We start from the raw sequence: 57,671 nt of genomic DNA on the forward strand, positions 1-57,671 counted from the left end.
TCCTGTTCTTCCTTTAAAGAGGTAGTAACGGTAAGGATTTTACCAAGATTGCCCGTTAGAAAAGCTATCAAATTCTGAGATGAAGCTGCTTTCAATATATCAGTTGCTGTACCATTCAGCGGCAAATTTTTAAGGCCGGTATTAACAGCGGCAAGTATTTTGGTAGCATCTAAAATTTTTGTTGAAGGGCTTAGGTGCAGCACCTGGTTATTTTTCGGAATAGTCCCCGGATTCAACGCCCTTGCCACCCATGAAGCACGATTTATTCCCAGGGCTGTGCATAATGTTTGCCATGCAGCCATTTGTAAATCCTTGTCTCCTCCTGCTGCCCACCAAAATTTCCAGAATTGCTTACCTGCATCTTGTTCACTGGCAGTTAATGCTTCTTCATGAGTCATTACGAAAATATCATCCGGATAAATGCGCACCCATAATTGATTAATTACCTGCGGCGGAGCAGGTGTGTAAACCGGTTTTGGAAAATTATTTCCAACGCCTGCGAAGCCACCAATAACGCTGACTACGCTTTGATTAAAATAATTACCAATGATAGTTTTACCTGTGCTTTGTGATTTATTTGCTGCTGCATAATTGTTGATGCGGGTTACTGATTTTTGCACTTCTGTATTGATCGATGCAAATAAATTCTGTAAGGTTTGTATCTGCCCCGGCTGCGATTCCGGGATGGGCGATTGTATTGTTTTAGCCAGGGAAGTGATGCGTGGTTCGAGATAGGTCTTGTATCTTTTTATCACATTATATTTCTGGCTTTGCTGTTGATTAAATCTTTTGATTTTTACCAATGCCTTAATGCCGCTAAAATAAACATCACCTGTTTGCATGGCCGGTGGTCCCGGCAGATTATTGAGTAAAGGAAGTGTTGTAGTTGTAAATGCGTTGCTCAGGCTGATAATTTCAGTTACAAGCGTTTGAACTTTTTCCTGTACAAATTTTTTCCAGGCAGCATCAGGATGTAGTTTATCTATAGAGGCCACAAGGTTATTCAACTGGCCCTGTATGTCGGCCTGGAGTTGTTGGATCCTGGTTCTTTGTGTTTTTCCTATATACTGCAGCGCTTTGGTTTTAGCATCAACACTTTCATAAAAACTTTTTATATCGTTTAAAGTTTTTATTATATAGGTATATAAATCCTTCTTGTTTTTAATATCAGTGTAAGGCGGTTTCTTTTTATTAACGCCATTTAATATTTGTAACGTAGTATCCACGTTAGTAAAAGCGTCAAGCAACATTCTCGCGGGCTCAATAGCACTAAGATCAATGATCTTTGTCCCGTTAACTGCGTTGCTTAATTGAGTGATGGCGGCATTTAATTTCTGGCTGTCCGGCGGAAAAGTGGCCTGTGAAGCGGTAACTACCAGTTGCATATCTTTTTGCATATCGCCAAACAATTGTTTCAGCCATCCTTTTTCTTTAATGGAGATAACACCTAAAGATTGTATTGGAGTTATTAATCCCGTTGCATCTGTGGTTAAACTGCGTATATTATCTCCCGTTAGGCTCCCCTGCGTGTTAATAGCTTCTATTTGCACAAAAGCCATTCCTTCCAAAACGGATTCAATTGTGGCAGTTACCTGCAACGATTGTTTTGACACCTGCATGAATCTTGTTTCTGTCCGTACAGGTAGTAACAAAAAAGGAATGGCATCAGTATGTTGCGCAATACTGTTTCGTATATCGTTTAAGCGGGGATCTTCTACTTGTGCATGAATCGTTGACATAATCGTTCAATTAAATACATTAAGTTTCAGGCAACATTTCTGCAGCGTGCCTTGCAAACAATACCGGGTCCTGGAATAAGATTGCCGCCATGTCTGCTGAATTACTATTCCACAGAGGTTGGTTGGCAGTATTCTGTATTACTATATTTTTATTAAAAGTGATATGATAGGTTTCGAGATCCGCTTTGCTGTTTACCAAATATTCCCATGCAAGGTCATCCCATGTTGCCGGGTTTCCCGTCGGCATCACATCAGTGTTGCCATGTTCATCAGTATAATCATCGAGCCCAAACCTCACATGGCCCGGCCGTTCTTTTAACACAAAAAACCAACCCGGGTCTTTACCTGCGGTAGATCCGTGCGGTTGGGTAATCCTGTCTCCGCGTGCCTGTTCCTCACTTAATGAAAAACCAAATAACGTTATGTCAGGATCAATCTCTGCCTTAAATAAAGGAAACTTCGTTTCGTCCTTGGTTGGATCGATTCCATCTTTTAATAGTCGCGGTTTCGATGCATCAGAGCTATCATATTGAGCCTGTTGCGCAAATACCATTGTGTTTGGATATTTTTTGAACAACTGCCCGCGTATCACTAAAACCAAATTGGCAGACAGTGGTCGTGGGCTATTGCCACCAAGTTTTGCGCTCCAGGTATTTATCTTCCTGATATCGAGTTTCATCTCTTTGTCTTTTTCAGGATCCGGATCTAAAGGAAAAAGGCTGTCATCAATATTCCAAAACTGCCTGAAGTAAGAACCACGTTGGTCCGTTGGATACTCGTTCCATAAAAGTTCCCTTGCCATTTCATGATTCATGCCTACCATAAATGCTTCTATAAATGATTGGTTGTTTTCAAGAAGCGTAATAGAATTATCCGGCAGCTTATCTATGTTAGGTAAAATAAAATTTTTGGAGAGTTCTAACAGGTAGGTATAGACGGCTTCTGTAAATTCAGGATATGCCATAATTGGTTTCAACTGTGGTAAAGGAACATAAGCGCCGTTTTTTAATATCCGTATCGTGGCCATTAACTTATTAGCAAACGTAAACGCCGGATCTAATTTTTGAAAGATGTGTGAAGACACCGTTGCGGCATTAGCAAATGAAGGCACCGGCGTTACCTGCGGTAATGTATCTAAAATGTTGGTGAAATCGGTAAACGAACTCTTTAAGGCAAGCACATCGTTTTGCGTGGTCATAGATTTAATGCTAACTTTAGAAAGGTCTGAATCATCTTTCAGAATAACATCATTGTAATTCTTTGCATGAATTCCGTCCCCAAATATTTCTTTGAATTTTGCATTATTCAATTGAATGGTTACCTGGCCGAACCCATCCTTATGAACCGGGAGACTTGCGGCCACAATATTGTTTACCAGATCAATTACAATATTCTTAACCGCAACGTCACTTATATTCTGGTTGTTTACCGCAGTTAACAATTGAGCCAGGCTCAATGAAGCATTTGCGGTTATTACATCATCTTCAATCATTTTTACAAAAGCATCTTTAGCAAGATCGCTGGTGCTGGCTTTATAATTTGATATTGCATCTGTGATGGCCGTGTTGATACTCGTAGTATCGAGTGCTGCAATCGGTGCCTGTTTTAATTTTGCGGCAGTTACCGCCGTTACCTGTGTTTCATCTTCTATATTAAAACGCTGTATAACATTATTTAATTTTACAAGCGATGCCACGCCCGATGTAGTAGCACTGACCTTAGCTATTTTGCTGTTAGGCCTGGATATTTTGCGGAAGCTGGCTGTTTTAGATGCGTAGGGAATGCGACTGTTGATGAAATCCTGTTGTAATGTTTGCGTGTTAGCTACATTTTTTATTAAATGCTGAACAGAATGCGTAAGCATTACGGCTTTATCATTTCCTGCGTTAATAATATGTTTTTTGAAAACACACTTTGTAACTGCCTGCGCCAACAGAGTTTCCTGTATCTTTTTATTGGCATCGTTCACTTTGTTAACCTGCTGCCACGCACGGTTCATAAAATCGTCCTGGTGCTTTTGTACCACCTTCACCCCCAACCCTGCTGCGCCCCTGTTTCTAAAATCAAGGTTTAATTCTTCAATCCAGGGAGGATTGGAACCATCTCCCAATTTCGAAACGAGCGCATGCCAAACGCCATATACCGGCGGAACCAGGAAGGGATCCTCCCCGATGTTTGTATTATAAAATGGATTCTTGCTTGCAATTACTGCGTTCTTGTCCACCAGATCGGCAGACATATTGAGGAGTTCTCTTAATTTATCAACCGTTGCTATATCATCTGCGTTTGTGCCTCCGTTAGTTGGCCATTTATCGGGTTCAAAATTTGGTGGCTTTAAGGCCGCCTCCATTCCAATTACTTTAGTGCCATCATTCACCGGGTTCATATTAAATCCCGGATCCTGGATATCCATAGGCATTTTGCCCGAATCAGCATCCATGATGATGGGTTTGAGCATTGTAACAAGACTTTCAAAATCGCCGAAATCTGCGGTGCGGAAGTTCCATTGATAATAAACCGGAAAATCGAAGGGCCTGGTTCCCGCACCTGGCATCGCTCCTTTATGCCACGAAGGTCTTTGGGCCGGAATTCCCGCCGTGTCGATTCCCAAACCACCAAGCCTGCCGGTTTCAAATGCAGGTATAACGAAGGCTGTAAACGCAGTATTTTTAGCCAGCTTACGTGGGCACATTAGTCTCGATACCGCCACATCCGGGTTACTGCTGAGGTCAGAATTTACTTCATCCTGCATAGCAGCTCCACTTAAATTAGTTAGCTTATTATTAAAATGAACGTGAGCAAATGCCCATGTATCGTTTTGATGATGAAAAGCTTTATCGAACGAGGACTGGTCCACTGATATATAAGGTAGCCCACCGGGGATTTGCTTTATAGTGTATTCATCATCCTTTAGCGCCACTAAAGCCAGCCACGGCCGTAATCGTGTATGGTTACCGTTAGGGTTAGCCGCAGTTGCGGGGGAATACCTCCACAGAAAATCTTCTTCATAAAATTCAATATAAGGCAGCCCGTTATCTTCATAATTAGTAACACCTCTCCGCGGCTCTGTGCGAACAATTGCTTTGTTATCGATACCCAGCACATCTCCCGGGCCAACAACCTGTATTTGTTTTGTGATCGTGTTTACCTGTACACTCCCGTCGAGATTCGTATATTGAACGTCAAGCTCTGCTGAAAGGTCTGCTCTTACCATTGCGTTACCGTCGCTGCTGCCAAGGGTATCAGTCTCACTGATTTTAGAAGCAACGCCCTGCCTTGCCCATGGTAAAAATCCGTAAGAAGGTAATGTAGTTGCCATAAGAAATGCCTCGCGCCTATCCCCTCTTCAACAGAGAGGAGACAGGATTATTTTAAAGTGTTTAAAAATTTTATTTTTATACTAATCATCATAATTTAATTATTAATTATCACCTCACTTACCTCACCCCAACCCCGCTCCCAACGGAGAGAGACAGGATTTCATAAAATATCTTTTATCCGAACAATCATAATCAATTTAGCTAAGCTGATAAGCTGATGCTATACTTACCTTTCCCTTCAATGAAGGATTTTGTTTAATAATCGTTTCAAAAGCATCATTAGCCTGTGCATGTGTTCCGCCCGCAAACACATCAGCGCCGTGTTGAGCAAGTGTTGAATTATTTATCAGCACAAATTGTTCTTCACCCATATTAACAGCCGCGTTATTTAATCTGAAATTCTTCTGTGAATTTTGTTTCGATAAGGCGCTTCGGCCGATGGCTCCTCCATTTACCATAAGCTTGAACCACTTGAAATCGAAATTAAACGTGGCAGGTTGCGGGAACGGATCGAAATCAGAGACCTTCACATCATACACTACATCACGGTCCCAGGCATAATCAACAAACAATGTGTCCGTGTCCGAAACTTTTACGCCTCCTTTTTCTTTTGTATATGAAGGAGATTTTAATTTATCATCATCCGACATATTTTTGTAAGCAGAAGGAGCAAAGGATTCTGCTTCATCATTCAAACCAGTGTCCAGGCCACCCAACCTGAATGCAGAAATATCAGCCATATTAATATCGGAAGGTGTGTTGTTTCCAAATTTATCGATCACGAGTTTTAGTGGCATTATTATCTGGCTCACTTTAACAGCTCCGAATGCCTGCAGAATAATTTGGCCGGGTTTCGGAACAATACTGGCAAGCGTTACAAGGTTATAGCGGTTGGCCGGCAGCTCTGCTGTCCAGTTGGCATCGAGATTAAATGCTTCCAAAATTTTGGGCAGCACGGCAATGCCTGGTAAAATAACCTGTTGTGCATCGCCCCAGGTAACGTTGAAGTGTACACTAAAACTAAAGAACAGTATAGAGAATGATGCGGAGCCGTTTGCATTCCATGGTGTTGGTCCTGAAAGCTCAAAGTCGAGATTAATAGAGAACAATGTGCTGCCACCCATTTTCACTTCGAGGCCTGCCGTTATATCTGCAATAAATTTAAATGGTGAGAACTGGAATAACACATCAAACCCCAACCAACCCACCACACTAAACCCTGAAATGCCATAACTAAAATCTATTCTTGCTCCAAACTGAACCGTATTAGATGTAACAGCGAAATAAGCAGTTAATACCAAATTAGGATTCGGACTTAATATGGTAAGTGTAAGTCGCTTTAAATTAGGTACATTTAAAGAAGCGGGTGGTTTAAAGGAAGGATGAAAACCACCCACTGACATCAGGAAGGCCTTTTCATTGCCCCAGTTAAGCCGGAGCGCCATATCACCCTCAAGCGTAAACGTTAGTATATGCGAATTGTAAATACTTGCATCAAAAGACAGGTAACCATTATCAAAATCTATAATGCCGACGAAGTTTACCTGCAGTTGTAATATTGCCGCGTCTTCTGTTGGCAATACTATTTTTAATACGCCAAGTATGGCAAGCCGCACCGGATTTGTAAATTCAATACATAAGCCAAATTCAATAGTTACCAGCGAAGGAACTCCCCACGTAATCTTTGCCATCAATCCAATCATGAACTGATCTTGCTTTATGGGAAAGATTGATTTTATCTGCGGCAGCAAAGTATTGATGTTGGCAATAATATCCTGCGGAAACATGATCTGCTCAATCGCATCATTCTTGACGCCGTCTCTCATGGCATCTACATTGATAGTTCTGTTGATGCCAAGCATGCCACCAAGGCCGCTTAGGAAGAAACCCATACTCAGTGATATTCCTGGCTCAAATGAGACACTGATGATAACGAGCAAAGAAAATCCGTTGGAACCATCAGGCATTTTTGTATTGATAATTGCAATAGCCGAAACCTGAATAGTATCTTCAATGGACAATTGTAACGCTCCCGCATACTCGCCTTTATCCGGATCAAACAAAATGAAGCCGCCGCCTTTTACGACACCGGCATCAATAGAAAGGCCCACACCTTTTGGTGGAAGAAAACCAATATCTAATTGTGCGGGGCCAAGATTACCGGAGTTGTTAGGAGGGAATGAAAAAATAGCTTTTGCGCCAATATCCTGGATGGCAACTTCTATCGGCCCTAATGAACCGGTAAGGCTTGCCGCAAGCCCAATAGGAATTTGGCCATTAGCAGGTTTTATGCTCAGGCTAAATCCGTCCAAAGTAATTGGGCCTAATTGTACATGTAACGGAAGATTTATTTCGAAAGAACTGCTGCCTCCAATATAAAATCCTGCTGTGCTTGATATACCGAGCGTGAGATCAAAATCTGCTTCAAACCCAGACGAGGGAAGCAACGTAGCTAAAAATCCATCTGCACCTGACGCATTAATAATTACTTTGCATTTGTTTATAGAGCCTTCAATTTTAAACTCGCCATTGGCCTTACTGTTCACAATATCCCATGTTAATTTCGTACTAACGCCAATAATAAAAGTTCCAATTTCAAACCTGCTTCCACCTGCCTCGCCTATAAGAACAAATGCATCACCACTTTGCTTATGAGCAGTCCACACCAATGACACTTCGCCATGTATATCTGTATTATCGGGTGGCTGAATTGAAATTTTTCCATTGGATTGCACGATGATGCCTGCATTAGCGGGAACGGTTACATCTACCTTTGATTGTACATTCCAATCATCGCCATTTACAGTTTGTGTACCACTGGTAAAAGCAGATTTTACAGTAAATAAAAGTCCTTTAGGACTAATATCTGTTTTCGGAATCACTTCAACGAGGCCCGTATCAAGTTTATTGGCAACCGAATCATAAAGCGAAGGAAGATTTAAGCGGGTGAGAATCTTATCTGTTTTGTCCAGTAATGTTTTTCCATCAAACGTATCAGCACCCCAATTGTATATAGATTTCATTTGATTACCGGCATTGCTTAACCAGTTTCCAATTTCATCAAAATGGAATGCATAAATATTAAAGGGAGGATTGAGCGGATCAGTAGAGCCCACATTGTGTTCATCAACTTCGAGTATGTTTAAAAATTCAAGCACGGGGTTAAGGCCCGGAATCTTTTCAATATACTCGTGCAATAAATAGTTCATCATCTTTTCAGGAATCACCGATGCGTCAACCGATGGAATTCCTGCACTTTGCAATGCATTCTTTATGGCCGTAAAGCCGTCAATAATATCTTTAATTAACCCGATTACGGCGCCGCTGATGCTTATAATATCCGAAATATTTTCAGCGTCAATGGCAGCAACTAAATCTTTGGTTTTGCTGAGCAGTTGCGTTACCTTATCTGCTGTTGTTGAAAAAGGAGTAACTATAGCAGATTCCTGCGCCGGAGAAATGTTTAATCCCAATGCTCTTAAAAAAGATGTTATGGTGCCGGTTTGTAATTCTGTATCAGATGAACCGGATATGCTTTTTAACGGGCTGAATATTTTAGACAGCTCCAGAGCTATAGTTTCTAATGTACCGGCTGCACTGCTCATACCGTTACCGTATTATTTAGTTTTAAAATAAAGTCTTTTACTGAAGATGCATCTTCCGCAGCGCTTATAACGGTAAAGCCGTACTCGCTAATTGATTGTTTCAAAGCATCGCTGCCACATTCTTTTAAAACATCTCCCATCTTAATAAGTAAAGTGGTAAAGTTTATATTCTTAATTTCTTTGGGAATAACATAATCCGGATCATTCATACTGTTCATAAAATGAACGGTAAATGCCGGCCCCTGGTACCGCTGCCATACCGCCCCTGTTTTTTTGGAAGTGTTGATGAGGCGCATCACTTCCGGCCGGTGTTTGGCAATTACATCGCTCCACTCTTTAGGAACCATGTGCTGCAACCTGGTCAACGAAGGCTGTTTGCTTTGAACAACGGTTGATTTCTTTCTTTGCACAAAATTCTTTTCACCTCCGTCAGGGGAAGTTGCAATGGTGATGGCATGACCTGCGTTAGTTAATGCAGTTATTACTTTATCAATATTATTCGCCCAGGTTAATTTTACCGAGTTAGAAGTGGCATCACCTCCCCATAATAAACCTACCATCTTATTGTTGTCGTCTATAATTGCAGACCCTGAGTCACCATGATTTGAAAAAGCGAATTTGCCATTTTCACTTTGATAGGTTTCATCGGGCGCAGGGATAATGATCAACTGATCGGGTTGAATAGTAATAGCTCCTCCCGCAGGATCTGTTGGCGCTGCTGCTGTATCTCCAATATGTACAATTTTGCCTTTAGTAAAAATAGATCTTGCTCCTATTTTCCTTACATTACCAATCACTGCTTGTGCGGTACCTGTTACTTTTAAAACCTGGGTAGTAGAGTCGTTTGTTATCCGGAGCGAAGTGCCAATATCGCCATTGATGGAAGCTATGGCACAATCTACCGTAGCATTTTTTATACCGATAATTGATTGGCCTATTACACCACACTCGCAACAGCAACTTTTTGAATAGAATGCCTGTGCAGCTTTATTTACGCTGGTATTAGTTTCTAAAGTGGTATCGTACAGCACATGCTTATTAGTAAGTATCACCAAACTATTATCGGCCAATTTTGCAAACCAGCCCAGAGTGCCGTACGCATTCTGGTCTTTATCATTTCCCATAGCAATACCACCCTGTATGGGGCGTACATCTTTTATGTTTTGTGTTTCTACAAAAGCTTCATTTGTTATGTGATAAGGAGTGATCACGTCTGTTTTGTGGCCATCAATTTCCGCCGGTATTATTTCATGCTTTTTCAATTCGCTTTTAGGTTTTTTTTCAGGAACAAAAACCCGGTATGCAATTTCATCGGTAAATTCTCCATCAGTTTCCTTTAAGCCAATCCCCACAGCCAGCACATTCGGAATTTTTTGAAGTGTTTCTTTAGCGCTGTCTATTTTCCGCATCATGGTATGTTGCACTGTTTTATACCTCTTTGCCATAAAAAGAATTTTAATATATGTGAGCTTGTAATATTTTTTTACTTATTTGAATGCCTAATGTTTTTTCGACGATTCCGCCAGGTGTGGTAATCTTTACCTGAAACTGTTTTACGGGTGGGTTCGTTTCAACCATACCAGGCAAAATGGTAACTTCTTTAATGCAGGTATTTTTAAGAAGCCATTTTTTAAATCCGGCGCTGATACTGTCTTCGGCGGTATTTTTATCTACAGTACTTAAATAGGTATTGATGTCTTTTTTTACGCAACTCCAGTCATTCTTTACCAGGCAATCGCAAAAATCTTTAGGCATAATTTTATGGTTATAACATTTTAAAAAAAGCGCAATAAATAAGATCAAATTAGTAACACCGCCTTTCATTTATAACTGTGTAAAAGCTTATATAATCTTAACGTTACCGCACATAACATTGTAAGGTCACCAATGCTTATAAGCAGTAGTATGTGCCATCAGGCCTTTCATGAGGACTTATAAAGTCGAAAAATCTACATCAAAAAATTAAGGAGCATTTGCAGCAATAATTTCTCTTGGCGGCTTACCTGCCGGATGTTTTCTTTGCGTTACAGAGGGGAATCTGTGGGGTTATTTCTAAAACAGGAATATAAAATTTATAATAATTTTTTATAAATGCAAGAATGTGAATAATTATTTACAGAAGAGCAAAAAATAAAGCGAGATGGCTTTATGATGTTAATAGCGATGATTTGATTAAAAATAAAATCTTCGAAGAATTGGTGCAAAGGGTATAAAGTTTTGGACATCCTGGTCTCACGTTTAGTTCTTTACAATTTATGGTTTATGGGGCGAAAGCTGCGCAGGCACAGAATGTTACTCCATAATTTCGTTGCTATTTTTTTGAAGAGTCTAATTGTGTCCTCATCGTCGCAACTTTCCTCTATTAAATCATTTACTTGCTCTTCATAACTTTGCGCTGCCAGGCATTTTTTAATCATTTTAATGTCCTGAACTAATCTCTCGATTAACAGATATTCATTGTAGAACAAAATATTTAAATACCTGCTTTTTGACATGATCATAACCCCCTAAGCTTTCTTTGCAGTTGTCTAATATTCTTAATTTTTGAATTGTTATTTTAAAAGTCATAGTCTCTGATTCATTTTGGTCTCGCATCTTGTTCGCAGGCAAGTCTCTCGAAGAGTACTTTGGTGGAAAGTTAAAATAAATGCGGTCTTCCCTTTCGCTGATGTTAGCCTTTCCCGCTTGAGTCCCTGGGCGTTATTTAGTTTGTGGTTATTCTTAATTCCATATTTCATTCATCTCAGTCAATACAATTGGTGTACCGTCAGTAACAACAATAGTATGCTCGTGCTGAGCCATAAAACCACCTTTATTTCCAACCATTGTCCAACCGTCATTCAGGGTATTGGTATAGGTTGAGGTTGTTGATATAAACGTTTCAATGGCAACTACAGAATTTTTTTTAAACCTTACCTGGTTAAGACGGTCCCGGTAATTAGCTATTTCATGAGGTTCTTCATGGAGACTTCTTCCTATTCCGTGGCCTGTTAAATTTTTAATGACTCTGTAACCTCTTTTCTTAGCTTCGGTCTCCATTAAAAATCCAATGTCAGCGATGCGAACCCCGCCTTTTATATTATATATTGCTTTATGTAAAATTTGTTTTGAAGCCTCAATAAGTTTTTGGTGTTGGTTTACATCCGTGCCCAGAACAAATGAGCCTCCGTTGTCCGACCAAAAGCCATCTAATTCTGCTGAAACGTCAATATTAATTAAATCACCTTCATCAAGGATTTTTTTGTCAGATGGTATGCCATGACAAAATTCATTATTTACGCTTATGCAAGTATAGCCGGGAAAACCGTAAGTTAAATAGGGTGCTGATTTAGCCCCCAAATCATTAAGGATTTGCCCGCCATAGTTATCTAACTCCTTCGTGGTTAATCCCGGTTTGGCAAATTTTCTCATTTCTTTTAAAGTGAGGGCAACCGCTTCACTTGCCTTTTTCATGCCGATTAGTTCCGATTCTTTCGTTATTGACATATTTTTCTTTTTTTATAATTGCTATTTCGTTTAGCCTTAGCTGTTATATCTCCTAAATATTCCGGGTTTGCGCCTGTCCGCCCGGGCGAAAACTTAGAATAGGGCACTTTTATTATTTGATTATTCTGCGGATAGCGGGACCTCTTTTAGCTTTGCGATGCGTTAAACCTGGAGGAATCGACAGCCTAACATAACCCAAACAAAATAACGAATATGCCTCATTTAGTCTCATTAATTCTTCTATCTTTATAACTTAAATTCTATACTATAGTTTTCAATTCTCTTAAACAATCTAAAATGAAATTAGCTAAATTTTTTTTTCTTGCCGCTGCTACGATGCTGAGTGCGATATATTCTTTTGGTCAGACCGCCGATGAAATAATTAATAAAAGTATTGAGGCCGTTGGCGGTAAAGATCTGATCAGCAAAATCAATTCTATTTATACCGAAAGTACCGCCCAGATGATGGGAAACGATGTCCCGGTAACCACAACCGTTCTAAACGGTAAAGGCTTTAGGAGTGAAACAGATTTCAATGGCTCTAAAATCATCCAGGCTTTTAATGAAAAGGGTGGATGGAGCATTAACCCAATGGCGGGCGGCAGCACTGCGCAGGCGTTACCTGACGAACAATATAAGGCAGCTAAAGGCCAGATGTATATTGGAGGAGAATTGTTCAATTATGCCGCAAACGGAGGCAAAGCCGAATTGCTGGGGAAAGAAGGCGATATGTATAAGATAAAAGTTACAGCCGCCGACAGTTCAAGTGTTACCTACTTTATTGACCCTGCAACCTACCTAATTACAAAAGCTGTGAAAGAAGGTGATATGATGGGGCAGCCGGTAGTAATAACCATTTCTTTCTCTGATTACCAAAAAACTGATTTCGGTTATGTGATACCTCATAAAATTGACACAGATATGGGTGGCAATTTTTCTTTTTCCGCAACCGTCAATAAAATTGAAATAAATAAAGAAATTGATCCGAAAATTTTCGAGATGCCCCAATAGGGTTTATTGAATAAAAAAAAACCATACCTCGGTTCGTGCTTTCACGGAACAAAATCATTGATGATTGGTAAAGGCACGAACCTCGGTTTCTGTAAAACCTTTGCCAAAACCCTGGCAAAATGCTTTTTTAATCATAACAGCTACCGTTATACGCCATTACTAGTTGCTGAAGCCAACGGGAAAGGTTGACCTAAATTATTTCTTAACAGTATATTGAAACAATTCTGACGGATTTTGATCCCAGGGTTATTTTTTATGGTGTTGTGCGTCGATCACCTTTGTTGGGTGCTTAGGCTCTTCTAAGTGCCAAGTTCTGTTTCAAAAAGTCTTAAAATTTCAGTCATCTTCTTTGCTTGCCAAAACTTGTTTTCATACCCTTGAGGTTCCCAATAACTATAAAACCGGTATTGATTTTTCGTGGCAACTTCAACGCTATAAGTTCTACCTTCATCCCCTGCGCTATAGCCTTCTACATCATCCTGATTGGGTAAAGTCATTATCTGCAGGTCTAATAATTTTTTCGAGAATGTTGGCCAACCCGATTTGGGTGAAACTCGTCTTATTTTTTTAGAAAGGATCGTTTCAGTTTTGCCTTCCCACCCGACCTGCAAATCATAAATATCTGCTGTCCAGCTGGTATCTTTGTTCGTAATCACTACCAGCTTTCGCTCACTTACAAGGGCAAAGTTATACCAAACTCTAATCTGTAAATCGTGGAAGCCATTTTCAAGGTTGTCAAGCCCTAACTCTTTTTGTCTATCTTTTGCTGAGTGATAAAAGATGTCAAAAGTTCCACCGATATACGTAGGAATTTCCCTTTTAACTGATGATGATGATGAATCGCCATGTATATGCCCGTTACAGGCTCCAAATAAAAGAGCAATTCCAACTAAAATGAAATTAACTTGTCGCATAGTAGGAAGTTTCATTTAGAATAGTACACAATGGCTAAGTTATTGCGAGGGCAGGTTTTTCATTGAACGTTCTCCCGGGGCTACCGATGATTTATAATTTATTGATGAAGTTAACAACAAAAGATGATAAGAATTCCGTTAGTCCGGCCCCCGATGACTAAAAAAAGACGAGTGTCAAAAAACTTTTGGAAAGTTTATTGCGAAGTAACTATAGTTGAAGAATCCTATAACTTTCAAAAAGGTACACAATCATCTATATCCAATTTAAATTATCTAACGAACCAATGATTTTTATTCTTGCAAAGTATTTAAAACAATTTATTTATTTGCAGGCAAAAAAGGGCTGATTAAGTAAGATTTTCTATTCAAATAGATTTGCCCGATTGGGTAATATAATTAAGGTCACCGGCAAAAAATGAGTTTATGTAAATTCTCTTCCGGGTATTTTCCGGCTGTTTCCTTATTGATTTCCTGCTACTTTGTTGCTGAGTTCTTGCAGGCATGTTGCTAAAGCCAGCAATATGCCTGCAAGGTAACAGGCACGATTCAGCAAGAAGTCAGCAAGAAATTGATATTTGGACCCGTGCGCTTAAATGCGCCTTCATCTGGCAATTTAATTCCTGATCATTTATTCAAACATCAGCAAAGCAAGCTATTTGGAAGCATTATTGTAATTGACTAGTTTTAAAACGAGCAATGCGGGGACAAACTGCAACCTGGTCGTAGCCGGGCCTCCAGGAGAAGACCCGGCGGTAAGTTGAAAATAAATCTGTTCATTGCCTTTTGTACGCCGAGTCGCTTGCAGGAGACTCGGCTGACACGCAACAATTAATACACATGTGTAAAAAAAGAATAATAATTCAAGTTTTACTAGTGCTAGTAACTCCCAATCTATTTGCTCAAACACACCATGGACAAATAAAAGTAAAAATGATGATGGAAACCATTAAGGTTTCAAATTATTATGATAAAAATGTAATGATAAATTTACTTTTTTATAAAAGTGTTACAGTCCCAGAAGCGAGAATTATTGGACTTGACTACGATTATTCGGGATTTTATCTGGTCAAATTAGAAAAAAAAAGTGTTGATAGCTTTATACCTTATGCTCATTCAGGTCTATATAATCCACCTTATCAAATACCTCCAATTCTGGATACCGTTAAAAAGGGAGCCATCGCAAAGGACTCCTTTTATTTAGGCGAATATTATTCTGATTTAAAAAAAGGAAAATACAGAATAAAGATACAAGCATTTATAAATCAATATAATGCCAATCAGGACAATGAAAATACTTCTTGGTACTACTTTGAATTAACCGGCGACTTGAGACCATATCTTTTTAGAAATATAAAATGGAATAGTAATTAAAAGCAGTATTCAAATATTGCATTCATATTTAGAATTGAGATTGTCGATCTGGTTCTTAGGAACGTCCTCCTGTCATGGTTCCAGTCACACGAATCATATCAAATCTGTTTCGTTTACCCCTAAGCGTTATTTTATAACTTTAAATCCGAAAGTTTAGATTGTAATTATTTATTATAATTCACAGAATGTTAATTACTTTGTCCGGCAATTACCAAAGCAATAAATATTATGACTGCCATCTCTCAAAATCCCGGCAAATATGTTTTTGGCATCATTGGTATTCTCATGCTGCTTTTTCTTATTTCCCTAATCGGTTCCGGTTGGTTCCTGGGTCTTTTAGGATTAACTGCAATTAACGCTAACGTATTCTTTACATCCCGAATGTTATATTGGTTGTGTTTAGGTTTGCTGTGGCTGTATTCAATAAAGGTAGAAAAACAACATATTTTAATCTGGCAGGAGCGGCATTATACATTCTTAAATTACCTGCTATCTGTCGTTGTAATATTTCTTGTTTTAATTGCCGGCATGTTTCTTCTCCAGTTAATTATATTATTCACCGGGTTAAATAACCATAGCAAAACCCTGCATGAAATCGTCAATATATTAAAGGCGAATAAAGGTTTACTGGTATTTACAGCCTTAACGGCCGGTGTTGTTGAAGAGTTTATTATGAGAGGTTACATACAACCGCGGTTAGAAATAATTTTTAAAAATCCCAATGCGGCCATTATTATTTCCTCCCTTCTCTTTGGCTTGTTACACTATAAATACGGCACAATTGTAAATGTAATCGGCCCTGTTTTTATAGGGTTGGTCTTTGCCGTTTATTATTGGAAATTCAGGAACATAAAAGTTATTATCGTTTGTCATTTCCTGTGGGATTTGGTTTCGTTGCTGATAATGAAAGTACATTAACCAACATTGCGGTTACAATTATAAATCGTTACTTTAATCTTTTATTATCTTTTAGATAGTTCATCAATCAGTAACAATCATTAAATTCAGATTGCTTAAATATTTTCATGAAACAAATATTGCTCTTCGTTTTCTCTCTCTCCATTACTACGGTAGTGCTTTCGCAATCATGCGAAGTAAAAGTAGATTCGTTAAAAGGCCAATACACCGGCGGTTGCAAAAAAGGATTGGCAAATGGAAACGGAACTGCTAACGGCGTTGATTCTTATATAGGAGATTTTAAAAATGGATATCCCGAAGGTGAAGGAAAATATTCGTGGAAAAATGGAAGCACTTACGAAGGATCCTGGAAACACGGCCTGTTTGATGGAAAAGGCACCTTACATAAAGTGAGCAATACCGATAAACCAATGGTGATGTCCGGGTTTTGGAAAGCAGGTAATTATGTTGGCCAACATGAAAAACCTTATGAGGTTCATTTACTAACAAATAACATATCCGATGTAAATGTGCGGAAAAGTAATGATAAAGAAACGGTAATTTCCATAGTTGTAAAGTCAATAACGGCAGGCTCTTCAGATGAGAAGTATGTACATGCCCCCAAACCCGAATTGAAAAATATTCAACAAATTGAAGGCAGGTTTGAGCAGGAAGCTGATGATACCAGCGCATCAATAAACTCAAACAGGTATACCTTTCGCAATGTTTCTTTTCCGTTTTATGCAATTTTTTCTTTTGAAACGAAAAACGACATTAAATTTGACAGCGAGAGATTTGGTCTGGAGATTTTTGAAAACGGGAAATGGAACATCCAGGTAAACATTGATAATTAAACGCTTTACCAATAACATTAATTCTGTCAAAAATCATCCCTTAATCATAACTAAATGAATTTGGTAAAAAAAATATACATCCTTATAGCTTTCTCTGTAGCCTGTAACGTTAACGGGTATTCGCAAAAAAATAAAAAGCCGGCTGCTGCCAACCTTATTCCGGCAAAACAATGGACAACCGAAAAAGCTAATGATTGGTATGCGGCTCACCAGTGGATTATTGGTGCAGATTATATTCCCAGCAACGCCATCAACCAGTTGGAGATGTGGCAGGCGGACACATTTGACAGCGCCATTAATGACAAAGAATTGGGTTATGCAGAAGGTATCGGCTTCAATGCCATGCGTGTGTTCTTACACAGTATCGCCTGGAAGGAAGACAAAGAAGGATTTAAAAAGAGAATGAATACTTTTTTAAGTATCGCAGACAAACATCACATTCAAATTATGTTTGTTTTCTTTGATGATTGCTGGAACAAGGTCCCACATGCCGGCACGCAACCTGCGCCGAAACCGGGCATTCATAATTCAGGTTGGATGCAGGATCCCGGTCAGCCGGCATCTGCAGATACTTCCAACTTTCCTGAACTGGAAACTTATGTGAAAGATGTATTGACAACCTTTGCCCATGATAAAAGAATTTTATTGTGGGATCTGTATAACGAACCCGGTAATTCAGGCAAAAAAGATTCATCGCTTCCTTTGCTAAGTAAAATCTTTCGGTGGGCAAGGGAGGTAAATCCTGAGCAACCAATCAGCGCCGGTTTGTGGGCGTGGGATTTAGAAAAGTTAAACCAGTGCCAGGTAGCTAATTCTGATATTATTACTTATCACAATTATGACGAAGCGCCTGCGCATGAAAGAGTAATTCAAATCTTGAAATCGATAGGAAGACCTTTAATTTGTACGGAATATATGGCGAGGCCAAGGAACAGCAGGTTCTCAACAATACTACCGATATTAAAGAAAGAAAATGTGGGTGCTCTTAACTGGGGATTTGTAACTGGCAAAACAAACACCAAATATGCCTGGGACACGCCGCTTCCTGATGGCAGCGAGCCGGCAGAATGGTTTCACGATATCTTTCATAGAGACGGCACGCCCTACCGTGTAGACGAAGTAAATCTTATTAAAAAATTAGATGGTAAAACTGAATAAATAAGTTTTAATGATACGCCAAAACTCCGGTTCGAAATCACAAATTACAGTTGGAATATTCATGTTGGTATTGGTCATTATCTATAGTTCAGACAGGATCATTAATAATTTGAACTTAAGATTATTCGATTGGATCTGCTGGTCGGTAATGATTATTACCGGCATTATATCAATTGCGAGAGGTGTTAAGTTGAATGAAAAGTAAGATGCGTTTTTTGAATCTGCCTGTTCATGTATTTCCAACAATTCTCTTCAAAGACAAACTTTATAGCGTAGCGCTAACAGAAGGCAAAAGCCGTGTTTTCTGGTTTGGCTCTGTCGTTAGTTCAAAAAATTGTATAAAATAAAGATGGACAATTCTTCAAATTACATCGAAAAGAATAAAACACTCTGGAATAAGAGAACGCAATGTCACTATAATTCTGAGTTCTATGATGTAGACAATTTTATAAAAGGAGAATCGTCCTTAAATGATATTGAGCTTGACTTGCTGGGTGATGTAAAGAACAAAACGGTCCTCCATTTGCAATGCCATTTTGGCCTGGATACTTTATCACTTAGCCGCCTTGGAGCAATTACAACCGGCATCGATCTGTCGGATAATGCCATAAAAAAAGCAAGAGAGTTAGCCATAAAACTTAATTCCAATGCCCGTTTCATTAGTTGTGATATTTATGATCTCCGGGAACATCTCAACGAAAAATTTGATATTGTTTTTACTTCTTATGGAACAATTGGCTGGTTACCCGATCTTAATAAGTGGGCAAAGCTGATTGCTGATTTTTTAAAGCCCGGAGGAACTTTTATCCTGGTAGAGTTTCATCCCTTTATGTGGATTTTTGATAATGACTTCAATAGTGTTGAATATAGTTATTTTAAAACTGAACCTATAGTGGAAATGGAAAAGAATACTTATGCCGATAAGACCGCCGTAATTAATTTGGAAAGCGTAACGTGGAATCATTCGATAGGAGAAGTATTCGAAAGCCTTGTAACTAACGGCCTCCGGGTAACCGAACTAAAAGAATATAATTATTCTCCGTATGATTGTTTCAGTGGCACAGAACAACTGGAAGAAAAAAAATTCATCATAAAAAAATTCGGCGACAAAATCCCGATGGTATATTCTCTTACAGCAACCTTGAAAGAGCCCGGTAAATAATTCGGGATCTTTACTTTTTACCAGGTTTCGTTTTTTCTTTCTTATTTTTTCGCCAAAAAGCAAAAAGTATATAAAGTATTATCAGTCCTGACAATGTCAGGAAATAAAAAACTTTACTCTCATTTTCGCTTTGCGTGTAAAGAATAAAATTATCTCCCGGGAAAATCTGTTCTTTAGAATTATTTATACTGGCAAAGAGTTGCAATGCAATCGTGTACCGCGGCCCCTGGAAATATTGAATTTTAATTGAGTGGTGTGAATCATCCAACATTACTTTTCCTGTTTTTGAATAGGCGCCATGCAGTCCATCAAGATCGATAACCAGTTTGTCGTCAATAAATAATTTCGAACCATCGTCGCTCAGTAGCCGGAACAGGTATTCGCCTCCTTTTTTAGCAGTAAAAAAACCTGTGTATTCAATTCCAAACCATTCAAACCGGTTGGGCAATCCAGGAAAACCTGATGACCAGGTTCGTGGTGGAATATTTATCGAATTTGCATAGATCGAACCTACAGATTTCATGGTATCAAAATCAGGAAGTCTTCTTGTATTAACTGGCAAAAGATATATTTTTCCAACGAGCCCGTTAGTTATGAAAACGCTGTCGCCGAAAGCCTTGCTGCTATCTTGTGCATTTGCCGAAAAGGAAAAAAAGAATGTACCAGCCGAAAAAATCAGGGCCGCAAAAGCCGGATAAAAATATTTGGGGTATTTAAACAGGTACATACGTTAATAGATTTATGGTTACCCGATTGCTGGTTTGAAATTACAATATTAAACCAGTTAATAACTTAAATCTTTTTGAATAGATAAACGAATATCCAGGCGATCGGCTTAATAGTATTGTCGGCTTTTGTTTCTTTCATGAGATATAAATTTATTAGCCCATTTTGTTTTATATAAGTTTTAGGTTTGTATAAAAATTTTATGTCCTTACAAATAAATAGAACACAATTTGGAAATCCTTGTAATAAAGGCAATAATTTATCGCCGGTTGAGGCAGAAGCGTTGTTTAATGAATGGGTAATAAATCCACGTTTGAAATTGCACATGAAACAGGTAGCTCATTTAATGAAAACCTGGGCGGCCGACAAAGAACACCTTGATGAGAAAGGGCAATGGAATTGGGAGATAGCGGGGTTGCTGCACGATGCGGACTGGGATCAATGGCCCGAATTACATTGCCGGAAAATAATTGAAGAACTTGAATACAGAAATGTTGATCCAGAAATTATCCACGCCATCGCTTCGCACGGCCCTAATCATTTCGGCGTAGAACCCCGTACAAAAATGGACAAGATGTTATATGCTTTTGATGAGCTGTCCGGCCTCATACATGCGTATTCCTTGATGCGGCCTGAAGGTTATAACGGGATGGAATTAAAGGGTGTAAAAAAACGCCTGAAAGAAAAGTCCTTCGCGGCAAATGTGTCGAGAGACGAAATAAATGATGCATGCACCCGTGCGGGAGTTGCACTAGATGACCTTATCAACTTTATTATCGTAAACCAGGCATCGGTTGTATAGTTACGTATCGTGGTACTTTTTTATCTAATTCATTTTTTATTTCTATAAATAAAAAAATCCCCTGCACACTGTTAAGAATAATTCTTATTCTTACGCCATTAATGGTAACTCAAGATTAAATAGAATGCCTGAATCATCAACTATAGCCGATGAAATATTTTCTTGTACAACGACGAAAAATTAATTTCGAGGCGAAACAATTAGTGCAGGTGTGCAGGACTAATTAAATAAAAAATAAACCAATGAAATTTCTAAGAACCAATTTGACTTTGCTGTTGGCTTTTATTGTATCAGCAACGTTCGCTCAAAAGAACAAAACTTATCAACTAACCTCACCTAACGGAAACAACCTTATAAAGATTGAGGCAGGCGCTTCGTTAGAATGGTCGGTAAGTAATAATTCAACCGAAGTTATTGCCCCATCTGTTATTTCCATGCAATTGCAAACCGGCGAAGTACTGGGCGGGAACGTAAAAATCACTTCTGCAAAAACAGAAAAAGTAAATACGTCATTCAAAGCTATCGATTACATTAAAGATACAGTTCCGGATGTGTACAACCAGCTAACTTTAAATTGTAAAGGAGATTACGGGATCATTTTCAGGGCATACAATGATGGCGTTGCCTATCGCTTCTTTACAAAAAAGAAAGGGCAAATAACCATTGTAGACGAAACAACCAATTTTAATTTTGACCAGGATTACAAATGCTTTATCCCGTTCGTTAGAGACTTTCGCGGAAAGGAGCAATACATTCAATCATTTGAAGCTTTGTATACCGAAAAAAATATTTCCCAATATTCAAAAGACACATTGGGATTTTTACCCATTATGATTGATTTGGGCAATCAAAAAAAAGCGGTAATAACGGAAGCTGATCTTGAAGATTACCCGGGAATGTTTGTAAAGGTTAATGACAAAACGGATAAAAGCCTTAGCGGGGTTTTCGCCCCCTACCCGCTTGAAGAAAAGCAAGGCGGCTACCACATGCTAAATACAATGGTAAGCAAACGGGCAGACTATATTGCAACGGTCAACGGTACACGCAGTTTTCCCTGGAGGGTAGTCATCATCAGTAATAATGATACTTCGTTACTGGATAATGATATGGTACAAAAGTTAGCCTCGCCCTCGCGGATTGCAGACCCATCATGGATTAAACCGGGAAAAGTTGCCTGGGATTGGTGGAACGACTGGAACATAAGCCATGTTGATTTCAGGGCGGGCGTAAATACGGAAACGTACAAGTATTACATTGATTTTGCATCGGCTAATAAACTTGAGTACGTAATATTAGACGAAGGCTGGAGCAATGATTTAGATTTAATGGATATATCGCCCAAAATAAATCTGCAGGAAATAATTGATTATGGAAAACAAAAAAATGTAGGTATTATTTTATGGGCTGGCTGGTATGCTGTTAATTCGAAAATGGATGCTGTATTTGAAAAATATTCAGCTATGGGAGTAAAAGGTTTTAAGATAGATTTCATGGATCGCGACGACCAGAAGATGGTTTCATCATTATACGCTATTGCAAAAAAAGCGGCTGACTATAAAATGATCGTGGATTATCATGGAATGTTTAAACCTACCGGATTGCAAAGAACTTACCCAAACGTTGTGAATATGGAAGGAGTTAAGGGAATGGAAAATGTGAAGTGGACGCCTCATGACGATGTGCCGCATTATGATGTGTCGCTGCCTTTCATCCGGATGGTTGCGGGCCCGATGGATTACACGCCGGGCGCCATGCGCAATGCAACTAAAAGTGGTTTTGTACCCAATAACTCTATGCCGATGAGCCAGGGAACGAGATGTCACCAGCTAGCAATGTATGTAGTATTTTTTGCGCCATTACAAATGCTGGCCGATAATCCTACTGCTTATATGAAAGAACAGGAATGCACTGATTTTATCGCAAAGGTTCCAACTACATTTGATAAAACCGTTCCTTTGGCAGCCGAAGTAGGTGATTACGTTGCTATAGCAAGGGAGAAAAATAATGCGTGGTATGTTGGTGCAATGACCAGTTGGGATGAACGGGATCTTACGTTAGATTTCTCCTTTTTAAATAATGGAAATTACGAAGCTGAAATTTTTAAAGATGGCATAAACGCAGATCGGGATGCAACTGACTATAAAAAAGAAATAATAAAAGTGACTGCGAATGATAAAATGAAGATTCACCTGGCGCCGGGCGGCGGATGGGCTGCAAGGATAACTGCCGTTGAATAATGCGCAGCAAGTTATTTGCGGTAATTATAGTTTGCAAGGGGTAAAATAGTGAATGATTTATCTTGATAAACTACCTGATTTTCCCTTTGAGAATTATAAGATAATGCCACGGTTCAATTGCCACGGGTTTTAACCCGTGGAATTATAAAAGGCATTCAAAGGCTTTAGCCAATACCTATTCGTCTTTGCAGTTGTACAGTGCATAATCTTTTAATTTTGGCTAAAGCGGGGGAACTACAATCACAACTCCACTAACTAAAGTTAGTGGCAATTGATACACTGCACAGAGGACAAAAACCATGAATCATTTAACTTGAAAGTTCACTAATTTACCCCTTGCGAGTATAATAGTGGTAATTATTCCATCACTTTTATTATTCAGTCGTAAGAATTATATTTATATTCTTATAACCCAAAGATGAAAATATTCTTTACGTATTTTTTCATTATCGTATTTCTTATTACAGCCAAGTCTTCGGTATCGCAACCCAACTGGAACTACAACGGCTATTTCAATTTTGGCTGTAATCTTAATTTTACTTACGGGAAATCGCAAACTTTTCCGGGGCTGAGATTATATGCTGCGTTTATTGCTAACGGTGTGTATAAAAATAATTTCTCTGTTAATTACGGGCCTTCTGTATCCATTTATACAAAAAGCCTTGGCGCAAACTTAAACCCGTTAACCGGCGATCTGCAGGTTGATTTTACAAATACTTTCAGCGTTGGAAGTACCTGGGGGAAACAGCTCAGTTACACAAAATTTTTTAAAACCCTAAACACAGGTTCCTTCTATAATATCGCTACCAGTAAAAAATATGGGGCTTACCTGAGCACCAATTTTATTTTGAATAATCACCGGCGTAACCAGATCGTTGGCTCTGTATCTTTTTCGGCTCCCGATTTTACCATTAATTATTATAATGATGGGGCTATTCCATTTACCTTTCTTCCGTTGGCTGATAATTTCGACAGGTGGTGGACGGGCGGATTCGGTGTTTATATTCACAATCATAAAAATTATAACATTGCCGAATTTAGTTTTGATCAGTTCACAGGGTACTCGCCACTGTTATATGAATTATCAAATCTTATCGGCATCAACATTCCCAACTACAATGCTGATGATTCTGACGTGATAAGAAGCAGGCGACGAGTGGCGCCTGCCTTCAATACGTCTGCCTATAATCTGAAGATATTTTTAGGACAGGGATATGCAGTAGACGCCGGCGTAATGGGCTCTTTACGCAGTGCCAAATCAGGAAGAGTTTTTGGGTTGCAGGAGATTATCCATACCATGCTGCGTTACCCTTTGCATCCTAATAATGATATTAATCGTTTTTACATCGGCGGCACTTATAATAATATGAACCATGTTAAACTATAAAAAAATATTATTTGCTGCAGTTATCATCGTTGCCCTGACCGGCTGCCTGGAGCAACGGATACCTTTCGAGCTCAATAAAAATCTAAATACAACATTTTTTAGGGAAGTACCGGGACTTGGTGTTGCGCCTTACATTAAATACGCGGTTACAAAAAAAGCAACTACTGCGGAAGTATATGTTTCATCATTCAGGGAAAAATTTATTGAAAATGACGACCTGCTTGAATACTCTGAACTCAATGACGTTAGTACCATTCCTTCGGTTGATTACTGGACTGTCAATGGTTATTCTCAAAATCTATATATCCTGAAATATGATTTTACTTATTCAGCAAAAAGCAAAAAAGATAAAGTAATTGAAGTACCGGTTACCGGCGCTGTATTTTTTTCATTGAAACGCAACGGAAAAAATAAAGTAACAGGCATAACGCCCTGCTATTTCGGAATTGTTGACGAAGAGGCAAACCTTATAACGTTTGATACTGAATTGACATTAGCGAAGACCAACGGCAATTTTTATCTAAAACTTCATAAAAAGAAAAAAGACACCAAAGGGCTACTATTCATGCCAGCCACCTTTCCCTCAAACCCGACAACGGAAAATACTTTTAACATTGAAAAAATTGTAAATCTTGATGGCAACAAAGTAGGCGGCTATAAACCTCTTGTTTTTAATATTGATAAAATTCTTAAAGATCCCAATGCTTTACAATTTCACTACGTCAATACCATTCAATTAACTCAATAATATGGCAACAAAGAAATCAGCAACAAAAAAAATTACAGCAAAAGCATCTCCCGCGAAGAAAGCCGCGTCAAAAAAAATCACGGCAAAAAAATCTCCCGGGAAGAAAGCCCCTTCAAAAAAAACAGCAGCAAACAAAACAGCACTTCCTAAAAATAAAAGAATAGTAAAGGTTGATAAGCCCACACCAAAAAGCTTTATGCCGCCTGATGCATTTAATGAAATTCCCGATGACGCCGATTGTATCTGCATGCAAAAAAAACCGGGCGGAAAGTTTTACAACTTCAAACTCCAGGAAGGTCGCTGGGTTCAGGCTTCTGCAATTCCATTTCCTACAAAAGACCTTTGTGAGGACGCCTGTTGCTAAATTATTCTACAAATAATGTAAAAAAATTTACGACTAACGGGGGGCGTATACGAATGGAAGATAATTTAGGCAGCCACTGCTTTTTTGGCGTTTCTGGATCTTCTCACTTTTTTCAATACCGGTATAAACAATAAGGCTGCTGTAACGCCACACACCCCTTCTGCCATTACTGTGAATGGCGCATTGGTAACATGTGCCAACGAGCCAATAAGAAGACCGCCTATGGGCTGCATGCCAAGGAATGCCATCACATAGTAACTGATAACTCTTCCTCTCATGTGTTCATCTACATGTGTTTGTACATAGGTATTACTTGCCGAGATTTCAGTTAGCAGTCCACCTTCAGCCACCATCAAAAATATTAATGCCAGCGTAAGATTTTTGGTGTAGGAAAATAAAATAAGGCCCACACTAAAGATTAAAGCCGCATAGGCAATTATCCTCATGTATTTGCTTCCCGGTTTTCGGGTAGCCATATACACCGCACCCAATAATGCTCCTAATCCTGAAATACTATTCAGCCAGCTAAACGTGGTAACATTCCCTTTAAAAACCGATGCAGCATAAATAGGAAGCAACGTTGTATAAGGCATTACCAACAGGCTCATAGCCGCAGTTAATAACACTACAGAGCGGAGGCCAACATTGCCCTTGATGTACCTATATCCTTCCCGCAAGCCCACCCAAATTGGCTCTGTATTTTTGGGTCTGACCGGAATATTTATTTTCATAAACAGCAATGAAATAATTACCGCCAGGAAACTTAAGAAGTTAATGAGAAAACAAACATCTTCACCATAGCTGCTCAATAATATTCCTGCGACTGCAGGACCCAGCAAGCGGGCCAGCGTTACCATGGAAGAATTGAGCGCAATGCCGTTTGGAAGATCTTCTTTATTTTCCACCAGCACAATCATAAATGACTGGCGCGACGGGGTATCAAAAGCATTGATGCATCCTAATAAAATGCTCAGTAAAATAATAATAGTTACATCGTAGTTTCCCCGCCAAACCACAATTGCGAGAAGCCCGGCCTGTATCATTGAAGCAACCTGGGTAAAGAGTAACGTTTTATAGCGACTATGGCGGTCAACATAAGCGCCCGCGTAAGGAGAAAGAAGCAGAACTGGTATTTGCCCGGCAAACGCAACTAACCCCAACATAAATGCCGAATGCGTAAGATTGTATACCAACCAGCTAACGGCAATTCGTTGCATCCATGTACCAATAAGGGATACGGCCTGTCCAATAAAGTATAAGCGGAAATTGTAGTACCGTAATGCTCTTAGTGCCGTAGGCAGTTTGATTATTGCCATTTGATTCATGCAAATTTAAATCTCCGCGTATTAAGAACCGGCATAAAATTTTCCGGAAAAAATACGGGCAATATTTTCACTTTATGGAATCATACGTCTCCAGGTAAAACGCGGTCTTCTTCAAATCCTTTTCAACATTCATTCTTTTTTGAATAAAGAAATAATTAATTTGTATTTAATTTTTTAAAGGATAACGGTATGATACAAAAAGATAAAAGGATTGATGATTACATATCAAAATCAGCCGAATTTGCCAAACCAATTTTAATGCACTTAAGAAGCCTTGTTCACAGTGCTTGTCCGAATGTTGAGGAAACTATTAAATGGGGATTCCCACATTTTGATTACAAGGGAATGATGTGCAGTATGGCAGCATTTAAACAACATTGTGCGTTTGGCTTTTGGAAAACTGCGCTAATGAAAGATGCAAAGGAAATGATAAGCCAAAATGAATATGCCATGGGGCACATGGGTAAGATCAGGAGTCTCAAAGATCTGCCTTCTGATAAAAAAATTATAGGATGGATAAAAGAGGCTATGAAATTAAATGATGACGATGTAAAATTGCCGGAAAGAAAAAAAAGAGATTATAGCAAGGAAATTGAAATTCCGGAGATATTACAAAATGCATTACTCAAAAATAAAAAGGCCAACGTTGCCTTCAATAATTTTAGTCCCTCTCATAAAAGGGAATATGTTGAGTGGATAAACGAAGCCAAAACCGAGGAGACTAAAAACAAAAGGGTTGCAACCACCGTTGAGTGGCTCAAGGAAGGAAAATCGAGGAACTGGAAATATGAGAGAAAATAAGTCCGACTCGCCAAATTTTGAACAACTTAACGTTATGATCGATTGGCAACGTTATTGAACAATCTTTATATAGCCATATCCGGCGGCTTGCTTTTTTACAATCTCATAAATACCGTCGGGAACGGATTCAACGCCGCTCACCAACCCACTTTCATCAATGTCATGTTTTTTCATAGCAATAGCACAAGCCCTGAATTGCACTTGTTTGTTTTCGGAAAGTTTTGAAATGTCGTCAGCAACCGCAGATTTGTTTTTGTCGATAACAGCAATCGAATTTCCGTAGAATACAACTTCTACTTTGGCATCAGGACTGGCATTGATAATCTCTTTTATTAAAACGATCATCCTCTGTTGAATGGCCGGTTCGTTATTGGTTATGTCGAAAACCACATTGTAAGGAACGTTTTGGCATGATGCCGAGTTATTATAAACTAACAGCACCAGGGCAATTAAGATTAATTTTTTCATGTTATAAATTTTTGTCTTATAAAATTATAAATTACAAATCAATAACGAAATCTATGCTGTATTTAAAATTCACGCCATTTCCCCGGTTAAGAACAGATCGGCTGCAATTAAGGGAGCTCACAAAAAAAGATGCTGAAGAAATTATGATATTGCGGTCCGACGAACGAGTAAATAAATTTCTTGACCGGCCAAAATCAGCTAATATAAATGACGCGACAAATTTCATAGAAAAAATACAGAGTGCCGTAAAAAGTAATCAATCGGTTTATTGGGCGATTACTTTAAAAGACGAGGATACTTTAATAGGAACTATTTGCCTGTGGAATATTTCAATTGAAAATAATGTGGCCGAAATTGGATATGAACTTCATCCCGATTTCCAGGGAAAAGGACTAATGCAGGAAGCAATTTCAACAGTTACAGATTATGGCTTTAATAAAATGAATCTAAAAGTAATAACTGCTTTTACCCATATAAATAATCTACGATCCACAAACGTTTTATTGAAAAATAATTTTCTGTTAGACAAAAATTATACGTACGCCGCGAAAGAGGACGCAGGGGAACTGTCGGTCTATTATTTAAACAAGGAGAAGTAGACCTATCCAAATTAGTCTCCCATAAATTATAGTTAATTTAACACCAGGGTTATAAACATCATCTATTTGTTTGTAACTTTTTAGAGTGATAAAATTAATTTCAGTGAAAAAAATTATACAAGCCCTGATTTTTCTTGCTCTTTTAAATTCCTGCAGATCTACAAAAATCGCTGGCAACGTAGCCACTAATCGAAAAACGACAATTAATGCTGTTATTAAGTTCATTCCTGACAGCAGTTATTTTTCAAATTCTTATTGGAGCGAATCAGGAAACAAGATATGCAATGAGCTCTTTGAAGATCAGTTGACGTTTAATCTTGATAACGACTTTCTACACAGTCCAATACCTATTTCATTTTACACCGAAAAGGAGATTCAGAAATATGGGCTGACACCCGACTGGATTATTTACTTAAAATTTACAGGCCTGGATATTTCTGCCCCGAAACTTACCACGACAACTTTATCCCGACCTCAGTCATCATACAGTGATACGGATAACAAGACCATCTATATAGCACCTTCCTTTGGCGGCCAAACAGAAAATGAACCTTATCCGCCGGGGACATTCGCTGACAAGCAAATGTTTGCCTACCCTTCGAATGTTTCGTCTATAGTGCCAGCTATAACCGTTGATCAATCTACAATTCAAGCAAATGCGACTCTTGGTTTTAATATCCAGGAAAGGATAACATCGAAAAATTTAAGCCTGCAAAGTTTTAAGGCAAAATATTTATTAGTAAAAGAAGATGTTGGCTATGATGTGAATGAAAGCAACAAAGCGTCAATCGCGTCATCAGATTCAACATCCGATCTGTTTGAAAGTAAATTAAATTTCATTATGGAAAACATATACGCCAAAATTTATCCACGAATAAAAAACGAAATAAGTTCCAAATTAAATAGCAAGTAGTTATATTAGATTTCTAAGCACCTTTACTTTGCATAATCCATTTCAAAATTGCCTTTTATTCTTTCCATAGACGGATTAAAATAGCCAAATTTTAAATCAGGAAATTCTTCTCTTATTAACTCCATCATTTGACGAATGCCGATACATTCACCGGTATCTGTCACTCCTATTTTTCCTAAATACCAGTCAGGATCAATATTGAAATTGCGCCATTGAATCATTTTTAATCCGGTTGATTTAATAAGTTTTCTTAAAGCCTCATATTCTTCAACACTATCGGTCATGCCGGGAAACACGAAGTAGTTAATGCTCGTCCATCCGTTATAGTTAGTTACTACTTTAAGGCTTTCAACGATATCGTTAAATTCATAGTTATTGGGACGGTAGTAAGGCGTATATATTTTTTCCCTTGCAGAATTGGTGCTTACTCGAATGCTGTTCAAACCTGCTTCACAAAGGGCTTGTACTGCCTTTGGGTCACTACCATTAGTGTTGATATTTATACTTCCTTTCTGCGTATGTCTTCTAATTTCGGCAATGGCTTCCTTTATGGTTTGCCACATTAAAAGAGGTTCACCTTCACAACCCTGGCCGAAACTTACAATAGGAAAAGGAGCAGTTTCCAAATGAGGAACCGTGTATTCAATTATTTCCTCCGCGGTTGGTTTAAAAGTGAGCCTGTCCTGTGTAGAAACAATTGTTTCTTCCTGTGGCTGAAAAGAAATACATCCAATACAATTTGCATTGCATGCAGGCGAAGTGGGAACAGGACATTCCCATCTTCCCATAAAATAATTTCGGGCAGCGGGGCAATGGTAGGTAAGGCAACAATTGTTAGCCAAATGCTGAACCAAACGGTTATGCTTATACGCCGATAAATATTCCTTTACGCCCGCTTCAATTTTTCCCTGATCAAAGCCTGCACTCTCCTGCCTGATATCATTCTCAATGCGTACCGCAGGAACATAAAATTTTTCGCTTTCCCAACCGGCGGCAGTATAACAAAACAAAGGAAGTGTTTCGGCATTAGGTAGCGTTTCATAAGCTGCCAAATATGTGCCTGTATATGCAGGCGGAATAAAAGCCGCAACGGCCCATCCTCTTTGGCAGAGGCGCATTTCGCCGGTTTTTACGTCAATCCCTATGCCGCGTCTTCCGGGCAATTCATATAATTGTCCGCCACTGGGTAACTCAATCCACTCCTCTTTTTCCACAGGTATTGCATCCCACCCACTTCTGCCACAGGCATATAAAGAGGTGTCCTCAAAAATATTTCCCTTGCCATCAGAAAACAATATGTAAGGGCTATGTTTCAAACAGGATTAATTTAAGTAAAGATTCTCTTCAGAATTTGAATATTTTATTATTTGCTGTTGTGCAAATTCGTTGAATTCAACTTCGCTGATGTTGGTTTCATCATCAACTTCTAATTGAATAAGTTTGTTGTTATTGAAATCTAATGTGAGAATGCTATCGCGTAACATTACATTGCTCACCTGGTTCCATTGATATTCAACAGGAGGAAAGTTTGTTTTTTTTATAAAAACATTATTAAAAACAAACTGCAATTTTTGAAGGGAATAGTGATATAAAATGCCCATCAGCAAGCAACAACCCCCAATCGGATAATGTTGTAGCGCAACCCAGCATCCGGCAAGAATGAAGAACGCAACCTCATCCATAAAAAACCCGGATTTATTTTTTTTAGCAATATAAAATCTATAGAGACAATACATTGCAATAAGAAAAAATGATGCGGCGGCGTCATAAAAATATTTATCAAAGAAAAGCAGGTAGATATAGATGGCGATGTTAAAAAAAACGATGAGCAAAGCAATAAAATGATACGACTTTACTTTGGAGTTTTTAAGAGTAATTTCAAACTGTGGCATGGCTATTAATTTTTGCAGCTACCATTAAATTACACAATTTAAATAAAACCCTTGCGCCTACATTTTCATCCCATTCATTAGGGCTGATACCGACTTCATTTAAATCAAATCCTATAAATTTCCGGCCGCTTTCTGCAACTTTCCTGAAAAGATAAAAAATCTGTTCCGTCTCAAATCCGCCCTGGACGGGAGTTCCGGTGTGGGGACATAATTTAGGATCAAGGCCATCAATATCAAAACTAATATACACTTGTTGCGGCAGCTTGCTTACAATATCATCAACTACTTGTTTCCACGATGCGCCTTCAAAAATTTGTTCTTTAATATATTTATCAAAAAAAGTAACTACCCTGCCGTTGCTGTTTTTTATATATTCATATTCCAGGGGCGAATAATCCCTGATCCCTACCTGCACTAGTTTGGTTAATTCCGGAATTTCTTCCAACGCGTTATACATGATAGAGGCATGAGAATATTTAAAATTTTCGTAAGCCTTACGAAGGTCGCAATGCGCATCGATTTGCAGAATTCCAAAATCACCATATTTTTCTGCAACTGCTTTAAAAAAACCTAAAGGAGTACTATGATCGCCACCAACAACTCCTACCAATTTTCCGCTATCAAGCAGTTCCTTGGTCTGCTCATAAACCCAGCTATTTAAAAATTCGCTTCCTTCATTTACTTCTTTTAAAATCTTACACATAAACTTACTATCTATCACCTCATCTCCCTGGCAAATGTAATTGATGAAAAGCTCGGCTTCTTTACGCAGGTAATCGCTCTTCATTAAAACTTTCTTGTCTACATCACGCATGTAAAATCCTTCCTTCCAACCATCCTGCACATCAGTATCAATCAGATCCACTTGCAGGCTCGCTTTGGCGATGTGTTCGGCCGCTCTTGCAGTGCCCGCCGTATAACTTACGGTCACTTCCCATGGAACCGGAAGCAGTACCACCGCAGCATCTTCTTCAGTAAAAGGAAGGCCAAAAATATTATTGTTGGGATTGCCTACGCAATTGGGATCAAACTTTGATAAATCGGTCATAGAAGCGGGTAAATTTTTTTAAGGGTGCAAAGATAATATAATCACCAATGATAATGGCTTTGAATCAGAATTCAGTTTCACAATTTAACGGCTGATTAGCATCACTTAGTATTATGATTAACCTCATCAATTTTATAAAAATATTGTTGCCATTTTAAATTAGATTTGCAGCTTATAAAAATTTATGAAAACTTCCAGCATCATTATTTTGGTAGCCATAGCAGCAGCAATAGGAGTTTTGCTGATGTATTCGGTTGACTTTTCAACTTATGACACGATAAGTTCCGCAAAAGCAAAACCCGGAAAATATGTTCACCTGATTGCACGACTCGATAAGTCGAAGCCTATACAATATGATGCGATAAAGGATCCCAATTATCTTTCATTTTATGCTACGGACAGTCTTGGAGGAAGCACCCAGGTAATTTATCATAACACAAAACCTGCTGAACTGGAACAAAGTGACCGTGTTGTTTTGAAAGGAAAAATGGAAGGAAATGTCTTTGAATGTGATAACATTTTATTAAAATGCCCTTCAAAATATAAGGATGATAAAAAACAACTGGAAAAAACTGTCTCACAATACTAAACCGCACCATGAAGTTTGAAGGTGAACACTTATTGCCAGGCCAGGTTGGACATTTTTTTGTATTGCTTGCCTTTGTAGCTTCCCTGGTTTCATCAATAGCTTATTTCTACGCTTCGGCAACTAAAAACGAATTTGAAAAACGTCCTTGGATACTTTTTGCCCGCGGCGCTTTTTTTATACAGTTTGCATCTTTGGTTACGGTATTTATTACCATTTATTATTTATGTTCTCATCATTATTTTGAATATCTCTATGCATATAAGCATGCTTCCAAAGAGCTGGAGCCGAGATATTTGTTGGCGTGTATTTGGGAAGGCCAGGAGGGCAGTTTTATCTTGTGGTCTCTGTGGCATTGTGTTTTGGGAAGTATTCTGATCTTCACGAGTAAAAAAAGAGAAGCTCCTATTCTATCAATCCTGACGTTGGCACAATTTGTTTTGCTAATAATGATTGTAGGTATTTATATTGGAGATACCCGCATTGGGAGCAGTCCCTTTGTATTAACACGAAACGAAATCAATGGCCCCATATTTAGCCAGTCGAATTATTTATCATTTATAAAAGACGGTATAGGCTTAAATGTCTTATTAAGAAATTACTGGATGGTTATTCACCCACCCATCCTGTTTTTAGGATTTGCAAGTACGATTGTTCCGTTAGGTTTTGCTTATTCCTCTCTAAGCTCAAAAGATCTCACCAGTTGGGTAAAGCCTGCACTTCCCTGGACATTGTTTAGCTGTTGTGTGCTTGGAGTTGGTATTATGATGGGTGGAAAATGGGCCTATGAATCTTTATCTTTTGGCGGTTATTGGGCTTGGGATCCGGTGGAAAATGCTGCTTTAGTGCCGTGGATGATTTTAATTTCCGGGCTGCATTGCATGGCAGTTTATAATTCAACGGGTAACGCATTAAGAGCTTCTTATTTCTTTATTATTCTCGGTTACTTTTTTGTTTTGTATTCAACTTTTTTAACCCGTACCGGTATCCTGGGTGATACTTCCGTACATTCTTTCACCGAAGCCGGGTTTGCAATGAACGTGTTAATTGGCATTTATGTAATTGCCATATCCCTGCCCATGCTGGTGCTTTTTGCAGTTCGATATAAAAAAATTCCTTCTATACAAAAAGAAGAAAATATTTCATCAAGAGAATTCTGGATGTTTATCGGTTCACTCATTTTTTTCCTTGCAGCGTTATTTATAATTGCCATAACCTCGTTACCTGTTTATAACAAAGTTTTCGGAACAAAATATGCCGATCCGCAAGACAGGGAATTTACCTACAATAAAGTATTGGTCTTGGTGGCATTTATAATAGGTTTACTTACCGCTTTATCGCAGTACCTGAAATATAAGAATACAGATAGAAAATACCTTATAAAGAAAATGGCATTACCCCTTGTAGCTGCCACATTAATTTCTGTGTTAATGGCCTTTTTTTACCCGATAGAATTTACAAAAAAAGGTCCTGGTTTCCTGATTGCCATTTATTTAGCCTTATTTGCCTGTATATTTTCTGTAATTGCAAATGGAGCCTATTTAAAAACAGTTTTAAGGGGGAATTTAAAAGCAGGTGGTGCTGCAATAGCTCACCTTGGATTTGCTTTAATGATAGCGGGAATGCTTATTTCTTCCGGTAACAAACAAGTTATTAGCGATAATAGCAAAACAGGACTGTTTCTTCCTTTTGACAAGGATCCTACCGGAAGAGAGCCGAATGATCCAATGGAAAATCTCACGCTTGTGAAGGGTGTTCCTACACCTATGGGGCCTTATATGGTTACCTATGTAGGCGACTCAAACGGGCTGGAGAAAACCCGTGTTTTCTACAATATTCATTTTAAGAAGACGGACAGTGTAACTAATAAAGCAAAGGAAGATTTTACGCTTACCGAAGATGTCTATCAAATGAGGGATAATAACCTTAGTTCTAACCCGGGAACGAGACATTATTTCACACACGATATCTTCACGTACATCTCCACAACATCTGTTAAAAATAATTCTGCTGATACTGCTCAATTTAAGATTCATGACATGGGCATTAATGATACAGCATTTTATTCCAAAGGGTATTTGGTATTAAATAATGTTCTTAAAAATCCGGATAGCGGGAGATTTCATTTCTCCCCGAATGATACGGCATTGGTTGGTGACATTACCGTGTATGCCAACGATGGCTCAAAAATTAAAGCTTACCCTGCTCTCACTATCACCAATCAACAAATTAATTTTATTGATGATACGCTTGCGAGGCAGAACCTTTATTTGAACCTTGCCGGCCTTACTGCCGACAAAAAATTTAAGATTGGCGTTAAAGAATCCGAAGTTCTTACAGATTTTATCACACTTAAAGCATACGTTTTTCCATATATAAATCTTGTATGGGCAGGCTTATTAATTATGGCCTGCGGATTTGTTGTCTCCATCTGCCGCAGAACAAAAGCAGCTAATTATATAACCGCATTGTCAGTATTATTGGTGCTTGCAGGTTTGGCGTATATGTTTTTAATTGCCAACGCTTAATTGTTTTATCAATTATTCAACAAACGCTATTTGCACAAACCCAATAAAAATATAAATTTACATACGCAATGCGTATCGTCCGTAACTATACCGCTCATTTCATTTCCTTCCTTATTATTTTAATATTAAGTGGTTTTAATAATATTAAAGCGCAATCAAGATATGGGCAACACGATACCATTGTAACCACGGCGGTTGTATACGAAGGAGACACCATAGAAGCTAAAATATTAGCAGGCGTGTATGTATGGAAAGGTACGCTGACTGCAAGACAGAGATGGACACGGCTTAGAAATGCAGTTTACGTTACCTATCCTTACGCAAGAAAGGCCGGCTTTGTATTTAATGATATAGAAAAACACATTGCCGGAAGTACGGACAAACAGTTTATAAACAGGTATATTAACAGCCGGGAAAAGGAGTTAAAAAAAGAATTTACCGAGCCACTTACTAATTTGTCGGTTTACCAGGGAAAAGTATTAATGAAACTTATAAACCGCGAAACCAAAGGAACCAATTGTTATGATATTCTGAAAGAATTAAAAGGCGGGTTTACCGCCCGCTTCTGGCAAACTGTTGCCTTCTTCTTTGGCAGCGATCTCCGACAACCTTACGATGCAAAGGGCCAGGATGCTGAAATGGAGTCCATCGTGAAGGAGGTGCAAAGAATGTATGGATATTCAGGTTAGAATTTTTAGCCACATTGATTTTGTTAATCTCGCTATATTGTAAACTTTATCAATTGAATATTGCGAAAACCTGCATTTTTTAACCTATCTTTGCGGCCTAAATTACCTTTTACTTCGTTCCCCACTTTAGATTAGTTATTTTTTTAGAATGAAATTAGATCTTTTAGCATTCGGTGTTCATCCCGATGACATAGAATTAAGCTGCGCCGGAACTCTTCTTATTGAAAAAAATAATGGAAAAAAAGTTGGGGTTGCTGATTTAACCCAGGGAGAATTGGGAACGAGGGGAACTCCCGAAACGAGGAAAGAGGAAGCCGAAAAGTCGGCAATTATTTTAGGCCTGGATGTGAGAGAAAATCTTGAGATGGCAGATGGTTTTTTCAGGAATGATGAGATGAACCAGCGTAAAATAATTACAGTTCTTAGAAAATACAGGCCGGAAATTATACTTTGCAACGCACCGGACGACAGGCATCCTGATCATGGACGTTCTGCACAACTGGCGATGGATGCGGCTTTTTTATCGGGGTTAATGAAGATTGAGACAACGGATGAAACAGGAAAGAAACAGGAAGCATGGAGGCCAAAATATGTTTTTAATTACATCCAGGATTTGTATTTTAAACCTGACTTTGTAATAGATGTATCAAATGTTTTTGATAAAAAAATTGAAGCAATAGAAGCCTTTTCTACTCAGTTTTATAATCCAAATTCAAACGATAAAGCACCACAAACGTATATCTCTTCTCCTGAATTTTTAGAGAGTGTAATTAACCGCGCCAAAATGTATGGCAAAATGATTGGCGTTAAATATGCAGAAGGTTTTATATCGAAAAAGATGATTGGAGTTAAAACTTTTGATGCATTGATTCAAAAAAGTACTTAAAAAAGAAAACCAGCGTTAACAAACGAAATACTACAACCTAATAAATTTCAAAAATGGCACATCCAAAATTCATACAGGGAAAAGGCGAATTTCATATTGAATTGAAAAATCGCGTGAACCAATATTTTATCGATCGCAAAAAACCTATGACAGGAAACAATATGCTGCTTTTAAAAGCGGTTCTTTTCTGCCTGGGGTATGTGTTAATGTATGTTCATCTTGTTTTCTTTACACCGATCGTTTGGGTGGCGATTCCTGAATGTGTTTTATTCGGGGGCCTTACTGCTGCGATAGGCTTTAATGTGATGCACGATGGTGCGCACGGAAGTTTCAGTAAGTATAAAGCGATTAATAAAATGGCAGGATTCTCTTTGAACTTTTTGGGAGCAAGCGCTATTATGTGGAACATGAAACATAATATTATTCATCATACCTATACCAATATTGATGGTATCGACGATGACATTGAAGCTCGCCCATGGCTTAGGTTTGCCGTTACACAAAAGAAGATGAAACTACATAAATTCCAGCATTATTATTTTTGGTTTTTATATACCTTACTTCATTTGGTTTGGGTATTTATGTCAGATTACAAAAAGTATTTTTCAGGAAAAATTGGGCCGGTAGCATTAAGAAAAATGACTATAAGAGAACACATTTCTTTTTGGACGGCGAAAGTGCTTTATGCTTTCATGTTTGTTGCTTTACCGATTTGGTTGTTGGGTTTTACAACCTGGATAGTTGGATTCTTGGTTATCACTATGGTTACCGGATTTGTAATAAGTATTGTTTTCCAATTGGCACACACAGTTGAACATACCGATTTCCCCATGCCAGACGAATTATCCGGTAAAATTGAAAACGAATGGGCCATTCACCAGGTGGCAACAACTGCTAATTTTTCTACCGGGAATAAATTAATCTCCTGGTTAGTTGGCGGGTTGAATTTCCAGATTGAACATCATTTATTTCCTAAAATATCACATATCCATTACCCCGCCATCAGCAAAATAATCAAGCGCACCTGCAACGATTATGGAATTACTTATATAGAATTTCCGAAAATGAGCCAGGCTATAGGTTCCCACGTAGCGTATTTAAGGAGACTAGGTAGGGCTAATTAAAAAAAACAAAAATTAATTGCGTTTCTTCTAGATGATGAAAATCATGTTTAAATTTACATGATGAAAATTCAGTTCCAGGATTTAATACCCAAAGATTTTAATGATAACTCTCATGTGTGGATTTATCAAAGCAGCCGTGTATTCACATTTCCTGAAGCAGTTAGGATCGAAGAGCAATTAAAAGACTTCGCCGCCAATTGGAAAAGTCACGGAACTCCCGTAAAAGGATATGGCAATTTGCTTTTTGGCCAGTTTGTAATTTTCATGGCAGATGAAACGGCATCGGGAGTAAGCGGATGTAGTACAGATTCATCAGTCAGGTTAGTAAAAAATATCGAAAAAGACTTCCAGGTTGATATGTTCGACAGGCAAATGTTGGCTTTTGTCGTAAATGAAAAAATCCAGATGATTCCATTGTCGCAGGTAAATCATCTTTTAGAGGAAGGAGTTATCACCGCAAATACATTATATTTTAATAATACCATTCTTACCAAAAAAGAATTATTAAAAAGCTGGATTATCCCCGTTAAAAAAAGCTGGCTTGCTAAGAGAGTTCCTTTCCTGAGTAATAAGTAATGTTGAGATAGTTGTTTGGTGTTAAAGATCGTTTTCTTTTTATTCATCCTGTTGTATTTTTACGAAATCATTTTTTTTAATGGAAGTAAGGCGTAGACGTAATTTTGTTAGGAACTGCATTATAAATACACTAAAAGGCAAAGCTTACAATAGTTGTTAACGTATCCATTTTCCATCCAACATTTTGTTTACTTATCATCACATTTCCTAACGATCTCCTTTACTTAACAGCGATCGATGAAAAAATTTCACTCTAAGAAATTTTTGCAAGCGTGAAAGTAGAGTCCTGAGTTGATGATTTGCTACTTCCGCAAACCACTCGCTTCGGATTATTAACTTTCTGCCATCTTGTCGCCATGTTTTATTTATTTATATTTGCAATCCGGTTTAAAACCTGACAAATGCTGGATGTATTACTAAATAAGAAACACGACGAAACGAGGCAGGGAGAGGCTTTTGCGCCTGCTCAATCCATGAATCATACACCCGGAAAAAAATTCTATATAGAAAGCTATGGATGCCAGATGAACTTTGCTGACAGTGAAGTGGTGGCTTCCATTCTGCATGAAAACGGGTTTGGTGCAACCAGGCATTTCGAGGAAGCCGACATGATTTTTTTAAATACCTGTTCTATTCGTGAAAAAGCCGAACTGACCGTAAGAAAACGACTTACCGAATTCAGGAAAGTAAAGAAGTATAATCCCGGACTTTTGATCGGAGTGTTGGGTTGTATGGCAGAACGGCTTAAATCAAAGTTCATTGAAGAAGAGAAATTAGTAGATATAGTTGTTGGCCCGGATGCTTACAGAAGTTTACCTGGATTAATAGAAGAAGCGGAAAGCGGACAAAAAGGAGTGAATGTTTTATTGAGCCGCGATGAAACTTATGGTGACATTTCACCAATACGATTAAACAGCAACGGAGTAACAGCATTCGTTAGTATTATGCGTGGATGTAATAACATGTGTTCCTTTTGTGTAGTACCGTTTACGCGTGGCCGTGAGAGAAGCCGCGATCCTCAATCGATCATTAAAGAATGTGTGGATTTATTTGAAGAAGGTTACCGTGAGGTTACTTTGTTGGGGCAAAATGTTGACAGTTATAATTGGCGAAATTCAGAAGAAGATGAAATGGTTTCGTTTGCAAACCTTCTTGAAAAAGTTGCACAAATATCCCCATTACTTCGGGTGAGATTTTCAACTTCACATCCAAAAGATATTACCGACGAGGTGTTATTTACGATGGCAAAATATGATAACATTTGCAAGTATATTCATCTTCCTGTACAAAGTGGCAGCAGCAGGATTTTACAAATGATGAACCGCACTTATACACGGGAATGGTATCTGGCTAAAATAAACCGCATAAGGGAAATACTTCCTGGCTGCGGAATTTCCACAGATGTTATTACAGGTTTTTGTACTGAAACAGAAGAAGACCATAAAGAAACATTAAGCCTGATGGAATATTGTGAATATGACCTGGCTTATATGTTTTTCTATTCCGAACGCCCCGGAACCCTCGCCGCTCGACGCTTTGCAGATGATGTACCGGAAGAAACTAAAAAGAAAAGATTGCAGGAGGTAGTTGCATTGCATAGAATACAATCTTTAAAAAGCATGCAAAAGGAAGTTGGTAAAACAGTCAAGGTTTTAATAGAAAGCAACTCTAAAAAAAGTGAGGAGCATTGGGCAGGAAGAAGTGATAATAATAAAGTAGTAGTATTTCCTAAAAATGAAATCTTACAAAAAGGCGAATATGCAGATGTAATTATTGAAAGTTGTACGGCAGGAACGTTGATAGGAAGATTAAAAAATAACTAATAGATTAAGTTCAAATGGATCAGCAAGCAATAAAAAACAGGTTTGGAATAATTGGCAATTCACCAGCCTTAGTGTATGCATTGGATGTTGCCATACAGGTGGCCAATACGGATTTAAGTGTATTGATAAATGGTGAAAGCGGCGTGGGTAAAGAAGTTTTTTCCCATATCATTCATTCGCTTTCTGCACGAAAGCATAATCCGTTTATAGCGGTTAACTGCGGTGCCATTCCCGAAGGAACCATCGATTCCGAGCTTTTCGGTCATGAGAAAGGATCATTTACCGGCGCGGTAGATAGCCGTAAAGGGTACTTTGAAACAGTAAACGGCGGCACGATATTTTTGGATGAAATTGGTGAAATGCCATTGGGAACGCAGGCCAGACTATTACGCGTACTCGAAGCGGGAGAATACATTCGTGTGGGTTCTTCGAAGGTGCAAAAAACTGATGTAAGAGTAATTGCGGCAACCAACAAAGATTTGTTGGAATATACCCACACGGGCAGGTTTCGGGAAGATTTGTATTATCGCTTAAACACTGTCCCCATAAGAGTTCCAGCATTACGCGACCGTAAAGAAGATATTTATTTATTGTTCAGAAAGTTTGCTGTTGATTTTGCGGAACGTTATAAATCGCCACCGGTACAATTGGATGAGGATGCAAAAAATGTATTGATGAATTTCCCATGGCCTGGCAATGTGCGGCAATTAAAGAATACTGCAGAGCAGATTTCGGTACTTGCAAAAGATAAAAATATTACGGGGGAAGAGTTGCGAAGATTCTTGCCGGAAACAAATTTTAACAGGTTACCGGTGCTGGCATCAGGAAATACCGGCGCTAATCAAAAAGAATTTAACAACGAAAGAGAAATATTATATAAGTTGTTTTTTGATGTAAAGAAAGATGTGACGGAATTAAAAAGAATGTTTTTTGACGTATTGCAAAATCCGGCTGCTATGAACGGTGCGCATAATTTTAATAACGATAAATTATTGGAGGATTATCACAGTGATCAGTTAAATCCTGTTATAAAAAGCGGTCATCCAGTAGTGCTCAACGGCAGTAATAATTCCAACTCTATTGATGAACATCATGAAGTTGAAGAATCACTCAGCATCATGGATGCGGAAAAAGAATTAATTATAAAAGCATTAAAAAAGCATCGAGGTAAAAGAAGAGATGCATCAAGTGACCTTGGCATAAGCGAACGTACACTTTACAGGAAGCTGAAAGAATATAACATTAACGAGTAGCCGAAGTTCTAATGCCTGGTGAATCGTTGGTAATATTCGGCGCAATAGAAATAAATGAAAGTTGATATAAACATAAAACTGATACCCTTGCTGGGTTTCCTTTTCTTTACCTTATCGTTTGCAACCTGTAGATATTCTACCAAGGATGTTTCTCCCATTCCTCCGGAGGTTAAAACATTTCGCGTAAATTATTTTGAAAATAAAGCCCGGTATGTAAACCCGCAACTAACGCCGGCGATCACAGAAAAATTGAAACAGAAAATAATCGGGCAAACAAGACTTAGACAAACCAATAACGACGATGCTCATTACGACATCAGCGGTTATTTGTCTGATTACAGCGTAACCACAACGGGTATTTCAGGGCAAAGTGCCAGTACCAACCGGTTGAATGTAACTTTTCATTTGATTTTCAAAAATAACCTCGACCATACAAAAGACATGGAAACAGATGTAACAAGCAATTACGATTTTTCCGCCCAGTTAACTTTACCACAAGCTGAATCTCAATTGGGCGACCAGATTGTAAAGAACGTTACTGACGCAATTTTCAACAAAATATTTTCAAACTGGTAATCATCGCTAATTCATTTTCATGAGCAATAGAATATTTTATTCTGAATATTTTTACCAAAAGGGATCAAAGGATACTGGCGTGCTTGAAAGAAACGCGACTGAATATCCGTATAGTTCATTGGCGTCATTCCTGTTATTATATCATTATAAAAAAACTTCTAATCCTGCTTTTGAAAAGTTTGCCAAAAAGACTGCATTATTATTCAATAACCCTCACTGGTTACAATTTCAACTATTCGATAAATCTGCGCCGATTGCTGAACACGAAATTTTTAACGGTGGGAATTACAAGGATGAAAATGAAGTGACAGAAAGTGACAATGGCGAAATTCCATTAGAAACCTCTTCTGTCGAAAATGCTACCGAGGAATTGGCTTTAAAATCAGAGGCAGAAAATTATAGTGATGAAAGAATAAGGGACGAAAATCAAATCGTAACAATCGACCCTAATGAAATTTCGTTAGAAACTTCTTCGATGGAAGATGTTACGGAAGAATCGGTTCCAACTTTTGGACAGGAACCTTTTGGCAATGAAGGTATCAGAGAAGAAAATGAAGTAACAGCAATAGACCATAATGAAACATCTTCAGAAAATTCCTCCATAGAAAATGTTATCGAAGAGTCGAGTGCGATAAGCGAAGAATCTGCATTCACGGAAGTGGATGTTGCAGAAATTAATGAAGTAAATGCAGGAACTGTCGTGGATTCATTTGATGAAAAAGCGCTGCCACAAGAATCTCAAAACGAGGAAATTTTAGAAGAACCGGCATTGACTAATTCACTACATACGAATGAGTTTATAGAGACCGAAAATGTATTGAATGAAACTCCCGTAAACGAAGATGCTGTAATTGAAACAGCTGGAGATGAAAACATGGAACCAGAAAAAGAAGGCCCAGTAAACGAAAACGAGACAATTGCATTTGAGCCTCTGCACACCGTTGATTATTTTGCATCGCAGGGAATTAAAATAACTGAAGAATTACTCACAAAAGACAAACTAGGCAGCCAAATGAAAAGTTTTACCGCGTGGCTTAAGAGCATGAAAAAACTTCACCCGGGGAAATTGGAGGAGCAGAGCCTTGCCACAGAGAAACTAATTCAGGCCTCTGCAAACGAATCGAATTTTAATACGGAAATACTTACAGAAGCAATGGCTGAGGTGTTGATTAAACAGGATAAAAAGGATAAAGCAATCGAAATGTTTAGCAAATTAAGTTTGATTAATCCCTCCAAAAGCGCTTACTTTGCGGCGAGAATTGAAAGTATAAAATCAAGTTAATATGTTAATAGTTTTTTTGGCGCTAATTATTATTGCATCGGTAGTTTTAGGCCTTATCATTCTAATTCAAAATCCTAAAGGCGGTGGTCTTTCTTCCTCATTCGGGGGGTTTGGGAACCAATTAATGGGTGTAAAACAAACAACGGATGTTCTTGAAAAAGGAACGTGGCTATTTGCCGCAATAATTGGTGTACTGTGCCTTACTTCCGCTATGTTCATTCCTAAATCCGGCGGAGGTGTTAACGACAAGTATTACAATAATGCGCCGACGACAAATCCTGCGCAAACACCAAGTAATACCGTTCCTTTTAATAGTGGTTCGCAGCCGTCTCAACCTGCAACAACTCCTAATAAATAATTTATCAAAATATTGAAGAACCCTGTCTTAAAAAGGCGGGGTTTTTTATTTACTTTGATAAAGAATTGACAATATATATCGTTTTAAACCGTTGTCGAATTTAAGATAAAATGAAACCCCGGAAAATTATTTTACTATCCCTCTTTACCGTATTCCTGGTTGTGGTTTTTGGCGCATGGAAGTTTTTCGGACCAACTGTTAAATCGCCCGAAGGGAAATTTTTCTATATACACACGGGTGCGACTTACGGCCAGGTAAAAGATAGTCTTATAAAAGATAAAATTATTGGAACCGGTTTCTGGTTCGATAAGGTTGCGTCCTATTCCAACTATGATAAAAATGTAAAGGCAGGTAAATACAAAATAACTGGAGGAATGAGCATTGTCAGTCTGGTAAAAATGCTACGAAATGGAAGGCAGACCCCCGTAAACCTTGTTATTACAAAACTCAGGACCAAAGAAGATCTGGCAAAAAAAATAGCCGATAATTTTGAAACGGATTCGTTAAGCGTCATTAATTTTTTGAATAGCAATGATTCTCTGTTACAATTTGACGTGGATACAAATACCGTGATGACCATTGTAATTCCCAATACCTACATATATAACTGGAATACATCTATACAAAAGGTCCTAAAAAAATTATATGATGAGGAACAAAAATTCTGGAATGAGAATCGAAAAAGGAAAGCAGAACAACTGCACCTAACCCCTAATGAAGTTTATATAGTAGCATCGATTGTTGAAGAAGAGACCAATCGGATTGAAGACAAAGGAAAAATAGCCAGTGTTTACATCAACCGGCTTAGAAAAGGAATGAAACTGGCCGCGGATCCAACTATAAAATTCGCTATGAAAGATTTTGAATTGAAAAGGATCTATTTTAAATACCTGAATTATCCTTCACCCTACAATACTTATATCCATAAAGGTCTTCCACCTGGCCCTATCAATACGCCTTCAATAAAAACAATTGATGCTGTATTAAATGCACCTGAAACAGATTATCTGTTTTTTGTAGCACGTCCAAATTCCGGCGGACTGTCAGATTTTGCGAGCACTTTCCAGGAACATTCCATTTATGCTAAAGCCTACCGGGACGCGTTAGATAGTGCATTAAAAGAAAAACAGGAGAATCAGTAATTTTTAAATGCTACTTTAGATTTTAAAACGAATAAATTACGGTCAACAAAAATATTCCAGATAAGTTTTGATAAAACTGGTTCGCATATTTACACAATTTCATCCGATAAACTTCCTTATTAGAAAGAGTAAGAAATGGGTGCCGCCCGGTTTCCAGGGTAATTCTTTATATGAAGTGTTGAAATACTATGGAAAAAATTTTAGTGTTCCCCATCTTACAGAACGAGCTGCCGCCATATCCTATAATTTTATTATGGCGATACCACCCACTTGTCTTTTTATATTTACACTAATCCCGAGTCTGCCATTTGTATCAAAAAAAGGATTAAAACATCAGCTGCATATATTGATAACTGATATAATACCTGCCCAGGCTAATAACAAAGGCATTCTCCAGTTTATTGATAGTTTCATAGATGGCTCAAAAATTGGATTGATCTCTTTTACATTTATCTTATCGTTATTTTTCGCATCTAATGCAGTTATAGGTTTAATGCGGTCATTTAATAAAGACTATATTGGTTTTAAGAAAGTTAAAGGATTAAAAAAAAGATGGCTTGCGATAAAGCTAACTGTCTTATTGTTTAGTCTTTTAATGATCTGCTTTATTTTGTTGCTGGTGCAAAGTGATATTCTTAATCTTATCGGCATAACTAACAGGCATATACGACATGTTATATTATTTGGAAGATGGATTTTTATTATAGCGCTTATTTTTTATTCTTATGCATTTATTTATAAATACGCACCGTCAACGAAAAAAAGATGGAAGCTGGTTTCGCCGGGAACAATTATAGCCACCACTTTAACTATTATCGCTACAATTGGATTTTCTGCCTTTGTAAATAACTTCGGCAGGTATAATATTTTATACGGATCAATTGGAAGTGTTATGGTAGTGATGATAATGATCTTTCTTAATTCGCTGGTTGTTCTTATTGGTTTTGAATTCAACCTTAGTATCCACTCACTCAAAAGTATTCATGAGGAAAAAAATATAAAGAGAAGACAATAAAAATTATCATTGGTTTTGTAACGTTTAGGCTAACAATTGCAACATATTACCATATAAAACTTTAAAAAAAGTATCTCTTTTACGAATCAGTTATAGCTTTTTGCACTTTGCGCATTCTAAAGTAATTTTGCATCGCTTTTAAATAAGGCTTTTAAAATTAAAATCTTCATAAAACATGGCATACGACGTAATAGTATTAGGAAGTGGACCCGGCGGTTATCCTGCAGCAATCAGGGCCTCGCAATTAGGAAAAAAAGTTGCAATAATTGAAAAAGAAACCCTTGGCGGCATTTGCCTCAATTGGGGCTGTATCCCCACAAAAGCATTATTAAAAAGTGCCCAGGTAATGGAATACGCTAAACATAGTACGGACTATGGGATTGAAGTAAAAGAAGTTCAGCAAAACTTCGGAAACGTTATTAAACGTAGTCGCGGTGTTGCCGATAAAATGAATAAAGGCGTTACATTTCTCATGAAAAAAAATAAGATTGATGTTATAATGGGTAATGGCAAATTACTTTCTGCCACAAAGCTTGAAGTAACTTCCGCTGATGGCAAAAAACAAACCGTGGAAGCCAAAAATATCATCATAGCTACTGGAGCAAGAGCCAGAGAATTACCCGCTTTAAAATTAGATGGCAAAAAAGTAATTGAATACCGGTTAGCCATGAGTTTGCCAACACAACCAAAATCTATCATCGTGGTTGGCTCCGGCGCTATTGGAACAGAGTTCGCATATTTTTATAACTGTATGGGAACCAAAGTAACCATCGTTGAATTTCTGCCAAGAATAGTTCCCGTTGAAGACGAAGATGTTTCCAAAGAACTCGAAAAGAATTTTAAGAAGCAAGGCATTTCTATTATGACCAATAGTGAAGTAACAAGCGTTGATACCAGTGGCAATGGTGTGAAGGCAAAAGTAAAAACACCGGACGGCGAAGTAACCCTGGAGGCGGATGTGCTATTGAGCGCGGTTGGCATTACAGCAAATATTGAAAACATTGGGCTGGAGCAAGTCGGCATTAAGACGGACAAAGGAAGAATTGTGGTTGATGGTAATCAACAAACCAATGTGCCCGGAGTTTATGCCATTGGAGATTGCACACCCAACCAGGCACTTGCCCATAAAGCAACTAAAGAAGGTATTAACGCGGCGGAACATCTCGCGGGCAAAAAGCCTGAGCCGATAGATTATAACAATGTGCCGGGGTGCACCTATTGCACTCCCGAAATAGCCTCGGTTGGTTATACAGAGAAAGCGGCTAAGGATGCAGGTTATGAATTGAAAGTTGGCAAATTTCCTTTTATTGCCAGCGGAAAAGCAACAGCTGTTGGTGCAACGGAAGGTTTCGTAAAAATAATTTATGATGCAAAGTATGGAGAATTGTTAGGCGCCCACATGATTGGATATAATGTTACTGAATTAATAGCGGAAGTAGTTACGGCGAGGAAATTAGAAACGACCGCACATGAAATTCTGAATGCCATTCATCCTCATCCAACTATTAGTGAAGCTGTGAAAGAAGCTACCGCAGTGGCCTATGGAGAAGCTACAGATATATAGAATAGTCTCCGATTAACGAGATAACAAGAAAGGAGCAGTGATGCTCCTTTTTTTGCTAGACAGAAGCTACTGCCTCTTTGCCATATACCTGGTCTTTAAATTTTAATGAGGGAGATAATATGAATTCCCCAAGCCCAAGCGAGTTCCATTTTTCATCCACTGATTTTATGGTAACATCATCTGCAATAATGATATTCGGCCAGTCACGATAAAAATCATCAAATTCCTTTGTTTTCATTGTTCCATCAAAACCAATACAGGCGTTGTATTTACCAGTAGTGCTACCCCATTCTTTTTTTATAATGAAATGATCCCGGCGCGGATCGAGATTATTGCAAAAGCGCCACAAGGCAACAGTGAGGTCATTGGCATCAACTGTATGTTCAACATATAAAATCATCTTTATTCCTTCCATACATTTCAGCTCCATGATTGATTCATGTAAATATTTCACATTATTTTTTCTATTCTTTTTAATAGAAATTATCAAAACAGGAATCTCCCTTTCAACTAATGAAAAATTGATTGTCTTTACCTCAGTGAATAAACTTGTTATTTCTTTTGCGTTTGCGGAACTAAAACGTGGAAGCATATACGAAAAATTTTCATCGAGTTCTTCCGGGTATTTATAAGTTCCATCGATACACATCTTACCACCAAAACCCAATTTGCTGCAACTATGATCCAGCACATCCATCGGGCCCTGCGAAAAATAAATATCAGTTGCAGGGTTCAAATTCCTAAATACATCCACGGCCAATTTTTGATATTCAAATAGCTTAAAATTTTCAAAAGCCCCTATGCTGGTGGGGGAGGCCGTCAGCACTAAAATTTTATTAAACATCATTTGCCCGGCACCCCACATCGCATTCATAACTTTTTGTCCCTGGCCTGCGTATTCCTTTTTAATCTCTGCGATTACGAGGTTATGAAACACGCCTTCCACAGGCATTTCCATATCGACAATTTCCGGAACCATTGTCATCTTCATTGGCGCTAAAAATATACGCTCGGTTGCTTTGCCAAGCCACGCATCTTCCTGCGGCGGAATCCCAACTATCGTTGCGGGATACACCGGATCTTTTTTATGTGTGATAGCAGTAATGTGAAATTTTGGATACCAGTCAGGCAGAGAATAATATCCGGTATGATCACCAAATGGTCCTTCCCAGATTAATTCATCGTTAGGATCCACATAGCCTTCAATTACAAAATCAGCATCTGCGGGAACTTCAATCTCCGGCTGGGTGATACATTTTACCAACTCCACTTTCTTTTTTCTTAAAAAACCTGCCAGCATATACTCATCCACATTTTCCGGAAGCGGCGCTGTCGCAGAATAAGCATACACGGGATCGCCTCCGAGTATAACGGCTACGGGCATACGTTTATTTAGTTTCTTATATTCACTGAAATGCTTTGCAGATACTTTATGCTTATGCCAATGCATGCCGGTGAGCTTTGGGCCGAAAACCTGCATGCGATACATGCCCACATTTCTAATATTATTGTTGGGATCTTTTGTGTGAATAACGGGAAGGGTAACAAACGGTCCGCCGTCTTTAGGCCAGCAGGTGATAACAGGAAGTTTAGTAATATCGGGATCGCTCATAATTACCTGTTGGCACTCCCCTCTCCCGCTAACAACTTTTGGCATCCAGCTTGCAAACTGTCCCAGCTTTGGGAGCAGCTTTAATTTATCAATTATATTTTCTTTGGGCGCTGAAAGAAGTCGAAATAAATTTTCAATATCATGTGCAACGTCGTTTAAATTTTCAACGCCTAGGGCAAGGCACATTCGCTTTTCACTTCCATAGCCATTCATCAAAACGGGAAAATCGTACCCTGTATTTTCAAACAGTAATGCTTTGCCTCCATTACCACTCTTACTTATTCTATCAGTTATTTCAGCAATTTCAAGATGAGGATTCACATAAGATTTTATACGAACTAATTCATTTTCCTTCGCAAGTACATCAATAAATTCACGGAGATTTTTGTAAGCCATAATTCCCTAAAGGTAAAACAGAATTAGTTCCATAAAGTTTACCCCTAAACGAAATAGTTATTGAGTTTATATTGACATATTATTCGGGAGTGATATGTGATCTTTAATTCACGTTAACGGGACATCCGTACTTTGAATGCTTACCAACTCCACTGCCCAATCCATTTCCACTAAACAAACGAAACGAAGCTGTTAACCCGGTAAAATAATACCAGTCCTTATGCGATGAGCCTCCTCTGACAGTTCCCGCTGCCGGATACGGTGAACCATTTTTAAGTTCATTACCGCGATAGGCCAATTCTACAGCAGTGCCGCCACGATTTGCTAATAACGTAGCCTCGTCAACATAAGTGCTGCTCACATCATCAAGATAATCAGTAAATAATTTTCGATACCCAACTTCAAGCCCGACGTTCACATTATCGCTTAAAGCAAATTTTACGCCGGCACCAAAGGGAATAGCTAATTGAGTAAGATTATAATTTTTTCTGCCGGCAACAAAACCCTGTCCTTCCGTGCTCAAAGGCTTTAGGTAAGTTTTTACCCCGGCAGTATCAGTTGTGTAGGGGTTAAAATGATATATGGCTAAGCCTGCAAAAACATAAGGAGTAAGAACATGCTCGGAAATGGGCGTTATGAAATATTGTCCGCCCACACTAAATTCAGAAAGAGCTGAACTAAAATTCAAATTACGGGCTTTGTTTCTTCCATATTTATCGTTGGCCGAAATTGTTCCCAACGTTAACGACGTTTGGGCGGAAAAATGTTCTGTGATATCATACGATACGCCAAAACCCCCTGCAAAATGAGACTGCGAAAAGGTAAACCCTTTATCCTGCAGATCGCCGGAATAATTAGAGGTACCGGCAAAAAGATTGAGGTGTAAATTTTGAGCATTTATATTTGATATAAACACAAACATCGTCAATGAAGAAAGGAGGATTTTCATATTGATACAACTTGATTTTTAAGGATTACACGTTAGAGACAAAAATGATACCGTAAAACAAATTTCTAAACTATCCTAAATTTAAAAGACATCGCAGCACTTTTTGCAGAATGATTCAACATTAACGGTAATTTATATTTTGAAACACGAAACATTATTCATCAAGTAATTACAGAAGCCTGTCGCCAGGTTTGGCGAATGGATTTTTCGGATACACATAAATACCTTCCTTTCCCTATTGAAAAAAAACTAAGATTTTATCAATCTTCAAATTTATCAATCATTCCGCATTATATTTTCATATAGATTTGCAATTATTCGGGATGTAGCGCAGCCCGGTAGCGCACACGTCTGGGGGGCGTGGGGTCGCAAGTTCGAATCTTGTCATCCCGACCAAGTTGATTGCTTTCATAAATAAAAGCTCGTAAAAATTAATGTTTGCGGGCTTTTTTGATTTTTAGCCAAAAAAAATATCAATTTCCGGCACAACCATTTCCCAAGCTGGTATTTAGTTATGTCCCCCGGCAATTTTTAGAAAATGATAATGATAAACAATGATATTTTTCTCATTTAAGGGTTAAATTTGAAAAACGAACTGATCCCCGAATCTAAGACAACCTATAAAGCGACATTGACGTTTAGGAGTCTCACTGATTAATAATTGCTCACCCGATATTTTACAACTTACAATATGGAGCTGATAGAAAGAGACGAATTTTTAGAACTGCTTCAAACTGAATTCAAAAAGGTTGGAGAGGGCGAAGGGCATTGCATTTTTGTTATCGGCGAAGCCGGATTGGGTAAGACTTCCTTGATAAAAGCTTTTTGTAAAGACCAAAAGGATAGTTGCAAAATTTATCTCGGTGCGTGTGACGCTTTATTCACACCACGCCCCCTTGCGCCCCTATACGATATAATGTGGCAGGTGAACCCTAATCTCTGGCCTGCTAATCATAGCATCGAGGAGCGCTCTGCTTTGTTTGCCGCATTTTTTCGCGAGCTAAGATTAAAGATCGAAAAAACAATAATTGTTTTTGAAGATATACATTGGGCTGATGAAGCGACATTGGATTTCATAAAATTTTTTGCAAGACGTATTAGACAATTGCGATGCTTGTTTATTCTTACATACCGTGATAACGAGATAATTTCCCAGCATCCTTTGAGAAATGTTCTCGGGCAGCTTCCACGTGATTCCTTCAAACGGATTCAACTGACTCCCCTATCGAAACAGGCCGTAGAAGTAATGGCCAGAGAGAGAGGATACAAAGGGGAGGATGTTTACTCAATTTCGGGTGGGAATCCTTTTTACGTTAATGAAATATTGAGTAGCTACAGTACAGGTATACCTGATAACATAAAGGATTCGATCATCTCCGTTTATAACCGCCAGCCTGAAAAAACAAGGAAGGTTTGGGAGCTACTATCCGTAGTTCCTGCAAGTTTGGAAATAAGATATCTTGAAAAATTTGAGCCATCATATGCATCCGTTCTTGAATACAGCATCGAATCAGAAATTTTAATTGTCAGTGAGGGTAGAATTTATTTTAAGCATGAATTGTTCAGGCGAACTATAGAGACTTTTTTATCGCCGCTGAAGAGAATTATCCTTAATAAAAAAATGTTGGATTTGCTGCTGGAAAGCAATAGTTGGAACAAGGAGGTCGAAAGAATAATTCATCATGCAAAAAATGCCAATGAGTATGAAACAGTCGTTCACTATGCGCCTTTAGCTGCCCGGCAATCCGCATCATTAGGCTCACATATTGAGGCATCCAAATTATACTTAACAGCAATAGAATACTACCAGGGAAATGATAAAAGTATATTGATTCAATTTTACGAATCTTATGCTTACGAATGTTATCTCACCAACCAAATAAAAGAGGCCATTATCTATACAGCCAAATCGCTAAATATTTGGAAGGAAGAAAACGATGAAGAAAAAGTTGGCAATTCACTTCGCTTTTTGTCGAGACTATGGTGGTTTGAAGGAAACGGCAAAAAAGCAGCAAGTTTTGGGACGCAGGCTGTTGAAATTTTGAGTGAACTGCCTTCTTCAATATCAAAAGCAATGGCTTTTAGTAATATGGCACAGTTAAAAATGCTTTCGGATAAATGTGATGAATGTTTATCGTGGGGAGAAAAAGCTATTGAAATTGCAAAAGAACTTCATGATGACGAAACCATTTGTCAGTCACTGAATAGTATGGGATCTGTACTAATGCTGGTAGAATCGTCCGTGCAAAAGGGCATCACATTATTACAACAGAGTATGGAAATCGCTTTAAAAAATTCTTACCAGGAGCATGTTGCCCGTGCATATATTGAACTTGGAAGTAACGCGATTATTATAAAAGATTATCGTTTGGCCGGAAAAAAACTCGACGAAGGAATCAAATATTGTGAAAAACAAGATCTTGATTCAATGAAACTTTATATGTTAAGCTGGAAAGCAAGACTACAGCTTGAAACCGGCTTTTGGGATGAGGCATATACCAATGCAGCCAATTTGCTTAAAAATGAAAACCTGTTGCCTGTTATAAAGATTTCTGCGCTTACCGTTTTATCCATTATTAAAATGAGAAGAGGCGATGATGATGCATTGCCTTTAATGCTTGAGGCCAAATTTATGGCTTTTGAAACGTTGGAACTGCAAAGAATTGTTCCGATTTTATTTGCATTACTTGAATATGAGTGGATCACCGGAAAAACTTATGTTGAAACAGAAGATCTTGACAAGGCGATAAATATGATGAGAGAAGTAGGGAAGATTTCTAAAAAAAGTAAATTTTATTTTTGGCTGAGCAAAGCAAGAAAACGCCATCCTAATCTCGAAGAAATATATAGAAGTCGTAATGAAATTAAACCTGCAAATCCTTTGAAGGAGGCCGAAGAGTGGAAAAATCTAGGCTGCCCTTACGAGCAGGCGCTTGCCTTGTTCGAGGGAAGTGCAGAGGACAAAAGAAAAGCAATCACTATCGTTAAGACGCTTAAAGCAACGGCAGTGTATGAAAAGTTTAAACTGGAAATGAGGGCATCGGGTTTGAGAGGCATTCCCCGGGGAATAAACAGAACAACCCTGTCAAATCCTGCATTTTTAACATCCCGGGAATTAGATGTACTGCAGCTTTTAAAGGAAGGATTGCAAAATAAAGAAATTGGAAACAAGCTGTTTATATCTTCTAAGACCGTTGACCATCATATCTCTTCAATTTTCTTCAAATTGGAAGTGAACTCACGCATAAAAGCAGTGGCTGAAGCTACGCGACTTGAAATCATAAAATAGGGAATCCTTCAATCATAAATGGGTAATACCCCTGCAATCAAATACAAATATTGTTTGCAATTTTATTATCGTTATTCATCCTAAATTTTATACGAATGAAAAAATTTGTTGTAGAAAGAAATCTGCCAGGCGCTGGAAATCTTTCCCCGGAAGAACTACAGTTCATCTCTCAAAGTTTTTGTGACATTGCCGAAAGTATGGGAAAATCCTATCAATGGATACAATCATTTATTACAGATGATAAGATCTACTGTATTCATATTGCAGAAAGCGAAAGCATGGTTCGGGAACATGCGAGGATGGGTAAGTTTCCAATAAATACGATAAACGAAGTACGGTTTGATATTGACCCACTAACGGCAAATTCTTTGTAGTGACAGGATTCGTAGCCGCATGAATTAACTATATCCGATAAAATTTAAGAAAGCGTAAAGTCTTACAGATAAGCAACCAGCCTAAAGTTTAGGAATTAATATATGGTGAATATATTTCGTGCCTATCTATAGATCGGCGTGAATCTCAGGAAAAATTCAGGTCGCATCAAGCGAAAAAATTGACATGGAGGATAATGTAGATTTTCTTAAAAGGAAATTTGAAATCTTTCAACACAGCTAAAATAAATTGGAAATTGTCTGCGGCGTAATGTCGTCACCTAATGAATAATCTAACGGTAAAGACTACTCTAAAATGTATGGGTCGTATTATTGCCAAATTTAAACTCTTCTCGCGGCAACCCTTTTTTGTTTAGCTACGGTTATTTAATCACAACAACTATAAAAGTTTAGCTGAAATCCTTTATTGCAAAGGGTTCGATTATTAGTAATACGAAAGAATTATTTATGGGCGAAGAAAAGATCTCTTTTGCATATAGGGTCCCGATGCCTTGATTGCTCCGTTGGCTCAGGATAAATTTTGTTTATGGTCACTATATAAATCACGCTGCTGTTTTTTTAAGATGGCACATCATTTCTTCTTTAAATGATAAACTAAATAACAATAATAATAGCGACTGGTGGACGCATCGGCCGCTAAAAAGGGAGTGAGCTGAAAATCCCATTCGAGAGTAGGCAAAAACAATTAAATAAAAAAAATGAAACAAACAATCAGCAAAATCATCCGTGGCCTCATGCTGATAGCCACCTTCGCGCTTGCGGTAACAAGCTGCCAGAAAGAACAAAACATCGACTCAAAAAAATCAGGTTTAAGCAATGCGCAGGCTAAAACTAACTTAGCTGATGCAAATGCGGGTCCAATGATTTCTACTTGCGGGGATATTCCGGACATTTTGAACGTTCCCGAAGGAAACAGATTCCTGTTGCAAACTTTTGCCAGAGGTTTTCAAATTTATGAAGTTCAGCGCAGCGCAACTGATCCGAATGTTTTTTCGTGGGTAAATATTGCACCGTTGGCAAAATTATACGCCACACCTGACTTTCAAAACCTGCTGATTAATCACTTTGCAGGCCCGACCTGGCAATTTGTAAAAGGTCCGTTTAAAGACGAGAAGGTAGTTGCAAAAAAAGTGCAGGGAATTACCCAGGATCAAACAGCTATTCAGTGGTTGTTATTGAAGGCTGATTCAACTCTTAGTTCGCCCGGTAATAAGATAACCTTTATTCAACGCATATGCACGGCGAATGGTTTGGCACCCAAAACTGGGGCTGACGAAGCACACCTGGGCCAGAAGGACAGCATACCCTATACCGCCTCGTACCTTTTTTATACAAAGAATACATTTTAAAGAGGGTATTGTAAAGTATATATTTCAAGTCTTCTCCTCATTTGAATAAACAGGTGAGGAGAAGATTATTGTTTAGCAGTGTTTCCAGAGCGAAAAAAAATAGTTCAAAGGCGCAACACATGGCCTCCCCCGGGATGTTACTGTATAAAGAAATTCTAACGGCAAAGAATACACTAAAACTGAGTATCTCTCTTATTAGTTGGATTAAAAAAATTTTGACGCAACTATTTTCTGTTTAATTACGGTTATTTATTCATAACAATAAAACAGGGCATATTTTGGCGGGGAAGAACTTTAAATAATAAAGGACCCCGCGATCCGGGTAAATGGTTCGAAATGCCGGCAAACTATTTATCTATCAAAAATTTTTTTCGATAATAAACCCTGAATGACAGTTTGTGATATATTAAAGCGGGTGCAAATTAACTTGTCAAATAATTTTGGAACCGTTGTTTTTGTTTACTAACGGGAAAAGCTAGGTGTTACATAAATTGATTTTTTAAAGAACTCGTCGCTATTTAGCATTAGTTGTTAGCCTCGCAATTATTTCTATTTATGAAGAAAGGGGCTCCTTGACCTTATGCATTTAAATACTGCAAGGCTGTTCGACCAGGGATTTTAAAATAAGGAATTTTTAATCGTCAAATAGGGCAGTATACAATCCGTCATCACTGGAAAACAGCCATTACAAGCTTGTGATTGTTGTTCATCGGTAATTCAAAATTTATTTATAATTCAAACACAGCAGATTCATTTATGAAAAAGAGATTTATTCTATCATACGTATTGTTCCTCGCTTCTTATTTTTCATTTTCCCAGGGCGTTGGTATTGGAACCACTTCACCAGACCCGTCGGCAGCGTTGGATATTACTGCTACCAATACGGGATTGCTTATTCCAAGAATGAACTTAACATCAATTAATGGTATTATTAATCCAGCAAGTGGGTTGCTGGTTTATGATTCTGCAGCTAACAAATTGATGGCAAATATCGGAACTTCGTTTGCGCCTAACTGGCAACCGATCACCAACAACAACAATAGTGGTGGATGGAGCCTTAACGGTAACATTGGCATCAATCCCACCAACCAATTTGTCGGTACTGCAGATAATCAGCCATTGCGTTTCAGAGTAAATAATATAAAAGCTGGTGAACTACATCCTTTAACCGGAAATATTTTCTGGGGATTGCGTGCAGGTCAATCAAATACAGCTGGCTTTAGCAATATTGCCATCGGAACAGATGCATTAAAATTTGATAAGTATGGCACCAACTTATTGGCAATTGGAGATTCCGCATTATTCAATAATGGTAAGGACAATCCCATTCCGGGTGCTCTTGGGTTTAATAATACAGCGATAGGGTCGAAATCATTATTTTCTAACACCATTGGTAGTGATAATACAGCTACCGGATTTAAATCTCTCTTTTCGAACGTTGATGGTACTGACAAT

The 57,671-nt window shown here is 38.3% G+C and carries 48 protein-coding genes and 1 tRNA gene (1 of these 49 running past the window's edge); 34 read left to right on the plus strand and 15 right to left on the minus strand.

Annotated elements, in window-relative coordinates; translation table 11 throughout:
- The 6 genes from ACO1O5_RS13920 to map form a co-directional block, all read right to left on the minus strand.
- Positions 1–1,739, minus strand: a 1,739-nt coding sequence (locus ACO1O5_RS13920) for a hypothetical protein (RefSeq protein ID WP_486271198.1), incomplete at its 3' end; no start/stop codon positions are given.
- Between the two features lie 19 nt (positions 1,740–1,758).
- Entirely contained in the window at positions 1,759–5,058 is a 3,300-nt protein-coding gene (locus tag ACO1O5_RS13925) for a hypothetical protein (protein WP_486271200.1), read from the minus strand.
- Positions 5,059–5,256: 198 nt separating this feature from the next.
- Positions 5,257–8,664: a DUF6603 domain-containing protein gene (locus ACO1O5_RS13930; RefSeq protein WP_486271202.1), complete on the minus strand. Its 3,408-nt coding sequence runs from the start codon at positions 8,662–8,664 to the stop codon at positions 5,257–5,259.
- Positions 8,661–10,109, minus strand: coding sequence for a hypothetical protein (locus tag ACO1O5_RS13935; RefSeq protein WP_486271204.1), 1,449 nt, complete (start codon positions 10,107–10,109; stop codon positions 8,661–8,663). The genes ACO1O5_RS13930 and ACO1O5_RS13935 overlap by 4 nt, the downstream gene beginning before the upstream one ends.
- A 10-nt stretch (positions 10,110–10,119) precedes the next feature.
- Positions 10,120–10,419, minus strand: a complete 300-nt coding sequence (locus ACO1O5_RS13940; protein WP_486271206.1) for a hypothetical protein — start codon at positions 10,417–10,419, stop codon at positions 10,120–10,122.
- A 966-nt stretch (positions 10,420–11,385) separates the two neighbouring features.
- Positions 11,386–12,150, minus strand: a complete 765-nt coding sequence (gene map / locus ACO1O5_RS13945) for a type I methionyl aminopeptidase (protein ID WP_486271208.1) — start codon at positions 12,148–12,150, stop codon at positions 11,386–11,388.
- A gap of 297 nt (positions 12,151–12,447) precedes the next feature.
- Here map and ACO1O5_RS13950 point away from each other — a divergent pair, with 297 nt between their 5' ends.
- Positions 12,448–13,161 carry a hypothetical protein gene (locus ACO1O5_RS13950; RefSeq protein WP_486271210.1) on the plus strand — a complete coding sequence of 238 codons (714 nt, stop codon included), beginning with the start codon at positions 12,448–12,450 and terminating at the stop codon, positions 13,159–13,161.
- Positions 13,162–13,460: 299 nt separating this feature from the next.
- On the opposite strand, the gene ACO1O5_RS13955 is transcribed toward ACO1O5_RS13950, so the two are convergent.
- The gene (locus ACO1O5_RS13955; RefSeq protein ID WP_486271212.1) at positions 13,461–14,075 is read right to left on the minus strand and encodes a hypothetical protein; all 615 of its coding nucleotides are present in this window, start codon (positions 14,073–14,075) and stop codon (positions 13,461–13,463) included.
- Between the two features lie 837 nt (positions 14,076–14,912).
- On the opposite strand from ACO1O5_RS13955, the gene ACO1O5_RS13960 reads away from it, so the two are divergent.
- The 6 genes from ACO1O5_RS13960 to ACO1O5_RS13985 all read left to right on the plus strand — a co-directional run bounded on the left by ACO1O5_RS13960 (position 14,913) and on the right by ACO1O5_RS13985 (position 19,517).
- Complete coding sequence (locus ACO1O5_RS13960; RefSeq protein WP_486271213.1) at positions 14,913–15,446, plus strand: hypothetical protein; 534 nt, start codon at positions 14,913–14,915, stop codon at positions 15,444–15,446.
- Positions 15,447–15,674: 228 nt separating this feature from the next.
- Positions 15,675–16,364, plus strand: a complete 690-nt coding sequence (locus ACO1O5_RS13965) for a CPBP family intramembrane glutamic endopeptidase (protein ID WP_486271215.1) — start codon at positions 15,675–15,677, stop codon at positions 16,362–16,364.
- Between the two features lie 107 nt (positions 16,365–16,471).
- Complete coding sequence (locus tag ACO1O5_RS13970) at positions 16,472–17,197, plus strand: hypothetical protein (protein ID WP_486271217.1); 726 nt, start codon at positions 16,472–16,474, stop codon at positions 17,195–17,197.
- Positions 17,198–17,251: 54 nt separating this feature from the next.
- A complete protein-coding gene (locus tag ACO1O5_RS13975; protein WP_486271219.1) occupies positions 17,252–18,355 on the plus strand; it encodes a glycoside hydrolase 5 family protein in 1,104 nt (367 codons plus the stop codon).
- A 10-nt stretch (positions 18,356–18,365) separates the two neighbouring features.
- Positions 18,366–18,560 (plus strand): hypothetical protein, encoded by a 195-nt coding sequence (locus ACO1O5_RS13980; RefSeq protein ID WP_486271221.1) that lies wholly within the window; start codon positions 18,366–18,368, stop codon positions 18,558–18,560.
- Positions 18,561–18,704: 144 nt separating this feature from the next.
- On the plus strand, positions 18,705–19,517 hold the full coding sequence (locus ACO1O5_RS13985; protein ID WP_486271223.1) for a class I SAM-dependent methyltransferase: 813 nt from the start codon (positions 18,705–18,707) through the stop codon (positions 19,515–19,517).
- Between the two features lie 10 nt (positions 19,518–19,527).
- Here the strand turns inward: ACO1O5_RS13985 and ACO1O5_RS13990 are convergent, their stop codons facing one another.
- Positions 19,528–20,244: a PA14 domain-containing protein gene (locus ACO1O5_RS13990; RefSeq protein WP_486271225.1), complete on the minus strand. Its 717-nt coding sequence runs from the start codon at positions 20,242–20,244 to the stop codon at positions 19,528–19,530.
- Between the two features lie 201 nt (positions 20,245–20,445).
- Here ACO1O5_RS13990 and ACO1O5_RS13995 point away from each other — a divergent pair, with 201 nt between their 5' ends.
- The 5 genes from ACO1O5_RS13995 to ACO1O5_RS14015 all read left to right on the plus strand — a co-directional run bounded on the left by ACO1O5_RS13995 (position 20,446) and on the right by ACO1O5_RS14015 (position 25,781).
- Entirely contained in the window at positions 20,446–21,045 is a 600-nt protein-coding gene (locus ACO1O5_RS13995) for a hydrolase (protein WP_486271227.1), read from the plus strand.
- Positions 21,046–21,287: 242 nt separating this feature from the next.
- Positions 21,288–23,282, plus strand: coding sequence for a retaining alpha-galactosidase (locus ACO1O5_RS14000; RefSeq protein WP_486271229.1), 1,995 nt, complete (start codon positions 21,288–21,290; stop codon positions 23,280–23,282).
- Positions 23,283–23,700: 418 nt separating this feature from the next.
- The gene (locus tag ACO1O5_RS14005) at positions 23,701–24,669 is read left to right on the plus strand and encodes a polymorphic toxin type 23 domain-containing protein (protein ID WP_486271230.1); all 969 of its coding nucleotides are present in this window, start codon (positions 23,701–23,703) and stop codon (positions 24,667–24,669) included.
- The gene (locus ACO1O5_RS14010) at positions 24,656–25,417 is read left to right on the plus strand and encodes a lipoprotein (protein ID WP_486271232.1); all 762 of its coding nucleotides are present in this window, start codon (positions 24,656–24,658) and stop codon (positions 25,415–25,417) included. The genes ACO1O5_RS14005 and ACO1O5_RS14010 overlap by 14 nt, the downstream gene beginning before the upstream one ends.
- Position 25,418: 1 nt before the next feature.
- The gene (locus ACO1O5_RS14015) at positions 25,419–25,781 is read left to right on the plus strand and encodes a hypothetical protein (RefSeq protein ID WP_486271234.1); all 363 of its coding nucleotides are present in this window, start codon (positions 25,419–25,421) and stop codon (positions 25,779–25,781) included.
- Between the two features lie 65 nt (positions 25,782–25,846).
- Here ACO1O5_RS14015 and ACO1O5_RS14020 read toward each other — a convergent pair whose 3' ends face one another.
- The gene (locus tag ACO1O5_RS14020) at positions 25,847–27,097 is read right to left on the minus strand and encodes an MFS transporter (RefSeq protein ID WP_486271236.1); all 1,251 of its coding nucleotides are present in this window, start codon (positions 27,095–27,097) and stop codon (positions 25,847–25,849) included.
- Between the two features lie 198 nt (positions 27,098–27,295).
- Between ACO1O5_RS14020 and ACO1O5_RS14025 the strand changes: the two genes are divergently transcribed.
- On the plus strand, positions 27,296–27,907 hold the full coding sequence (locus ACO1O5_RS14025) for a YdeI/OmpD-associated family protein (protein ID WP_486271238.1): 612 nt from the start codon (positions 27,296–27,298) through the stop codon (positions 27,905–27,907).
- A 51-nt stretch (positions 27,908–27,958) separates the two neighbouring features.
- Here ACO1O5_RS14025 and ACO1O5_RS14030 read toward each other — a convergent pair whose 3' ends face one another.
- A complete protein-coding gene (locus ACO1O5_RS14030) occupies positions 27,959–28,375 on the minus strand; it encodes a DsrE family protein (RefSeq protein WP_486271240.1) in 417 nt (138 codons plus the stop codon).
- A 53-nt stretch (positions 28,376–28,428) separates the two neighbouring features.
- On the opposite strand from ACO1O5_RS14030, the gene ACO1O5_RS14035 reads away from it, so the two are divergent.
- Together ACO1O5_RS14035 and ACO1O5_RS14040 are read left to right on the plus strand one after the other, a co-directional pair.
- A complete protein-coding gene (locus ACO1O5_RS14035; protein ID WP_486271242.1) occupies positions 28,429–28,974 on the plus strand; it encodes a GNAT family N-acetyltransferase in 546 nt (181 codons plus the stop codon).
- Between the two features lie 103 nt (positions 28,975–29,077).
- Positions 29,078–29,887 (plus strand): hypothetical protein, encoded by an 810-nt coding sequence (locus tag ACO1O5_RS14040; protein WP_486271244.1) that lies wholly within the window; start codon positions 29,078–29,080, stop codon positions 29,885–29,887.
- A 23-nt stretch (positions 29,888–29,910) separates the two neighbouring features.
- Here ACO1O5_RS14040 and ACO1O5_RS14045 read toward each other — a convergent pair whose 3' ends face one another.
- The 3 genes from ACO1O5_RS14045 to ACO1O5_RS14055 are packed head-to-tail and all read right to left on the minus strand — an operon-like array spanning position 29,911 to position 32,827.
- Positions 29,911–31,203, minus strand: coding sequence for a radical SAM family protein (locus ACO1O5_RS14045; protein ID WP_486271246.1), 1,293 nt, complete (start codon positions 31,201–31,203; stop codon positions 29,911–29,913).
- Positions 31,204–31,209: 6 nt separating this feature from the next.
- Complete coding sequence (locus ACO1O5_RS14050; RefSeq protein WP_486271248.1) at positions 31,210–31,779, minus strand: hypothetical protein; 570 nt, start codon at positions 31,777–31,779, stop codon at positions 31,210–31,212.
- Positions 31,766–32,827: an agmatinase family protein gene (locus ACO1O5_RS14055; RefSeq protein ID WP_486271250.1), complete on the minus strand. Its 1,062-nt coding sequence runs from the start codon at positions 32,825–32,827 to the stop codon at positions 31,766–31,768. Before ACO1O5_RS14055 ends, ACO1O5_RS14050 begins: the two co-directional genes overlap by 14 nt.
- Before the next feature lie 184 nt (positions 32,828–33,011).
- Between ACO1O5_RS14055 and ACO1O5_RS14060 the strand changes: the two genes are divergently transcribed.
- The 14 genes from ACO1O5_RS14060 (at position 33,012) to lpdA (ending at position 48,229) form a co-directional block, all read left to right on the plus strand.
- Entirely contained in the window at positions 33,012–33,416 is a 405-nt protein-coding gene (locus tag ACO1O5_RS14060) for a cytochrome c maturation protein CcmE domain-containing protein (RefSeq protein WP_486271251.1), read from the plus strand.
- 8 nt (positions 33,417–33,424) lie between these two features.
- On the plus strand, positions 33,425–35,941 hold the full coding sequence (gene ccsA, locus ACO1O5_RS14065) for a cytochrome c biogenesis protein CcsA (RefSeq protein ID WP_486271252.1): 2,517 nt from the start codon (positions 33,425–33,427) through the stop codon (positions 35,939–35,941).
- A 68-nt stretch (positions 35,942–36,009) separates the two neighbouring features.
- The gene (locus ACO1O5_RS14070; RefSeq protein ID WP_486271254.1) at positions 36,010–36,630 is read left to right on the plus strand and encodes a DUF4294 domain-containing protein; all 621 of its coding nucleotides are present in this window, start codon (positions 36,010–36,012) and stop codon (positions 36,628–36,630) included.
- A gap of 148 nt (positions 36,631–36,778) precedes the next feature.
- Positions 36,779–37,516: a bacillithiol biosynthesis deacetylase BshB1 gene (gene bshB1 / locus ACO1O5_RS14075; RefSeq protein WP_486271256.1), complete on the plus strand. Its 738-nt coding sequence runs from the start codon at positions 36,779–36,781 to the stop codon at positions 37,514–37,516.
- A 53-nt stretch (positions 37,517–37,569) separates the two neighbouring features.
- On the plus strand, positions 37,570–38,640 hold the full coding sequence (locus ACO1O5_RS14080) for a fatty acid desaturase family protein (RefSeq protein ID WP_486271257.1): 1,071 nt from the start codon (positions 37,570–37,572) through the stop codon (positions 38,638–38,640).
- Between the two features lie 60 nt (positions 38,641–38,700).
- The gene (locus tag ACO1O5_RS14085; RefSeq protein ID WP_486271259.1) at positions 38,701–39,216 is read left to right on the plus strand and encodes a hypothetical protein; all 516 of its coding nucleotides are present in this window, start codon (positions 38,701–38,703) and stop codon (positions 39,214–39,216) included.
- 401 nt (positions 39,217–39,617) lie between these two features.
- On the plus strand, positions 39,618–41,039 hold the full coding sequence (gene miaB / locus ACO1O5_RS14090; protein WP_486271261.1) for a tRNA (N6-isopentenyl adenosine(37)-C2)-methylthiotransferase MiaB: 1,422 nt from the start codon (positions 39,618–39,620) through the stop codon (positions 41,037–41,039).
- Positions 41,040–41,053: 14 nt separating this feature from the next.
- A complete protein-coding gene (locus tag ACO1O5_RS14095; protein ID WP_486271263.1) occupies positions 41,054–42,292 on the plus strand; it encodes a sigma-54 interaction domain-containing protein in 1,239 nt (412 codons plus the stop codon).
- Between the two features lie 54 nt (positions 42,293–42,346).
- A complete protein-coding gene (lptE, locus tag ACO1O5_RS14100) occupies positions 42,347–42,868 on the plus strand; it encodes an LPS assembly lipoprotein LptE (protein ID WP_486271265.1) in 522 nt (173 codons plus the stop codon).
- A gap of 19 nt (positions 42,869–42,887) precedes the next feature.
- Positions 42,888–44,150 carry a hypothetical protein gene (locus ACO1O5_RS14105; protein ID WP_486271267.1) on the plus strand — a complete coding sequence of 421 codons (1,263 nt, stop codon included), beginning with the start codon at positions 42,888–42,890 and terminating at the stop codon, positions 44,148–44,150.
- Position 44,151: 1 nt separating this feature from the next.
- Positions 44,152–44,508 carry a preprotein translocase subunit SecG gene (gene secG / locus ACO1O5_RS14110; protein ID WP_486271269.1) on the plus strand — a complete coding sequence of 119 codons (357 nt, stop codon included), beginning with the start codon at positions 44,152–44,154 and terminating at the stop codon, positions 44,506–44,508.
- A 110-nt stretch (positions 44,509–44,618) separates the two neighbouring features.
- Positions 44,619–45,650 (plus strand): endolytic transglycosylase MltG, encoded by a 1,032-nt coding sequence (mltG, locus tag ACO1O5_RS14115; RefSeq protein ID WP_486271271.1) that lies wholly within the window; start codon positions 44,619–44,621, stop codon positions 45,648–45,650.
- Between the two features lie 67 nt (positions 45,651–45,717).
- Positions 45,718–46,665, plus strand: coding sequence for a YihY/virulence factor BrkB family protein (locus tag ACO1O5_RS14120; protein WP_486271273.1), 948 nt, complete (start codon positions 45,718–45,720; stop codon positions 46,663–46,665).
- Between the two features lie 175 nt (positions 46,666–46,840).
- The gene (gene lpdA / locus ACO1O5_RS14125) at positions 46,841–48,229 is read left to right on the plus strand and encodes a dihydrolipoyl dehydrogenase (RefSeq protein WP_486271275.1); all 1,389 of its coding nucleotides are present in this window, start codon (positions 46,841–46,843) and stop codon (positions 48,227–48,229) included.
- A 55-nt stretch (positions 48,230–48,284) separates the two neighbouring features.
- Here the strand turns inward: lpdA and ACO1O5_RS14130 are convergent, their stop codons facing one another.
- Positions 48,285–50,237 carry a menaquinone biosynthesis decarboxylase gene (locus ACO1O5_RS14130; protein WP_486271276.1) on the minus strand — a complete coding sequence of 651 codons (1,953 nt, stop codon included), beginning with the start codon at positions 50,235–50,237 and terminating at the stop codon, positions 48,285–48,287.
- A 103-nt stretch (positions 50,238–50,340) separates the two neighbouring features.
- Positions 50,341–51,186, minus strand: coding sequence for a DUF6089 family protein (locus ACO1O5_RS14135; RefSeq protein WP_486271278.1), 846 nt, complete (start codon positions 51,184–51,186; stop codon positions 50,341–50,343).
- 319 nt (positions 51,187–51,505) lie between these two features.
- Between ACO1O5_RS14135 and ACO1O5_RS14140 the strand changes: the two genes are divergently transcribed.
- The 5 genes from ACO1O5_RS14140 to ACO1O5_RS14160 form a co-directional block, all read left to right on the plus strand.
- Positions 51,506–51,582 (plus strand) — tRNA-Pro (locus ACO1O5_RS14140).
- 295 nt (positions 51,583–51,877) lie between these two features.
- The gene (locus ACO1O5_RS14145; protein ID WP_486271280.1) at positions 51,878–54,475 is read left to right on the plus strand and encodes a helix-turn-helix transcriptional regulator; all 2,598 of its coding nucleotides are present in this window, start codon (positions 51,878–51,880) and stop codon (positions 54,473–54,475) included.
- 95 nt (positions 54,476–54,570) lie between these two features.
- Positions 54,571–54,849, plus strand: coding sequence for a DUF4242 domain-containing protein (locus ACO1O5_RS14150; RefSeq protein ID WP_486271282.1), 279 nt, complete (start codon positions 54,571–54,573; stop codon positions 54,847–54,849).
- 716 nt (positions 54,850–55,565) lie between these two features.
- A complete protein-coding gene (locus ACO1O5_RS14155) occupies positions 55,566–56,216 on the plus strand; it encodes a DUF3455 domain-containing protein (protein WP_486271284.1) in 651 nt (216 codons plus the stop codon).
- Positions 56,217–56,972: 756 nt separating this feature from the next.
- Positions 56,973–57,671: the start of a tail fiber domain-containing protein gene (locus ACO1O5_RS14160; RefSeq protein WP_486271286.1), read on the plus strand. The gene runs 1,608 nt beyond the window's last position; 699 of the gene's 2,307 nt are visible here — the first part of the coding sequence; its start codon is at positions 56,973–56,975; its stop codon lies beyond the right edge, outside the window.

The organism is Ginsengibacter sp. (assembly GCF_057362405.1).

Excerpts from the sequence above, each read along its gene's own strand:
- ACO1O5_RS13990 (WP_486271225.1), bottom strand. The coding sequence starts at position 20,244 with ATGTACCTGTTTAAATACCCCAAATATTTTTATCCGGCTTTTGCGGCC.
- ACO1O5_RS13930 (WP_486271202.1), bottom strand. The coding sequence starts at position 8,664 with ATGAGCAGTGCAGCCGGTACATTAGAAACTATAGCTCTGGAGCTGTCT.
- ACO1O5_RS14000 (WP_486271229.1), top strand. The coding sequence starts at position 21,288 with ATGAAATTTCTAAGAACCAATTTGACTTTGCTGTTGGCTTTTATTGTA.
- ACO1O5_RS13975 (WP_486271219.1), top strand. The coding sequence starts at position 17,252 with ATGAATTTGGTAAAAAAAATATACATCCTTATAGCTTTCTCTGTAGCC.
- map (WP_486271208.1), bottom strand. The coding sequence starts at position 12,150 with ATGTCAATAACGAAAGAATCGGAACTAATCGGCATGAAAAAGGCAAGT.
- ACO1O5_RS13940 (WP_486271206.1), bottom strand. The coding sequence starts at position 10,419 with ATGCCTAAAGATTTTTGCGATTGCCTGGTAAAGAATGACTGGAGTTGC.
- ACO1O5_RS14055 (WP_486271250.1), bottom strand. The coding sequence starts at position 32,827 with ATGACCGATTTATCAAAGTTTGATCCCAATTGCGTAGGCAATCCCAAC.
- secG (WP_486271269.1), top strand. The coding sequence starts at position 44,152 with ATGTTAATAGTTTTTTTGGCGCTAATTATTATTGCATCGGTAGTTTTA.
- ACO1O5_RS14130 (WP_486271276.1), bottom strand. The coding sequence starts at position 50,237 with ATGGCTTACAAAAATCTCCGTGAATTTATTGATGTACTTGCGAAGGAA.
- ACO1O5_RS14085 (WP_486271259.1), top strand. The coding sequence starts at position 38,701 with ATGAAAATTCAGTTCCAGGATTTAATACCCAAAGATTTTAATGATAAC.
- ccsA (WP_486271252.1), top strand. The coding sequence starts at position 33,425 with ATGAAGTTTGAAGGTGAACACTTATTGCCAGGCCAGGTTGGACATTTT.
- ACO1O5_RS14105 (WP_486271267.1), top strand. The coding sequence starts at position 42,888 with ATGAGCAATAGAATATTTTATTCTGAATATTTTTACCAAAAGGGATCA.
- lpdA (WP_486271275.1), top strand. The coding sequence starts at position 46,841 with ATGGCATACGACGTAATAGTATTAGGAAGTGGACCCGGCGGTTATCCT.
- ACO1O5_RS14070 (WP_486271254.1), top strand. The coding sequence starts at position 36,010 with ATGCGTATCGTCCGTAACTATACCGCTCATTTCATTTCCTTCCTTATT.
- ACO1O5_RS14030 (WP_486271240.1), bottom strand. The coding sequence starts at position 28,375 with ATGAAAAAATTAATCTTAATTGCCCTGGTGCTGTTAGTTTATAATAAC.
- miaB (WP_486271261.1), top strand. The coding sequence starts at position 39,618 with ATGCTGGATGTATTACTAAATAAGAAACACGACGAAACGAGGCAGGGA.
- ACO1O5_RS13965 (WP_486271215.1), top strand. The coding sequence starts at position 15,675 with ATGACTGCCATCTCTCAAAATCCCGGCAAATATGTTTTTGGCATCATT.
- ACO1O5_RS13985 (WP_486271223.1), top strand. The coding sequence starts at position 18,705 with ATGGACAATTCTTCAAATTACATCGAAAAGAATAAAACACTCTGGAAT.
- ACO1O5_RS14080 (WP_486271257.1), top strand. The coding sequence starts at position 37,570 with ATGGCACATCCAAAATTCATACAGGGAAAAGGCGAATTTCATATTGAA.
- ACO1O5_RS13955 (WP_486271212.1), bottom strand. The coding sequence starts at position 14,075 with ATGCGACAAGTTAATTTCATTTTAGTTGGAATTGCTCTTTTATTTGGA.
- ACO1O5_RS14025 (WP_486271238.1), top strand. The coding sequence starts at position 27,296 with ATGATACAAAAAGATAAAAGGATTGATGATTACATATCAAAATCAGCC.
- ACO1O5_RS14060 (WP_486271251.1), top strand. The coding sequence starts at position 33,012 with ATGAAAACTTCCAGCATCATTATTTTGGTAGCCATAGCAGCAGCAATA.
- ACO1O5_RS14005 (WP_486271230.1), top strand. The coding sequence starts at position 23,701 with ATGAAAATATTCTTTACGTATTTTTTCATTATCGTATTTCTTATTACA.
- ACO1O5_RS14150 (WP_486271282.1), top strand. The coding sequence starts at position 54,571 with ATGAAAAAATTTGTTGTAGAAAGAAATCTGCCAGGCGCTGGAAATCTT.
- ACO1O5_RS14095 (WP_486271263.1), top strand. The coding sequence starts at position 41,054 with ATGGATCAGCAAGCAATAAAAAACAGGTTTGGAATAATTGGCAATTCA.
- ACO1O5_RS13925 (WP_486271200.1), bottom strand. The coding sequence starts at position 5,058 with ATGGCAACTACATTACCTTCTTACGGATTTTTACCATGGGCAAGGCAG.
- ACO1O5_RS13970 (WP_486271217.1), top strand. The coding sequence starts at position 16,472 with ATGAAACAAATATTGCTCTTCGTTTTCTCTCTCTCCATTACTACGGTA.
- mltG (WP_486271271.1), top strand. The coding sequence starts at position 44,619 with ATGAAACCCCGGAAAATTATTTTACTATCCCTCTTTACCGTATTCCTG.
- ACO1O5_RS13950 (WP_486271210.1), top strand. The coding sequence starts at position 12,448 with ATGAAATTAGCTAAATTTTTTTTTCTTGCCGCTGCTACGATGCTGAGT.
- ACO1O5_RS14020 (WP_486271236.1), bottom strand. The coding sequence starts at position 27,097 with ATGGCAATAATCAAACTGCCTACGGCACTAAGAGCATTACGGTACTAC.
- ACO1O5_RS14015 (WP_486271234.1), top strand. The coding sequence starts at position 25,419 with ATGGCAACAAAGAAATCAGCAACAAAAAAAATTACAGCAAAAGCATCT.
- ACO1O5_RS14010 (WP_486271232.1), top strand. The coding sequence starts at position 24,656 with ATGTTAAACTATAAAAAAATATTATTTGCTGCAGTTATCATCGTTGCC.
- ACO1O5_RS14050 (WP_486271248.1), bottom strand. The coding sequence starts at position 31,779 with ATGCCACAGTTTGAAATTACTCTTAAAAACTCCAAAGTAAAGTCGTAT.
- ACO1O5_RS13995 (WP_486271227.1), top strand. The coding sequence starts at position 20,446 with ATGTCCTTACAAATAAATAGAACACAATTTGGAAATCCTTGTAATAAA.
- ACO1O5_RS14145 (WP_486271280.1), top strand. The coding sequence starts at position 51,878 with ATGGAGCTGATAGAAAGAGACGAATTTTTAGAACTGCTTCAAACTGAA.
- ACO1O5_RS14035 (WP_486271242.1), top strand. The coding sequence starts at position 28,429 with ATGCTGTATTTAAAATTCACGCCATTTCCCCGGTTAAGAACAGATCGG.
- ACO1O5_RS13980 (WP_486271221.1), top strand. The coding sequence starts at position 18,366 with ATGATACGCCAAAACTCCGGTTCGAAATCACAAATTACAGTTGGAATA.
- bshB1 (WP_486271256.1), top strand. The coding sequence starts at position 36,779 with ATGAAATTAGATCTTTTAGCATTCGGTGTTCATCCCGATGACATAGAA.
- ACO1O5_RS14135 (WP_486271278.1), bottom strand. The coding sequence starts at position 51,186 with ATGAAAATCCTCCTTTCTTCATTGACGATGTTTGTGTTTATATCAAAT.
- ACO1O5_RS13935 (WP_486271204.1), bottom strand. The coding sequence starts at position 10,109 with ATGGCAAAGAGGTATAAAACAGTGCAACATACCATGATGCGGAAAATA.
- ACO1O5_RS13960 (WP_486271213.1), top strand. The coding sequence starts at position 14,913 with ATGTGTAAAAAAAGAATAATAATTCAAGTTTTACTAGTGCTAGTAACT.
- ACO1O5_RS14155 (WP_486271284.1), top strand. The coding sequence starts at position 55,566 with ATGAAACAAACAATCAGCAAAATCATCCGTGGCCTCATGCTGATAGCC.
- lptE (WP_486271265.1), top strand. The coding sequence starts at position 42,347 with ATGAAAGTTGATATAAACATAAAACTGATACCCTTGCTGGGTTTCCTT.